A 57671-nucleotide genomic window follows, 5' to 3' on the forward strand; every position below is an offset into this window, starting at 1 on the left:
CGTATGCACTCAGATGCTCAGTTTGCTGGTTCTTCATCAGTTCCTGCTCACGTAGAAATGATGGGATTCCTGGGTATCGGTAACAACCCGATGGTAGGTTGTACAGTAGCTTGCGCAGTTGACGTTGCTACTGCTTTGAATAAGTAATCTATACTTAATCAAGATAATAAATCCCTGTAACTCCATGAGTTATGGGGATTTTTATTTTGTCTGTACTTCATGGATAGTAGATAATTACCTATTACTTTTTGCTTGCTTTGCTTCTTATAGATAGTTGTAAATAGATAATTGAATTGAAGCTGAATATCACTTTATTTGAGCTTATTTTTCTAAGGTTAAGAAGTGGCTGATTATGCTTGAATATGGGCTGAGTTTCTAAAGCTACCTATTGGATTTCGGTCTATACAGTAAGATTACTCAAAGAATTTGTTCAGCAGAAATACAAAAGAGAAAATTTATACTTACGTGAACTGAATCTAAATAAAGAGTTGTATGCACTCAGAGACTCAGTTCACTGGTTCTTCATCAATGTTGCTTCCAGTACTGTTTCATGCAGATAGGGAGGAATTGAATCTTTATTGATTGAAATCAGTCAGACCAAGACAAAAATAACACTTCCTTCTTCTATAACAATAACTTTTCCCATAATTGGTTTCAAACTTTCACTGCATCATAATCTACTGATAGACAATCACTTTTTGGCGAAAGATCATGCTTCACAGGTGAAAGATGAGGTTTCACTGTGTTTCCCCCTCTAGATTGCGTACCTCAGAAAGCAGGGTAATCAGGTCAGAGTCATTCCATGTAAACTTTGGCCATGTAGGATATTGCCATAGATAGATTGGTCTCATTTATAGCATGTCTATGCACGAAGATACTCCATTGGCGGATTGTCCTTAATGTCCAAACCGTGATGTATCAACTCCTTTCACCTCCTGTTTTTTATATCCTCCGAAACGGTATATGAAGTTTAAAGATACGGTACGGGTATAGAATCCTGTATTCATATCCAAATGTTGTCCTTTGAAGCGAACCTTCATATTCGGCATACTGGAATTGAAAATATCACTGCAACGTACCGTAAGTAAACATTTGTCTTTGGCAAAATTCCATTTCATTCCGGCTGTAAGGTTGAATGAACCTGCGAGATTCAGCGTTCCTTGTATGAATGGAGTCTGTATGTTGCCTGTTAATTCAAACGAAAGGTTCTTGCTTATCTTGAAGGTATTGTCAAGTGTACCTACAAACATCCATTTTTTGCGGTCGAAAGGTATGTCAAAGAACCGGTTACATTTCTGCCGTGCCTGCATTCCTGCAAGTGTAAGCCTTGCATCATACCAGTTCCTTATGCTGAATGGTAAAATGAGGTTGGCGCCTGTCATACGCATGTAATTCCAGTTGGTGTTCTTGTATATTAGAGCCAGACGGTCGGTATCCTGATAGGGAGACTGGGCAAAATAGTCGGATGTGTGCGTATAGAACAGACCGAATATATACTTCTGTTTCAGTATATAGGTACCGTTTAGGTTATAATTTGTCATAGGTCGTAAACCGGGTGTTCCTTGAAGCTCTGAATATCCGTTCAGATATGTGACAGACGACTGCATATCCCAATAACTTGGATATGTCTTGTCTGTTGATAAAGATAACTGAAAGATATGTTTCGGACTTTTCATATATGTCAGTGATGCCTGTGGATAAACTGCCCACTTGTGATAATTCCCGATAGTATAATATTCTCCGGTTGCAGAAACCGAGAATGAAGTTCCGCTCGCCCAATTCCTGCTCAACGAGAAATAAAAACTGGTTGTCTGCTCATCTAACCAGGCTTCTGTATTTTCAGGTTTTATATTGCCTGTCACATTGTCGTACGTCTGAAAATCAAAATCTTTTGCATAGCGGTAGGAAAGGCCGTAGCCTATGCTCCAGTTATTTGCCAGATTATGTTTCTGGTCTGCAAAAACAGAGTAACGGTTGATACGCTGGCCGCCAGTCAGGGTATATGTGTTTTCAGTATTGTCAACAAGCCGTGTAAACATTATCTGATTGTTATCCGATGTATAACGGGTATAATCACCGCCCACTTCCAGACCGAAACCGGAGCTATACTGCACGGCTATGTTATACATTTTCTTATCCGTAAACTTATCAAGATTGGACTGCTGGAAACTACCGTCAGCTATGCTACGGTTATGTTCGGCGGGAGTAAAGCTTCCCGTATAGGCAACATTCAGGTGATTCTTTTCAGTGATGTTGTATTCCAGAGCCGTTCTTACATTATGCATCCAGCTTTTGGAACTCAGTTTCTCATTCTGGGTTATTTCATAAACTTTATCACTCAATATGTGCCTGGATAATAGGTTTGTATATTCTAACGTTTTGATATTGTCGGCTCCATACATTACATCCAAAGTTACTTTTGGGGTGGATAGACGGAAATTACCGTTTGCACCGCCGCTGCTGAAATATTTATTCTGATAATAAGTACTCAATTCTCCTTGAAATGAATAGTCATTCGAACGTTTCATTACCACATTGATAACAGCTCCGCGCACATGAAGTTCAGGAGGGGCACTGTACATGACTTCCGCTTTTTCTACACGCTCCACCGGCGTATTGCGCAGTAATGTTTCCAATTGCTCTGCTGCCATAGTTGTAGGCTTGCCGTTCATTACAATTGTAAGTGAACTTGATCCGGCAAGAGAAAGCGCGCCGTTGTTCTCCTGCACTCCCGGAAGTTTGGTTATAGCTTCGTATGCATTGTTTACAGCCTGTTTCTGCGAAAGCACTGAAAGGTTATAGCCGAGCCATCCGTTTTCTACTTTTACCAACGGTTTTTCTCCTTTTATTACCACTCCTTCCAGATTATAGTCTTTCGGCTCTAATACAATGATACCGGCATCACTAGACTGGCCCTTAACCAGTCTAGTCTGATAGAGCAGATGTTGAACTATGAGCTGGTAACTTTCCGGTTCCGGTTCTAGTATGAATGTACCGTCAGCCGTAGATATGGTTACCCCCAGATAGGTTGAATCCGGCAGCTGCATGACAACCGTAGCACCTTCTATCGGTTGCTGTTTTGTATCTACTATTTTTCCCTTTGTCTGACTCCAAACAACATTGGAATAACCTAAAATAAATATTGTACCTATTACACCTTTAAAATCCATTACAATAAATATTTTACATATCTACAACAGGTTTACGATGCTTTACATTTTGCTATTACCGTCTTTCAGTTTACCTATTTATATTTTTCCTTTGTCATAATTCCTTTTCCTGCCTCTTCCTGAGAATCCGCTTCTTTATAGAAAATCCAATGATGTATTACATTCCCTTCATAGAATGAAGTATATGCCTGCTGAAAATTCCATCCTTTTTCAGACATATAGTTCGCGGCATCTACCATACTATTAAAATCTATTTCCTTACCATTTTCATCTACCATTTTCTGCTGACTTTTCAAACCGTTCCATATAGAATATACAGGACTTTCACCAAAATCAAAAACAATCTTCAGACCTGCCGATAAAGTCTTGTTGGTTCCTTTAATCTCACAAAAATATTTTCTTGCATTCAATTGAATAGGAATGAAAAACAAAAGTCCGATACATAAAATCATTAATCGTTTCATAATCTAAATTCTCATTATTTGTAACATAAGTTATTAAAATGACGGAAACCAATTTATCAAAACTATGATCTACCGCACTATATAAGGCAAAAAAATGATTTTTGAATATATTATCGTATTTATTTATTCCTCACATCATCAAAATGCTTCGATGATGCAAACTTCTTGGGAAGTTTTTCAAAAAGTCTCTGAAATGTTTCTTTGTTTAATCGATGTCTGTTTATGTATAAGAAATAAGCCCCCACAAGATTATCAATATTACGTTCTATACTTTGAATATTGAGAATGGAGTCTTCTTTTATGAGTTCATTCATTTTTAAAGTTATTGAATCCTTCTGTTCTTGAGTCAAAGTAGAATCCTTCAAACATAGATTATCAAGATGTCCCAACACATGACTGATTGAATCCATTTTAAAACCTTCTATACGGAACAAATCATTATATGGAGAACCATACATATCGAACATGTCGTTTTGGCTATCTCTTATATATAACACTTCAGAATCTTGTGTAAAAACCATAGCTACACTTGGTACATTGCCCACAGCAGGAACTATAACTTTAGGCAAAAAATCTTCTTCTGCAGCTTTAGGCAGTTTGAATGTAAATTTGCCATTCATAACTACAGCTGAATCAAGATATGTATTATCAAGATATTCAGTTATATATATATAATCACCATCTTTTACACCAGTAGTTGTACCATGAATTATACATTGCTGTTCTGTACATGACACTAAAAAAGAGAACAACGTTAGTATTCCAAGTAAATGTTTTGTTTTCATATTACAGTTATTTTTGAATTTTAGACTTTCTCTATTATTTTTGTTTATTACAGCACACTTAGTAAATTTCTCAATATGCTTTTATCTAATACCTTAACATGATAGATATTTTGCAAATATACATGTCCAGAGCGACATAATTCTCAAACTACTTTGAGAGTTGTAAGCAGAATCATATTCCAATTGCATAAAATTGACATTGCTTTTTCTCATAAACTCTGTCAATGATAATGTAGGAAGCGACATATTTTCACTTTTACAAGTATGGCCATAATAGAAGGTTCCTGTTTATATTCCTATTGAAACTTTGATTTTAAATGCAAAGTACGGGATAATAAATAAAAAAGAGGGTGTGTCAAAACTAAAATGACTGCTCTTTAAAGTTACAGATTATAACTATAATATTAAAAGGGGCCGTATCAAACTCTGTATTGAGTAATGATGCGGCCCTTTTTTAGTCTTTAAGGGTACTCAAATTTCAAATTATAAGTTCATTTTTTCAAAAAATGAATTTTGACACACCCTCTTTCTCTTTAAATGTTAAAAAATATGGCTACTTCCTCAATTTTCGGCGTATATGGCTGACAGTTTCAGGAGTAACCCCCAAGAATGAAGCAATGTTTTTCAAAGGAACAGCTTCTTTCAGTTTGGAACGACGCTCGCAGTATAACAATTATTTTCATTAGTGTCTACTAAAAATTAGTGAATAAAGATAGTACTTGATGGTTTAATGAGAAATAAATTAATTTGTATCCATATTCAACCGCGACATTTCCGTCTCAGCTGCACTCTTATTATTCATCTTCTTTTCCGTGCGGAAGCGATAAGTAACCGTGAAACCAACTTTTCGGGTTTCCTCCTTTCCGACACTGTACATAATAATATCATTCAGACGGGCTGAAGCACGCGTATTGTTCTTATTGAAAATGTCGTAAGCATCCAGTGAAAGTTGAAGCTTGTCTTTCAGGAACGATTTCTTCAAACTCAGGTTGAAGGAGGTGTAACTCTTCGATTCGTATAACTGATAATATCCTCTGGAACCATAATTAAAATCAGCAGACAACAGAAATCCGGATGGAAGCGTGAAACTGTTGTTGAAGTTCAGCATCACCAGCGGGCGTCCGGCTTTTAGAATACTCTCGTTCGGCCCCGGATAATTGAAGAAGGTCTTCATGCAGGTCAGCGTAAGCGAAGGCATCCACCACTTCACAGGATATTGCACGTTTACCATACCCGTCAGATTATGCATTCTATCAAAATTATCCATGCTGTTTACTGTCACTGCCGAGTTTCCCTGCATACTATAAAATGCCCATATTAAGGGATAATGTATATTGTTATAATTTAAGTTTACAAGTAGGAACTTGTAAAACAGCATATAGTTCAAGTCATGGGTTATTGCCTGTTTCAGATATAGATTTCCTTTCCGATAAGTGAAGCGGTCAGTATAGACGGCATTGTCATTCATCTCTCCAAAAGGAGGTCGTTCTGTATGAATGGAGTAACTGAACGACTGCTGTAGGGTCTGTGTATTATAACTGAGCGAAACAGAAGGTAGGAAATTATGATAGTTCTGATTCTGACGCTTTCCGGTATAAGTTTCCTTTAAGTCACTGAGAAGATATTCATAACGGACCCCGGTACCTATCGAAAGATTTTTCCAGGAAAAATCGTATGCCAAGAAAAGCGAATTCTTCAGTTCCATATTTTTTGTTCTTCCATTATTTAGGGCGCGAACATTTTCAATGTAGTTCGTTCCGCTTGTGTGGCTGAAATCATAACCGAAACTGATGGTTCCCGCTTTCTCGGTATCATACGAAAGGCGGAGCTTGGCAGCGAACAAGTCCCACACAGCTTTATTATAATAATTCAATGATGTTTCTGAACGGTCACTTTCCCATTCACAGATATAGCCGTCGCCTTGGTCCGTTTTACGGATATAGTCACCGTAGGTATTTATTTTCCAACCATTTTCCCAGTCGTTCACGTAATACAGATTGAGGTGGTGGCTGATTGATTTTCCGGATACGTCCCTGTGGTTCTTCATGAACGTAGAGGTTCCCCGGTCCGGTATCATAGAAAGGGTGTCATCAGAAAAGGTACTGTTTTGACTATGCTTTCCAACATACTTCAGTCCGATTTCGGATTCAGGTGAAAAATGAAAGGAAACTCCTCCCATATAGGTATGGCTTTTGTCAAAAATCTGTTTTGCGCTCAGTTGGGTCAGGTTCCAGACAGTGTCACTTTGTGTCTGCTGGTAAACGTCAAGCGCTGAATTGTTTTTTCCCCGGTTGTAATTGTAGGAGAAAAAGAAATCCCAGTTCTTGTAATTGTAACTGCCATTTATGAGATAGTTCTGTTTGAAATGGTTTCCCTGCTGCAGATTGCCCTTTACATTGAAAGCAAATCCATCCCCCAACCGTTTGGTCTTTATTTCTATGACGGCACGCTGCTCTGAATTGTATCGTATGCTCGGATTCATAATCAGTTTGACGGAACGAATCTCATCGACAGAGAGATTATCCAGTTCGGTCTGGTCCATCACTTCCCTGCCATTGATGTAATAGACAGGGCTCCCTTTTCCTATCACTTCAATGGAGTTTCCTCTTTGCTGTATACCCGGAATCTTGCAGAGCAGGTCGTTCAGATTAGTTTGTTTAGCAAGAATGGTATTCTCCACATCAGCCAACAGCCCGTCAAGGTCCAGTTTGAATGGCTTCCGATACGCAGTGACTTCCACCTCTTTCAGCGTAGTCTGTGAGGCTTCCATCCGAACCATCGGCAACGTACAATCGGTATTGACCTGCATCTTCTTATACAATGTCTTATAACCCAGATAAGAATAACGGATAATATAATTTCCCTCGGCAAGCGATGTGCTGTATATCCCGCAAGAATCGGATACTGCTCCGCTAACAAGGGTACTGTCCACCTGATTTAAAAAGGCCACATTTACCATTGGCATTACCACATCCTCTGGGTCCATGATTTTTCCTTTGACAGCATACTGGCCGTAAGCCGGCAGCAAAATTAGGCTGGCTATTAAAGCTAAAAATAGTTTTTTCATTAGTCAAGTTTATACAATAATCTCAGTCAAAAACTGTAGTACAAAATACATTATTTTCCGAAGCGTGAAGAATCCACTTCTTTCTTCTCCCTGCTGATGCTACCGCCAAAGCGGTAAACAAATTTCACTGAAAGGGTACGGCTGTACTGCCCCATATTCAAGTCTATGTGCTGTCCTGCATAGCGGTTTCTCACCTTCATACGCATGGTATCAAACAAGTCAGAACACGTCAGGCTTAGAGTTGCTTTATTCTTCAGGAAGTTCCACTGTGCTCCCACATTGACCGTAAAGACCGGCTTTGTATCACTGATACCGGAAATCATGCTTGAGCGATACGTTGCATCCAGATCAAAGCCCACATTGGAACCTACTGAAAAATGATTCTGCATGGCAAGCATACAGGCCCATTTATTCCGGTCGAAGGGAATATCCCAGAAGTTGTCACAGCGGTTACGGTCATTCATAACCACAGCGTTTACCTGAGAGGAAAGCCAGTCTCCTATGTTGAACGGAATGTTGGCACTCATACCGAAAGACTGGTAATAGTTCCAGTTCTGCGTGCGGTACACAAGTGCCAGACGGTCTTTCGCCTGATACATGTCCATCGTGAAATAATCGTTGGTACGCTCGTAGAACAACGATAACATGTACTTCTGCAGGAAGAGATAATTGGCATTTACACTGTACACATTGGCAGGCCGGAGTCCCTCGATGGTCTGAAGCTCTTCGTAGGCATTCATGTAGGTGATACTGGTCTGCATGTCCCAATAAGTGGGATAGTCCTTTTCCGACGAAATGCCAAGCATGAACGTATGCTTTTCCGACGGCGAATAGCTCAGACTGGCCTGCGGATAGACTGCCCATTTGTGATAGTTTCCGATGGTGTAATACTCACTGGTTGCTGACAGGGAAAGGGAGAGGCCGTTCTCAAGCTCCTTTTCGAAGCCGGCATAAAAGTTGGTAATCTGCTCATAAAGGCGCGAAGAGGAATTATCCACGTCCCCCTTTCCCTCCGCCTGGTTGAACAGCTGGCTGTTCTTGTTATCGGTATAGTCATAGCGGACACCGTACTTCAATATCCAGTCATTGGCAAGACCATGGCTCTGGTCGGCATATACCGAAAATTTACGGATTTTCTGGTCCGAAGTATAGTCTAGCAGCTGTCGTGAATTGTCTGTCAGTTCACTTTCCAGATGGTTATTGTCATTCATGGTATAGTCCGTATAATCCATCCCAAAATCCAGTCCGAAGCCGGAAGAATAGCGGGCAAAGACATTGTGCAGACGGCTGTCCTGCAACTTGTCATTGTGGCTGTTCTGGAAGTTCCCGTTTACATCAATCGCTCCTTTGCCATTGTTCGACAAGGCACCGTTGTAGCCCACACTCAACTTATTATCCTCATTTATCTGATAGCCATATTCAGCATAGATGTTATGTCTCCAGCCCTTTGTATTGATTTTCTGTGTCTGTGTGATGTCATATATCTTCCCGTCATAATTATGCAGGGAAGCCAGGTCCATCACGGTCATGATATGTGAATAGCCCGGGTTATAAGAAACATTCAGCGACGACTTACCTTTCGTCAGCAGGAAGTTTACATTACCGCTGTAACTGCTGAAATACTGGTTGCTGTAGCTGGCAGACAGCTCACTCTGGATGGTATTGTCTGCTGCCTTTGCCGTTACGATATTAATGGCAGCCCCGCGCACATGATATTCGGGAGGTGTATTATACATCACTTCGGCGGTCTGTACCTGCGAAGCGGAAGTATTCTTCAGCATCTCAATCAGCTGCTCCTGTGTCAGTGTGCTTGCTTTTCCGTTCAGGATAACTGTTACGTCCTTTGCTCCCACCAGTGAGAGTTTACCGTTCCTGTCCTGCACACCCGGCAACTTACAGATAGCCTCGTAGGCATTGTTTACGATATGCTTTTCTGAAATTGCTGAAATATTATAATTCAATTTTCCCTGTTCCACAGTTACAAACGGACGTTCTCCCTTGATTACCACTTCTTCCAGATTATAGTCTTTCGATTCCAAAGTAATGATACCGATATCACGAGCCTGTCCCTTAATTTGCCTGGTATGATAAAGCAGATGCTGGATGATGAGCTGATAATTCTCCGCCTCCGGTTCAAGCGTGAATGTACCGTCGGCCGCAGATATGGTCGCCCCCAGATAGGTAGAATCCGGCAACTGCATGACGATGGTAGCACCATCCACTGGTTGCCTGTTGTTATCTAATATTTTCCCTGTTGTCTGCCCCCAAATAACAGCAGGACAATATAAAGTAAATATTGCACTTATAATATACCTGATATTCATTGTATCTTTATATTCTATTATCAATTATTTTAATTGCTTTCAAATTTAAATGTCCTAAGCGGAAGAATCAGTTCCTTTAATTCCGAGGTTTAGACTTTATCATTTCAGCCTATTTCACATCTTACGAATGTTCTCAATATGCTTTTATCTAAGACCATAAATATATTCGATAAAAAAGCCCCCAGCAGTGATCTCGTTGGAGGCTTATCGTGTTAATAAATTCTTTTAAGTTCCAATGTTGACTGATTTTGAGGATTTATATATTCTGGATTACATTTAAGTAACATTTTGTTATCTGTTAACTCAATTAAAACCCATGGGACATTATCACCTAGAATAGTGGAGCCATCGAAATAAATGTATTTTCCATCTATATTGTATGTAAAGTTGTCTGTTATATGATATTGTGGATCTTGTGGATATACGCATGATACCTTCCCCTTCTTCTTTGTTTCAAAATTTAGACCTATTTCACCATTATAGATAGGATCTGTTATATTACCTTTCCAGACTGTTTGGCTTAATGATTCTGGTGTAAATTCAAACTGCTGCATTTTATCATCTTCCTTATCACAACTAATAAGGGTAAATGTAGAGAGGAATAACATCAGTATTCCAAATAAATTCTTTGTTCTCATAAAATCTTTATTTAATATTTAAGTTATTTGTTCCCTTTTCTATTGATATATTGTTTACTTACAACCTCTTGACTTACCAGTTTTCCATCTTGAAAAGTAAAAGCTGTTACTAAAGTATACCATTCTTGGTCGTAAAGGCTTTCCTGATATAGCAGTCGTTCAACAGGACGATTATATCTGTCTGTTATCATTTCCTTTGCGTATGGTTCACCAAAAAGCTTCTGGAATTCATTCTTACTCATACCTATCTCAATCTTTTCAGAAATATATTTGCTGCTTTGTACACCTAATAAAGAAGCACAACTAACCAGCAGAATACAGAAAGCTAAAAGAATAGTTATTTTTAATTTCATATTGAATCTAAATTGTGTAAACATACATTTTTGCAAATGTACATACCTAAATCGACACAACTCTCAAACTAATTTGAGAGTAGCAAACAGAATCATATTGCAATTGCATAAAATTGACATTGCTTTTTCTCATAAACTTTGTCAATGATAATGTAGGAAGCGACATATTTTCACTTTTACAGGTATGGCCATAATAGAAGGTTCCTATTTATATTCCTATTGAAATTTTGATTTTGAATACAAAATACGGGATAATAAATAAAAAAGGCCTTGAAATATTTCAAGACCTTTTTCTATAAATGTTAAAAAATACGGTTACTTCCTCAAATTCCGGCGTATATGACTGACAGTTTCAGGAGTAACCCCCAAGAATGAAGCAATGTTTTTCAAAGGTACTGCTTCTTTTAGATTGGGACAACGCTCCATCAGTCTTTTGTATCGAATTTCAGGACTGCAATACGAATCGAGCAGTCTTTCATATACCATTTCATACAGATTTTCGGCTACGCATCTTCCAAACCGTTGGGTTTCCATATTCGTTTCCCAATATTCAATCATATCATGGTGTGATATTTCATAAACGGAGCAATCAGTTATTGCTTGAATGCTTACTAAGGACAAGCTGCCTTTCATAAATGAGGAATAGTCACATACATATTCATTTGTAAACGAATACCCTACAATGTGTTCTTCTCCCTCTTCGTCAATATGGGTATATTGAAAGGTTCCATCTTCTACCCATCCCGCAAAACGCTTTTTTTCATGCTGACGGATAAAAAAATCTCCTTTACGATAAGTACGCACTTTCCCTTTCCTTTCACATAAATCTTTAATTAAAGAATAGTCTAAGTTATTGAGGTATGTATTGAACTCGTTCATCTGATAAAATCATTTGTTCTCAAAAGTAATTTCCTTACGGATACAGCTGAGATAAGTTGGTGTAACATTCAGAAAAGAGGCAATTTCCTTAATCGATATGTTTTGAAGAATATCAGGACATCTTTTCAATAAATCGATATAGCGTTCCTTGGGTGAAAAACGGTGCATATCCAAATATCGTTTATAAACGTCATGGAACAGTAAATCTGAGAGTTGCTGATGAAGCTCTCTATCCTCATCGAATACTTTATTAAGTACTTCACAATTACATACCAGAACCTCCGCATTTGTTGAAGCAACAAGACTGGTCATACATGGTGTTTTGTAAGTGGTACTTAAATAGTCACCGACAAATTCTCCTGGCAGCGCTAAACCGGTTATATGTTCGTTTTCCTTTAAGTCAGTTACGACATATTTAAAATATCCTTCTTTCACGATTCCCATATATCGTATAACATCTCCCTGTTGCACAAAGTATTCTCCTTTTTTGTAATGACATAGTTTACCGTTTTTAGCACAAATCTCATGCCAAAATTCCATGTCTAATTTGTCTACAAAAGAATTAAAATTGGCCATTTCTACAATGTAATTATCAACATTAACAACGATTGATAAAGCTATAATTTGAATCCAATAGAAACTGCTGAACCTGTTATACCAATATAACATATTCAAATTTAGTTATATCCATAGCTCCCAGCGTATTGATTCTGACTGAGTAACGAGCAAAACTACCATACCGCATCATCACCTAATCAGATACCATCACTACGCCAGCACATACACCCGATGCGTCCCCATCCCGCTGATTCCGATACCCGAACCTTCGGTCTCGTACCAGCGGCGAAGTTCCTTTCCGGCCGTTGTGCGGCTCAGGCCCGTCAGGGAAGCATAGGTACCCACCGTCAGCACGGGATGCTCTTCCAGGTAGCGTTTGGCCAGGGCGAGGCGTTCCTGCGGAGTGTAACGTGAACGGCAGAGCGCCGACTTCCCGCCTGCTTCACGTTCCAGTTTACAGGCCAGGTCCGTCTCCTGCACCAGTTGCCGGTCTGCCCGGAAACGCACATCCCCTACCCGGATACTTGCCGCATTGCGTTTCGTGCCGCTCCCGTCGGGTTCCTCACGCTCCTTTCCCTCCTTGATGGCCAGTGCCGGAGTAAACAGACCGATACCGTTTATCCGCACCGACCGTCCCTGAGCCATTGTCCGGGCCATCCCGTGCCCCAGAAGCTCGATGACACCTTTCACTTCGGCCCGGCTGAAGCTGGTATGAGCCGATATGTATTCCGCCAGTTCGTCCGTACCGCAACTGTCACGGATAACCATCCGCGGATAAAGCAAGGTATCGCCTTCGTTGTTGAGGTCCTTCACCTCCTGCATAATGTATTTCGCAACCATAATCAGAAATTAAATATCAGTTAAACAATTCAAGTTTCGCAAGCTCAACTTGCAGGTAACAAGGGGACAAGGTAACAAGTTGACAAGGTTCTTATTATATTCAAGTAACAAGTGGACCAGCAGACATAGCGTTGTACATTCGAACGGAAAAAGTTTACCAAATCTGACTATATCCAACTATTGATGTTACGACAACGAACCCAAGAACCAACGCACATTTATTCCGGCCTTAGTTTTGAGGTGAATAGCGGAAAACCGGATTCAGGCGAAAAGAAGCGCAGGCTGTCTGAGCGAAGCGAGTTCCTGCGCTTCCGCCGGAAAACGGTTTGTAGCCGCCTCAAAACGGAAGCCGGCGGTTTTTCTTTTTGTTACCTTTTTCTTTTTGGCGTCAAAAAGAAAAAGTAAATATCCTTGCAAAGAAAATCCCTCCTTCCCCGACAGATTCTATAAACCCCGACGGCGTTTTTATAAACCTCGTCGACGTTTATGTAAATCCCGACGTCGTTTACATAAACCCCGACGGAATCTATAGATTCTATCTACACAAAGATAACTTCCCCACCCAGGGATCTCCAAGTTTTTCACGGCACAATTTCATGTTTTATGCCGCAAAACATGAAGCATCTATCCGCATCGCATGAAGAAACGGCCCCTATGCCTATTTTTCCAGGCCCATAAGAAGGATTATTCCCGATTTATTGTTAAATTTGTCTGACTTCAAGCATGAAATCCTTGATACATATAACCTATAAACCCTATTCACTATGATGAAAAAATCGACTATGCTCCCCTTGTTGGCAGCCGCCGTTTCCTTGTTCCTGACCGGATGCGAAGGGAAACTGGTAGAGCAGGTGGACCTGATTCCGCAAGCCCAGTCTGTCACCATCAAGAACGGTTCCTTCTCTTTGGCGGATTTACGCACCATGCAGGCTCCGGCCGAATGGACTGAAAACGCCCAGACATTTGCCGGACTCCTGCAGAAATCGGCCGGCATTTCACTCACCGTCAGCGACATCGACGCGCCCCTCTCGCTGGTCAAGAACGACCAGCTGACCGATGAAGCCTACACCCTCAACATTGAGAGCGGACGCATCACCCTGCAGGCCAAGGACGCACAGGGAATCAGCCATGCGCTGGCAACCCTCCATCAGCTTATCCTGACCGCCAAAGACAACAAACTGCCCGTACTGAACATCCAGGACAAGCCACGTTTCGGCTACCGCGGACTGATGCTGGACTGTAGCCGTCATTTCTGGACGGTGGACGAACTGAAGGAAACCCTTTCACAGATGTCCTTCTTCAAGCTGAACACCCTGCAGATGCACCTGACGGACAACAATGCCTGGCGTCTGGCCATGGACAAGTATCCGGAACTGACCGAGAAAGGTACCTTCTATCCGGACTTTCCGGACATGTCAGGCAAGTACTACACCACGGACGACCTGAAGGAACTGGTAAGATATGCCCGGTCGCTCGGTATTGAAATCATTCCGGAAGTCGACCTGCCGGGACACAGCACCGCCTTGCTGGCAGCCATGCCGCAACTCTCCTGCAAGGGAGGTTCCTTCGAAGCCTATCCGGAAGAACTTCCGTTCAGCCAGCGGAAACGCGGTAACGAGAACATGATCTGTATCGGAAATCCGGAGTCCATCCGTTTCGCACAGGAAGTGGTGGATGCTCTCATCCAGATATTCCCCTCGCCATACATCCACCTGGGAGGCGACGAGGTTCCGACCAACATCTGGGAAAAATGTCCGAAGTGTCAGGCTCTCTACAAGAAAGAAGGCATGAAGGAACCGGGCGAGATACAGGACTATTTCACCCGCAAGATGAGTGAATACATCCGCTCGAAAGGCAAGACCATGGTGGGATGGGACGAAATCAACGACCGCCATGCCGCTACTCCCGAAGACATGCTGACCGTATGGCGTGACGACGGTCTGAAAGCGCAGAAGGCTGCTCTGGAACGGGGCATTCCGGTGGTGATGTGTCCGCAGCACGGATGCTACCTCGACTGGGGGTATGCTGGAAACTCTACCCGCAAGGTCTATGAATGGGATCCGATAACCGACCAGGTGAGTCCGGAACAGGCTTCACTCGTGAAAGGCGGACAGGGAGCGTTATGGACGGAACGTGTGGCTACGCAGGACCGTGTGGAATGGATGCTGTACCCGCGTCTGGCCGCCTTGTCTGAAGTGTTCTGGTGCGAACCTTCTTCCCGCAACTGGGACGACTTCTATCGCCGCATCACGGCCTTCTATCCGGTGATGAAACAAATCGGTATCAATTTCTACGAGGACGACGCTCTGAACGAAAAGGAATTTGCTCCGACACAGGAGAAACCGATGCTGATACGTCCGGCCAGCATCGATACCAACATCCCGCTGAACCCGCCTTATCATCCGGAATATGCCTTCGACGGAAAGACCAACTCCTTCTTCTGGGGAGGCAGCACCATCAATCCGACGCATTACTTCACGGTGATTCTGACGGAACCGACCGATGTGAACTCCATCGAAGTCATTACAGGTGACTCGAAGGATTACATCACCAAGGCTGACCTGCTGATCAGTGCAGACGGCAACGAGTTCCAGAAAGTCGGCACCTTCGACGAACTGGGACAAGCCAAAGCCGACATCGGCAGCAAGCCGGTGAAAGCGGTCAAGATTCAGGTGACGGGCAACCATACCTGCTGGCCGATCATCAAGGAAATCATTCTGAAATGACAAGACACCTCAGCCTGCCTCTTCACCGAGAGGTGGGCTGATTCATGTTTTTATTTTTTATCCAAATAGAAAAAACAATGGATATAAGTCAAAACTATATAGAAGCAGTAAAAACCATCAAGGAAGCCATTTTACGTAGCCAGTACCGTGCCGCCGCATCAATAAATAAAGAACAGCTCTCCTTGTATTATGGTATTGGGAGGTATGTTTCGGAAAACTCCCGTAAAGGCTTTTGGGGTAAAAGTGCCATAGAGCAGATTTCTTCGATGCTGCAAAAGGAACTTCCGGGGTTGAAAGGATTTTCAGCGACCAGCATAAGAAATATGCGCATATTTTATGAAGAATGGAACAAGGTTTTAAATCATCAGCCAGCGGCGGATGATTTGATACTGAATGAAAAGTTATTGTTGATGACCACTCATCAGCCAGTGGCGGATGAATTTGACTGGGCAGATTTCCTGTCAATTGGTTTCAGCCATCATACGGAAATTATAGCCAAAGCTAAAGATTTGAATGAGAGATTGTTCTATATTCATGAATGTGCCATCCGGTATTGGAGCAAGTATACTTTAAGGGATTATCTGAAAGCTGACCTATATCACCATCAAGGAACATTGCCTAATAATTTCACCCAAGCACTACCCGATACGAAACAGGCAATCAAAGCTATTCGTTCTTTCAAAGATGAGTACTTATTAGATTTTATCAATATAGAAGAACTGGATGAACAGGAAGAAGACATAAATGAACGTGTCATAGAAAAAGCTATTGTTGCCAACGTAAAGAAGTTCATTATGACCTTTGGACAGGATTTCAGTTTTATAGGTAATCAATACCGTATTGAAGTAGCTGGAGAGGAAATGTTTATTGATTTATTGTTCTTCAACCGGGAACTTAATTCTTTAGTAGCTGTTGAATTAAAGTCCGGGAAATTCCGCAGCTCTTATTTAGGACAACTGAACACATACCTTTCTGCATTGGATTCATACGTAAGGAAACCACACGAAAATCCCTCTATCGGAATCATCCTCTGTCGAGAAATGAATCAAACCTTCGTCGAGTTTGCAGTACGCGATTACAATAAGCCAATGGGAGTCGCTACTTATCGGGCTTCTGAAGAAATGCCGGAACGACTTCGCAAGGCATTACCGGATATTGATGAATTGAAAAAGTTATTATAGTCCCCAATAAATCATTACCTTTGTATAAATCGTGAAGAACTTATCACCCAAAAATCTGTAACCATAGTCAACAGAATCCATTTATCATAAAATACAATCAATATGCAACAGAAACTGAAAGTAGGCATCCTCGGAGCCGGACACATCGCTCAGAAGATGGCTACCACCCTGATGGGCATGAAAGAAGCGGAACTGTACGCGGTAGCCGCCAGAGAACTATCCAGATCGGAACAGTTCGCCGATGAATTCCACGCACAAAAAGCCTACGGAAACTATGAGGCCCTGGCCGATGACCCGGACATCGACCTGATTTATATCGCGACTCCCCATTCACACCACTTCGGACCGGCCCGGATGTGCCTGTTCAAAGGGAAACCGGTATTGTGCGAGAAAGCATTCACCGCCAATGCCCGTGAAGCCGAAGAACTGATACGAATAGCGCAGGAAAAACAAGTATTCCTGGCCGAAGCTATCTGGACACGCTACATGCCTTTCTCCCGGACCATCCGCGAACTGACAGAAAGCGGCATCATCGGAAAACCTATGATGCTGACGGCCAGCCTGGGTTATCCCATCGCCCACAAAGAACGGATTGTGCGTCTGGAACTGTGCGGCGGAGCCTTGTATGATTTGGGTGTATACCCCATCAACTTCGCCCTCATGACATTCGGAAACGACCTCGAAAAAATTACCTCTACGTGTATGAAAAACGAGGCAGGAGTAGACATGCAGAACAGCATCACCTTCACCTATCGGGACGGACGTATGGCCGTCATGCAGACTACCGCCTTCTGTGCTTCCGACCGCCAGGGAATCATCTCCGGCGACAAAGGCTACCTTGTCATCGACAACATCAACAATCCGCAACAGGCCGTAGTCTATAACACCGACCATCAGGAGACAGGCCGCTATACCTGTCCGCCTCAGATTACCGGATTCGAATATCAGGTGCTGGAAGCTGCCGAAGCCATCCGCCAGGGAGCCATTGAACCAGCCTCTATGCCTCACGCCGAGACACTACGGGTAATGCGGATGCTGGACAGCCTCCGTCAGGAATGGGGTATCCGCTTCCCGATGGACGAATAAGTCCGTACCGGCATGACCGCTACGGCTCACCATACATAGTACATCCGCAACAGCCCGGCTGCATAATTACCGTTACTGTTGCGGATGAGATGGATGGCCGGCTGCACAGTCACACGGGAAGTACATGCCCATCTGCAGGTTACTTCTCCGGCCCATTCATGCGCGGTCGTGTAATCGGCGTAATCAAGGAAAAAGCCGAAAGACACCTTGTCACATTTTACCACTCCGCCGGCTCCCGCATAACTTCTGCATCCTCCCTCCACAGACGGCCTGACCGAGCACTGCAACAACGCATACCCACGTTTACATACCCGTTGCTCCACACAAGCCCAAAGCACACAAGTCATTCTTTTCTGCTGCGGCGACGTGCCCGCTTCTTCAACTCCCGTTTCATCACCGACACACATGCCACGATGTATGCCAGCACCCATAGAATATTCGCTATCATTTTTCCGATAATTTACAGATGAAAGTCCCAGAACACCGTCAGCATCCGGAGAAAAACGAAATACATTGCTCTTACCTGCCAAAGCCTGATGGCCGGTTCCGTTATAAACGGACACCTCCATGGTCCAATCTTTATAATTCAGCTTATAATCCAATCCCAGTGCGGACTTCGGATAGTTGGCCAACGGATAATTGGCAGAAAGTGTGGGATAAATGCCACAAGAACTGTTGGTAAAGAACGATGAGCAAGGCGAGGTAAAGTAATCTTCATTGACATTCCTTACTCCCAAGAACAACGATGAACGGCTTGTCCTGTATTCCAGTCCCAGTACCGCCGGGGCAAACGGCAGGTTCCTTTCTTCGATATTCGAGAACCCCTGCATGTCATCCACCAAAGCATCCTGACGGGTTTCTGCTATGCTGATGGAGGAAAAGCTGAAACGGAAGTTCCTGCCCAAAGGACACGAATAATCAAGACGCAACAGATTCACCCACTTCCCTTCCTTCCTGAAATTCGTCTGTACCTCCGTCGTATAGGTCAAGTCGAGTTCGCTACCCGTCACTTTTCTCCCATACATCAGGCATATAACCAGGCAATAAAACCGGATGCTCAATTTCTTCTTCATTTCTCCCCTCCTTTCCTTTCGCTTATGCGTATTTCTCTTTCACGCCGCAAAAGTATACACACCGTGCGCAAGAAGCGTTTAGAAAGAAATTAGAATGACATTAGAATTCCATTAGAACCACAAACGACAATCCGGACAGACAAGTCTGATGACACTCGTCTGCCCGGATTGTCGTTATACGGTTATCTCTGCGGGAGAAACCGCTTTATTTCAAGCTATTATCCCGGCCGATGATTACTCGGCTGTAGTTGCCGATGCCGGTTTTTCAATTCCTTCTTCCGTAGCCCGTTCTTCCATCCGTTTGATTCTCAAGTCCAAATCAGGATGGGTAGAGAACAACTGGTTCAGCTTGCTGGTTCCCTGTGCACCGCTTTCTTCCTGCAGTTTCTTCAGTTTCTGGAAAGACAGAGCCATCGACCAGGGATTCTTGCCGGCCTTCTTCAAGAATTCATAGCCGTAATCGTCGGCATCGCATTCCTGTTTCTGGGAATAGCGGGCATTGACCAGCGCTTCGGTCAAATCGCCGATTTGAGAGTCCGTCAAGGCAGCAGCCTTTCCACCCTGCGAAGAAATACCGTCCTTCAGAGCCGAAGTCAACAGGGCTGTACGGAATCCTTTCTTGGAATCCCGATGGGCCACATGACCGATTTCATGACCGATAACCCCGAGCAGTTCCTCGTCGGTCATGATGTCCATCAGCGATGAAAAGACACGTACACTTCCGTCGGCACAGGCGAAAGCATTCACATCAATCACATAGTACACCTTAAAATTCAATGGAATACCGTCGGCATCGGTCAACCCTTCGGTAAGTTTCTTCAAACGGATGGTGTATTCATTGTCATCGGCACATACCTGATTATGCTTGTCCATCCAGTCGATGTACTCCGCTACATATTCGGTCATCTGTTCATCGGTCAAGGTAGCCGCGCTCACGACTTTGGTAGCGCCACTGATCGCTTTCTTCAGATTAAACTGTGCCATGGACGGAACTGTCACGACTGCACACACTAACAACAAGATTACTTTGATAAAATTACTGTTCTTCATAAAATAGAGTATTTAAGTATAGTTGTTCATTCGTTCTTCGTCGCTTTCCGGTAACAGATTCCACCGTATGTACATAATACCCCGAAAACAACCAAGGTACCAAAAAGGATAGATTCTGAAACCGGAAGGCGGATTGCTTCGGGACGATTCCGGTCATACCATACGGTCAATTCATCGCCCACCTCCCTGAACGGACAATGGCTTTTCTTGTACACATGCATTTCACCGTATTTCGGTGTGGAATAACTGACCAGCATCGTGCTTTCATACCTGATTTTCCGATGACGGTAAACCCGCTTTCGGTCGTACTTCTTGACCACACCGGTCGTGCTTTCACAGTCTTTGGAAGCCATATAGAGCGAACCGAGTCCTGCCACCCCTCCCAAGAACAAGCATACCCCGACAACAAGCAGAAGTATCGCTATCAGTTGAGAATGTATTGTCTTCATAAGGTTGTCTAGTTTGACACAAAGATAGCATTATATTCCGAATCATAAAATTTTTACACATAAGAAAATTTGATTTTTATGCAGAAACGAAACAGCGCAACAGACCTCATTTCCGTCATTTTTACATCGGAAGAGAACATTTTCTGCCGGTTTCTTCGATTAATTAAAAAACTTTTATACATTCGCAAATTGACCTGTTTAACCGATATTTACTAACAAATAACACATAAAGAATAGACATACAGCAAAGAAATGATACGGCATTCCGCCTTGTCACATTAAAAAGGAAGTTCCGTATCAGCAATCGTATCAGAAGATTTTCTGAATAATCCCCCCAAAAAGAAATAACACGGAATACAACTATAACCTGAATCGAAACACCATGAAAAAGACACTGATCCTATGGGCGGCACTGGCCTGTGCCTGCCCGGGCATCGCCCAAAAGAAACATTTCTCTTACCAGTTCTACGGTTTTGTCCGTGGCGATCTGTTCTACAATACCCGTGCCAACCAGGCTCCCGTAGACGGGAACTTCTACCTCTATCCGCTGGACCACGACTACGACAGCCGGGGAGAGGACATCAACGCCACACCCAACGGGAGTTTCTACACCTTCACGACCCGCCTGGGCATCGACATGCAGGGACCGAAAATAGGAAAAGCAAAAACGAGCGCCAAGGTGGAAGTGGATTTCGGCGGCTTCTCGGCCAGTACCACCATGCTCCGCATCCGGCAGGCTTACGTAGCCTTGGACTGGGAACGTACCCGGTTACTGATCGGGCAGACGTGGCATCCGCTGTTCGGCAGTGTCGTTCCCGATGTACTGAACCTCTCTACCGGAGCGCCCTTCCAGCCGTTCAACCGTGAGCCGCAAATCGCCTTTACCTGGCGTACCGGACGGTTCAGCCTCACTGCCTCCGCTCTGTGGCAGCTTCAATACATGTCTTCCGGACCGGAAGGGGCAAGCGAGAATTACCTGAAAAACAGTTGTGTGCCGGAACTCTTCCTTGGAGCCGATTACCGGCAGGAACGGTGGCTGGCCGGAGCGGGTGTCCACCTGATTTCGCTCAAGCCACGCACCTCGTCCACCGTCACAGACGCGTCCGGCAACGAACAACGTTTCAAGGTGAATGAACGGATGACGACCTTCTCCTGCGAAGCGCACCTGCAGTACCAGGCACCTTCCTGGCGTTTTGCCGCCAAGACTTTGCTGGCTTCCTGCCTGGACCATACCGCCTTGCTGGGAGGCTATGGCATTTCACGCATCGACCCGGTAACCGGCGAACAGGAATATACCCCGATGCGCCATTCCACTTCTTGGGTAAACTTGACGGTAGGTACCCGCTGGAAAGGGCACTTGTACGCCGGATACACCAAGAACCTGGGATGCAGTAAAGCACTGGTATCGGAAGACAAATATGGAATGGGACTTGACATCGACCAGCTCTGTTCATTCAATCTGGCTTTCTCATACAACCTTCCCCACTGGCAGATTGGAGTAGAATATGTACCGACTACGGCCTGGTACGGTGATACGAATCCGGCCAACGGCAGAATCATCAACACCCATTCGGTCACTAACCACCGCATACTGGGACTGGTAATGTATTACTTCTAGTGGTAGTTTTGCTTTTTAATGTCGAAATGAAAAGCCACCGGCTTCCGTTTTAAGGCGGCTATGATCCGATTTCCGCGAAAGCGCAGGAACTCGCTCCGCTCCAACAGCCTGCGCTTCCTCTCGCCGAAATCCACTTCTCCCCCTCTTTCGCCTCAAAACGAAGACCGGAATATATAACATGAGGAATCAAATGAATTTATTCTTTAAACAATGAACTTTAGAAAAAGTATATCCAACAAAAGGGAATCAGACAGATTGTAAAATTCTTAGTATCCGAATCGTGAAGTATCCACCTTCTTATGCTCCTCAGTCTCGTATCCACCGAATTTATAGGTAAACGACAGGGAGAAGGAACGGCTGTCGGCGTGCTGGTTTATCTCGAACCGCTGTCCCCTGTCGTTCACACGGGCATCGGGCGTCGCGCTGTTGAACAGGTCGTTACCTGTCAGGCGGAGTTCGGCTTTCTGATTGGCTGAAGTCCATTTCAGTCCGGCATCGACTTTCCAAATGGAAGACAAGTCATAATTTCCCTGAACAGAAGGACTGACATACAGGCCGTTCAACTCCAGGCTGATGGTAGGCTTTGAGGACAGTCGGATGGTATTGTTCAGCATTGCGATTCCCCTCCAAACGCAGTTGTCGAAGCCGATGGCATGATAGTCCTTACAGACGTCCCTGAAATAAGAACCGTCCAGCGTGAGGCGGGAGTTCCAAATGTTGCCGACCGTGAAGGGAACAATCACCGAAAGGCCAAAGTTCTGTTCGTAATCGTAATTCACCGTCTGATAAATCATCGTCAGTTCGTTGGGGCTTTGGTAGGCCAACTGGGCGAACAAGTCCTTTACATGGGTATAGTGCAGGCTGAAGATGTATTTGCTTTTCAGAATGTAGGTCAGGTCGGCGGTATAGTCTGTCGAGGGGCGCAGGCCGGGATTTCCCACGACCTTGGCATAGCCGTTGAGGTAACTCGTGGCGTCCTGCATGCTCCAATAGTCGGGATAGGCCTTGTCCGAAGACAAGGAAAGCTGGAAGATGTGGGAACTTGACGGAATGTAGTTCAGCTGCATGGAGGGATAGACGGCCCACTGGTCATAGCCGGCCAGGCGGTAATATTCCCCGGCCACGGACAAGGAGAGCGACAGACGTTCGCCAAAAGCTTTCTCCAATCCCCCATAGAAGTTATAAGTCCGTTCGTCCAGTTCCGTGTCCGAGTTCAGTGATGACATGTCCTCTCCTTCCTGCGAGTGATAGAGCTGGGCGCTTTTCTCTTGGGCAAAGGAGAAGTTGATACCGTAGTTCAGGCTCCAATCCTGAGGCAGGGTGTGCGTCTGCCCCGCATAGACATTCCAGCGGTTGATGCGCTGGCGGCTGTCAGCCAAAAACTCCTGCTCGACATTACCCGCCCGATTACCGAACTCCTGCACGCTCGGATAAGAATAATAGGTATAATCCAGCCCGACATTCATCCCCCAACGTGCCGTATAGTCGAGGTTGAAGTTATGCATCTGCTCGTCTCCCTTCCGGACATTGGACGACTCCGACAAAGTGCCCGTCGAGTTTTCAACCGTCTTGATATTGGGAGTGACAGCCGCCGTATAGGCCAGGTTCAGGTTGTCATCCTCTGTAATCTGATAATCCAAGGAAGCGCGGACGTTGTGGGTCATCTTTCTCCTCAAGCCGGTGTTGTACTGCACTACGTCATGCACCATGCCGCCCAGCGTATGGTGGGAGATGAAATCGTACCCTGTCTGCCGTTTGACATAATCTGCCGAATAAAGCACATCTGCCGACACCTTCCGCCCCACGAAAGAAAGGTTCAGGCGGCCGTTACCCTGCGTATATTCACCCTGCGTAAAACCTGCTCCGACCTCCCCACGCACAAAGGCTTCTTCAGACTTTCTGTCTTTCAGCACCAAGTTGATGACTGCCCCTCGCACACGATATTTGGCTGGTGCGCTGTACATCACTTCCGCCTTCTCCACATTGCCGACAGGCATACTCTTCAGCAGGCTTGCCAATTGCTCTACCGACATGGACGAAGGCCGTCCGTTCAATATCACCGTCGCATCGCCTGCTCCTATCAGACTAAGACTTCCGCCCTGCTCCAGTACGCCCGGCAGACGGGTCAGAGCTTCGTAAGCATTACTTACCGTTGTCTTTTCGGACAGGGCTTCCACGTCGTAGGTCAAGACACCGTTCTCTGCTTTCACCAAAGGGCGTTCGGCACTGATAACCACTTCGCCCAAGGCGTAATCCTGCCCGTCCATAACCACCACACCGACATCGCCCACCGCGTCATATTCCTTCACCACACTCTTATAGAGCAGATGCTGGAAAATCAAGCGATACTGCTTCAAATCCCGATGAAAGACGAAGCGACCCAACGAGTCAGTAACCACCCCATCGACAAACACAGAGTCCGGCGTCTGCATGACTACCGTCGCGCCCTCAATCGGCTGTTGGTCTTTATCCATCACACGTCCTTTTACCTCCTGCGCAGCCAAGCGGGTGACTGCCAAGAGCAAACTTACAGTCAGAATTACAATCTGTTTCATAAAGCATTCATTTTTTGTTTTCATGCCGCAAAGTAACGGTCTTTGCGGCAGAAGGCTGGTTATGGCCTCGTTATGCTTTCCTTATATTATTGTTAGGAAATGCCCGATTGTTAAGAGATTGTTATATCTTTGCCAACAAATCAAGAGACTTATGCCCGCCAAATACATCAAGATAGTTACCTTTCTGAGTCTGATTGTCATCGTGGCCATCCAAGGCTCGTGGCTGGTCCACACCTACCGGCTTATTGAGGCAGAGCTGCTGCAAGTCGGCAACCGTCTGTTTCCGCAAGCCGTTGTGGACGAGGCCAAAACACGTCTCGACCGGCTAAGCGACGCCCAAGGCGAGGATATCACCCTCAGCTTCTCTACGAATTTCGACTATCAACGGGAAATCGACCAGACGCTGTTCGAGTATCTGGCGGTGCTTGCCAACGATTACGCCGATTCGGTCTATCACTCGTCCATCTCCCTGCCGCTGGCCGACTCCATCTTTACAGCCCGTCTGGCTCAAGAAGGGTATCAGGCCCAGGTGAAATGCCAGCTGATAGACTCCCTTGGCGTTCCTCTTCAGGAAGAGGATGCCTCTGCCTGGCACCATCCATTCAAGACACTCCGAACCAATCCTGTCTATCTGAACAGGGAACATACACAAGCTGTGCGGGCCACCATCCTGAACCCTTATTGGATTGCCTTCCGGCAGATGGGCGTTCTGCTCGTGGCCACCGCCCTGCTGCTGGTCTTCGTGGCCGGATGCATCGTCTATCAGGTGCGCATCATCATCCGCCAGAACCGGATAGCCCGCCTGCGGCAGGACTTCACCTACGCCATGATCCACGACATGAAAACGCCCATCACCACCATCTCCATGACCGGGCATACACTGGAAAGCGGCTTGCTGGACCAGAACCCCGAACTGAAGAAACAGTATTTCGCCATCCTGCACGAAGAGAGTGCCCACCTGCTCGGCCTGTCCGAGAAGATTCTGACCATCGCCAAGCTGGAACAGTCGCGCCTGAAGCTAGCGCAGGAATCAGTCAGCCTCCCCGCCCTGTTTGACGAGCTGACGCAAAAGTACCGGGTCCAGACCGACAAGGAAGTAACCCTTGAAACCCATTGCCCCAGCTCCCTTATGGTAACAGCCGATGCCGAATACCTGAAGGAAGCCCTCGGCAACCTGATAGACAATTCGCTGAAGTATTCCGACGAACGTGTCACCATCCGCCTCTCTGCTGAAGAACAGAGCCACACCGTCCTCATCAAGGTGTGGGACAACGGCTGGGGCATCCCGCTGAAACAGCAGAAACACATCTTTGAAAAGTTCGACCGCGGCGGACTGGAATACAAGAAAGAGAAGAAAGTGTCCGGTTTCGGCCTAGGTCTGAACTTTGTCCACAAAGTCATCACGGCCATGGGCGGAAGCGTTTCGGTAAACAGTATAGAAGGCAAGTTCAGTGAATTCACACTGATACTGCCTGTTCAAAACAAGAAACTATGATACGAGTATTGCTGGTAGAAGACGATAAGAACCTATGCTTCATCCTGAAGAGCAGCCTGGAGCAGATGATAGGAGGTTACGAAGTGACCACCGCCCCCAACGGCCGGGAAGGGCTGGAACTGCTGGAGCAAAAGACGTTCGACGTGATTGTGTCCGACGTAGAGATGCCGGTCATGGACGGCATGACCATGGTGCAACACATCCGTCAGCGCCATCCCCGGCTGGCCATCATCTTCATCACGGGACTGACGACGGCACGCGACGTCATCAACGGCTACCAGTCGGGCGCGGACTTCTACATCAAAAAGCCTTTCTTACCCGAAGAGTTGAATGCCCACATCCAGGCCGTGCTGAAAATGAAACAGAATGCACCCGCCCCACAAACCATGGATGTTCCTGCGGAAGAAGAATATGCCATCGGCAATTATCGCTTCCTGCCCTCGCAGCACCAGCTCTGCCATGGCACGGAGCGCCAGGCACTGACACCCAAAGAAGCGAAAATACTCGAAATACTTTGCCGCCGGAAAGGACAAGTAGTCCGGCGCGACGACCTCCTGACCGCCGTATGGGAAACGGCCGACTTCTACTCCTCGCGCAGCCTGGACGTCTTCATCACCAAACTCCGCAAGTACCTTTCCCAAGACCCCGCCGTCTCGCTCAAGTCGCTGAAGGGTGTAGGTATTTGTTTAACAGACAAATAAGTCATAAGAATTATCAAGCGCTTATTTTTTGTTTTACACAAGATTATACATAAGAGGCCATCCCAAATCATTTTGAGACAGCCTCTTTCCTATGTTTTTAAAACTGCTTTAAAAGCCATTTAAATCTTATTCCGGCATCAATACCAGCACGCGGTAATTGTTCTGCTGCATCACCTCACTGACGAATTTTGAGATTTCTTCCGGTGTGATGGCCTGGATGGTCTGCTCAGCCTGCACACATACTTCTGATGGTTTCAGTTCATTACCACTCATCATCGAGCACCAGTAACTGTTGGTGCGTTCATTCTCGGCATACTGTTTCACCATGAACTCTTTCACCTTATTCAGTTCTTCTACCGGTGTTTCCTTGGCCAGTTTCTCGAATTCGTTACGGATGATTTCCAAGGCACGGTCCTTCTTCTCCGGCTTCATCGGGAAAGCAGTCTGATAAACCATCGAAACTTCTGCCATTCTATCCTGAGACCCTAACAGCTGAATGCTGTAGACGGCTCCCTCCTTTTCGCGTACTTCGCTGATAAGACGGGTAGAGATAATCTGTCCCGACATGGAAGCAAGCAGTCTGTTCTTGAAAGAATACGGCATTTTTCCGCTGACGATAACGGCCGCACTACCCTGTGGAACTTCCATCTTCATGGTAAATTCTTTGGACTCGTTACCGGCCTTGATTTCCAAAGCGCTGTTATACTTGACTTCCGGTTTCTTTCCCTTTACAGCAGGTAAAGAAGCGATGTACTGTTCGGCAAGTGATTTCAGTTCGGCCTCATCAAAGTTACCGCTGAATACGAAAGTAAAATCGGCGGCGTTAGCCAGTTGTTCACGGATGATACCGAGGATAGTATCGCGGTTGGCCTTCTCAATGTCGGAAACTTCGAAGATATGCTTAGCGGGAGACGCATAAAGGAATTCCTGCAATTTCTTCTGGAAGACAAAATTCGGATCCAGCTCCTGGTTCTTCAGCACTCCTGCATACAAGCTCTGCAAGGCAGCAAACTCATCGGCAGTCACATTCAGGCCCGTGAATGTCATGTAAAGCATTTCCATATAAGTCTTCAGGTCCTTCGGAGTCGTATTTCCCGACAGGCTGCGTTGATAGTCGTCTAATGCAAGCTGCAAAGAAACCTGTTTGCCAGCCAGTGCCTTGTTCAAATCAGTGTAAGTAAACTTACCCAATCCGTGCTGCATTGCCACTACCGGCAAGAAAAGCAAATCGGTAGTCTTGTCTGCACCGTAAACCGATGTACCGCCTTTGGCCACAGCCAGCATACTGATTTCGAATCAACAGCATCAAGTAATAGCGGCCTTTATTGTTCTTGTACGATGTCTGCGGGATATAAAATCCTTGCAGCGTCTTTATTTTGTGGTTCGCTCTTTAAAAACAATATAGTATGTACGCTTTGTCCTCTTTTGATAAAAGGCAGGTACTTTATTTTTGCTTCAAGAGAATTTATAAGCCTGAGCGCATCTTCCTTGTTGGTCCACTTGCATTCTCCTATAAGGATATGCTTCCTGTCTAATGATTCAGCTACTACATCAAGCTCTACCATCTCACCGTCCTTGTTTTCTTCTGTGAAGATTTTTCCCCACCATCGGGAAGCCATGTTGTATGTAATACCGTCAATGATATTACCGCTTACATATTGGCGGCAAAGATGTTCCCAACAGTTACTCACATACCTGGAGAACTGTTCCTTGATAAGGTTTAATACAGTTTCCGTGCGTCCCAGTTCAAGAATTGATTTATAAGGTGCGACAAATCGGTAATTAAAATCCAGCAGACTATCATTGATACGGTATATCCCTTTCTTGCTTTTCTTCTCGTCTTCTCCGAAAGGTACTTCCCGACGTATATAACCCAGTTCTCTCAGTTTACCTAACGGTTCTGTTATTTGGGTGGCTTCCTTGCCTACCCTTCCGGCTATCTCCGAGAGACGGTTAGCACCGTTACCAATAATTGAGAGCAGGGTGGATGCCTGTACGGTATCACGCATATCATCCCTCAACAGACGTATCGGTTCGTCAGCTAAGAAACCTTTGTTGTCCAGCAGTAACTTTTCAATGGCTGTTTCGTTGTCCTTGTAGTCGGCTCTCAGTTCCCAATACCGGGGTATTCCACCCCATACTGCATATTCTTCTATTGCCTGTCGTGCATCACAGCCAAGCGCTTGCCCAATGTACCGTACGGATATGGGAGTAAGGCGTATGATTTCATCAGCCAGTCCGTATAGCGGTTCTTTCCTGTCAAGTATATAGCCCTGCATCAGTTGTTGTGAAGAACCACAGACGATGATATTGAATTTCAGACATTTTTCATTGAGTAACTTTTGTAGGACGGATGGCAGAGAGGGGCAACTTTTAACAAGATACGGGAATTCATCAAGACAGACGGTACTCTTTTCTGTAACCTGACGGTTTAAAACCCGAAAAAGCGTTTCCCAGTCAGGATATGTCACCTTATCGAAATCTTCTATGCCTCCCAATGCGGCTGTCTTTGCAAACAGCATGCGCTGATTTGCTTCGTTGGTCTGGTCACTTAAAAAGTAAATGTCTTTCCGCTTCCAGTTCATGACTTCTCTGACAAGTTTAGACTTACCTATCCTTCTGCGTCCATAGATGACAATGAACTGTGGTTTTTCTCTTTGTAAGGCATTTTCTATCCTTTCAAGATAATCTTTTCTGTCTATAAAATTTGTGAACTCCATGTTGCTTGAAATATATCTTTTACAAAGATAATCTTTCTGAAATATATATCCAACAGTTGATTCATTTTAGGGTCATCCGAAATTTCGAGTGATTTTTGCCCCTCCACACTTGATGTGAGGGGTATACAGCGATGACATTCGCTGAATTCCGGGTCAAACCCGGAATGACCTGGAATGCAGTATGGTTGAATTCAATTGATAAAAATTCAATATTCCTCTATCTGAAGACGTAATGGAAACAACATCACTCCAAATTCCAGAAGAGCCTAAAAACATACACAACTGACTGTAACAGCCAGTTTACCAGTACGCCGCAAATGAAAGCGGCAAATATCACGTATTTGCCTTTGGTGAAAAGAAAGCGTAAAGATAGACATCAACACCGAAGAAAAAGACCAGCATACGGTCCTGAAGGTACGTGACAATGGACTGGGTATCTCCGAAAAGGACATTCATCTGATTTTCCAGAAATTCGAACGTGCCTCAGCTGTCAAGCGCAACAGCCGGAACGGAGCTTCCGGATTCGGCCTAGGCCTGAACTTTGTAGACCAGGTGGTCAAGGCCCACGAAGGACGGATTTACGTCACCAGCATGGAAGAAGAATTTACAGAATTCAGCATCTATCTATCGCTGACGGAAAGGAATGAACAGACGGAGAATTGCTGACACAAGCTTGCCACAACAAAAATGCCCTCACAAATCGATTAAAACATGAGTTCGTTTTTTAATCTTCTATTCCCCACTACAAATATTGATTCTGTAACTCAAGGATGATTTCATCTACAATGTATTCATCACTAAAAGTATATAATTCCTCTTCCTCATCGTGCATCCTGTCACAGACCTTGGAAGTATAAAACACATCCAAAGCCCTTAACGGTGTAATATCCAGACGCTCAGCCAGCCTGGTAACGATACGTCCTATCTTATTCCACATTAGTATCGGTGAAAGCATATTACTTATTCTTTTATCGGTTCAACACTCTTAAAACGAAGACAATCATCAATCAATCTTTGATTGATAAGGCAAATCTGATTGTTGGGACGATGAAAAGCCAATTGTCCCAACGCCATTCCTAAAGTGATATTACCTATCATATAAGCTTCAATCGTATCAATGACCCGGTCATCAGCTATCCCGCCTTTAATATAATCATACTCCTTCCACTTGTTGAGACCACTACGATTGGCTACAATAAAATCCAACCATTCTTCATCATACTCCTTAAACTACAGAACCTTAAACTTAGATATGACTTGTTCGAAATCAAGTTCATAAACATTAAGCAAAGCATTCTTTCCCAATCGGCTACCCAAACGTAACCCCCATCTCTCAGCCTGCAGTTTCATATCTGTGACATAGAAGCCCTGCCCAAAATCCAGATTCTTCCGACCTATATTGGCTAAAGGACGTTCTATGGAATAAACGGAACCATGATAGACAATCATAACTACGATTCTTTATGACTTTCAACATTCTGCATTTTCTCCCAATTATACAAAGCCTCCAACACATCATCTATGACATATTCCCTACTTTGTGTATGCAATGTGTCATAATATTTCCATATATATCCTTCTATTAATCCTATCTTCTGCATACGGGCATACATGACACTTGCCGGACATCCCAAATGATTGGCAACCGATTCAATACACGAAGAAACAAATATTGTTTTCAATTCTTCTTCCGAACGAGGGACAACACTCATATATTTACTGTTAAAGAATTCACAACTTGATTATCTAAGAAAAAGCCCAAAGTTGAAAGTCAAGTAAACTTGACCTTCATACTCAAAACAACCTTAGGCTGTTCTACAAAGATAGCGAAAGGTGAGTGGAGAGGCAAACGAAAAACAAAGTTTTTCAGGTTTGACTATCCCGAACCGAATCCTATCTTATGGAAAGATAGCGAAAGGTCTGGAAAAGCCATACAATATTCAATGGAATAAACACGTCATTCTTCAGTTTCTTAATATCATTTATCACGCCCCATTTCCTTAGAAAGACTTTATTTCTTACCTTTGAGGAAAGACCGTTAAAACCTCGAAGTTATGAGAACGAAACATTTCTTAGGGCTATGTACCCTGCTAGGAGGAATGTTACTGGCTTCCTCTTGTGTAGTTCATCGTACGGGACCTAAACCGCCTCCCCCACCGCACGAAGTAGATCATCACCACAAGAAGAAGGCACCGCCTCCACCCAAAAAACATCATGACAAGCACAAGCCGGAGACTCCGCCGCCTCCACCACCTCCGGAGCGCTGGTAAGAAGTTGGTATTTCCGACATAAATACATGGAAAACATTCAATAAACAGCTATGGCAGAGTTTCATCAGCGAAAACAAATACGTGCAAACTTCCATGACTATTCAGGAGGATGTTATTTCATAACCATCTGCACCCTGGAAAAACGGCATTATCTGGGAGAAATACATGAAGGCACTATGCACCTGTCTTCTGTCGGACAATGTTGTGAACAACAGCTTAAAGCATTGGGCACACATTATCCGTATGCCCAAACGCTGTCATTTGTCGTGATGCCCAATCACATTCATGCAATCATTCACATCGACGAAGATAGCCCACCCAGAGTATCAGACAAAATGAATCAACTTCCTTCGGATGGTTTCCACAGGCTGAACAATAGGACGCACAGACCGTGCGTCCCTACCAAACGTACTGCACTAAGTGTAATCGTAGGTGGAATAAAAAGAGAAGTCACACTTTTTGCACGGCGCAACAACCTGGAGTTTGATTGGCAAAGTCGTTATCACGACCATATCATAAGAGAAATGAATGACATGAATCGTATTGCAACGTATATTGAAAACAATGTATCCTCTTGGGAAAATGACTGTTTCTATGACAAGTAATACAATCAAGAACCGGAGATAAATCCTGAGTACGCTTTTGTAGGGACGCACGGCTCGTGCGTCCTAACACACAAAAAAGGCTTCCTGCGCTACGAACGGCAACAGGAAGCCTTGAAAAAAACATTACCTACGAAAACACCAAAGGAATCGTCCCGTTACTCAAGGTGCCACCAATCGGGTTATCCAAATCCAGAACGGCGCGCTGAGCATAAACAGGAAGGTACTGATAGCCAACGACGAGGTTCCGACACGCACATACGTCTGGTAACGGCTTCCGATGATGATACCGGAGAAAGCCGGAGGCAACGCACCCGCCATGACCAGCATCTGGAGCTTCTCGCCTTCGATGCCGACCAGCAGCCCCACCAGCAGCAATGCCCCCGGCATCAGCAGCAGCTTGACGAAGGTATTGTACCAGATTTCCTTGTCGAACACGAATTTCTGAGCCGACAAGGTCAGACCGGCGGCAAATACCGCTACACCGGAGTTTGCCTTGGCTATCAGCTCAAAGCTGGGGTCCAGTTCGGCAGGGATACGGATACCTGTCAGTACAAAGATTACCGCCAGCACAGGAGCCCAGACCACCGGTTGCCGGATGGCACTGACGAAAGCGTTCGAAGGCTTCTGTCCGGCTGTAGCCGAACCGTCCGCCGCAGGATTCAACAGCCAGAGACCGATGGGGATGGTAATGGCATTCACTACAATGGCTACAATGGCCACTACCAGCCCGGTGGTAGTCGTAGCCCCGAACATCGGGTCGAGCACAGCGAATCCCAGGAAGCCGATGGTCGGGCTGCCGGCTATCAGCGCACAGACGGCCGCCTCCTTCCTGGTGTGCCTGAAGAACTTGTAACACCCGAAATAGGACCAGAGAAAGACAGCCAGAATCACCAAGGTGCTGACCAGCGTCAACTGCAGGTCCGCAAAAAGCATCTCACGGTCGGCCTTCACGATGGAAAGGAACAAGGCAGCCGGCAACGCATAGTTCAGCACCAGCTTGTTCAGGATACGTGCGTTCTCGCCCGTAAAAGCATTGGTCTTTCCGGCCGCGTACCCCAACGCCATGACCACAAATATCGGTACCAGACAAGTCAGAATAATATTCCACATAAGCTTACAGTTTCAGGTGAATCATTTTCCCACGACCTTGGGATTCAGGTTACCGATGTGTCCGCTTTCCAGTCCGGCCTTCGGGTCGATGGCACAGTCTATCAGCGTAGGCTTCTTCGATGCGATTCCCGCCTCCAGCGCCTTCTCCAGTTCCTCGGGAGTCGTCGCGTAATACGGAGTACCGCCGAAAGCGGTTATCAGCCGGTCGTAACGGGCCTGTGCGTCGAGGGTCGTCGGTGAAGGGTCTGTTCCACCACCCAGGTTGGCATGCGAACCGTTGTAGATACCGCCGTTGTTCAGGATGATGATAGTCACCGGCAACTGATAACGGCAGATGGTCTCGATTTCCATCCCGCTGAACCCGAACGCGCTGTCGCCTTCGATGCAGACCACCTGCTGACCGCTGGTCACCGCCGCTCCGATGGCATAGCCCATGCCGACTCCCATTACGCCCCACGTACCGCAATCCAGCCGTTTGCGGGGCGAATACATGTTGATGACGTTGCGGGTATCGTCCAGCGTATTGGCCCCTTCGTTCACCAGATAGACCTCGCGGTGTTTCTTCAGCACCGTACGGATAGCCTTCAAGGCACTGAAGAAATCCATCGGCGACGGATTGGCATTCAGTTTCGCCTCCATCTTGGCAGCGTTCACCTGCTTCACCCGGTCTATTTCCTCCAGCCAGTCGTTCTGCTGTGTCATCGGATAAGCCGTCAGTCCGGCCAGCAGCGCTTCCATGGAAGAAGCGATGTCGCCCACCACCGGAGCCGCAATCGGATGGTTGCTGTCGATTTCTTCCGGTTCGATGTCCAACTGGATGAAGCGGGCATCGGGATTCCATTTCTGCCCTTTTCCGTGTGCCAACAACCAGTTGAGGCGGGCTCCCAGCAGCATCACCACATCCGCATTCTTCAGAACCAGCCCACGGGCCGCGGCGGCACTCAGCGGATGGTCGTCGGGCATCACTCCCTTGGCCATGGACATCGGCAGGAAAGGAATACCCGTCTGCTCCAGAAATTCGCGGATGCTCTTTTCCGCCTGCGCATACGCCGCTCCCTTCCCGATGATGACCAACGGTTTCCTGGCCTTGCTCAGCAAATCAAGCGCACGGTCGACGGCCTGCCGGTCCGGTATCATTTTCGGAGCCGGGTCGAGTACGGTAAAGAGGGTCTTTTCCACTTCCGCCTGGTCGATGACGCTTCCCAGCAGGGCCGTCGTCAAATCCAGGTAGACCCCTCCGGGGCGCCCCGATACCGCGGCACGGATGGCACGCGCCAGTCCAATGCCGATGTCCTCCGGACGGTTGATACGGTAGGAAGCCTTGGCAAAAGTCTTCGCCACATTCATCTGGTCCAGCCCTTCGTAATCGCCCTGCTGCAGGTCGATGATGGCACGGTCGCTGGAACCGCTGATCTGAATCATCGGAAAGCCGTTGACGGTGGCCGTAGCCAGGGCGGTAAGTCCGTTCAGGAAACCGGGGGCAGACACGGTGAGGCAAATACCGGGCTTTCCGGTCAGGAAACCGGTAATGGCAGCCGCGTTTCCCGCAGACTGCTCGTGACGGAAACCGATGTAACGGATGCCCCGTTCCTGTGCGTGGCGGGCCAGGTCCGTCACCGGAATCCCTACCACTCCGTAGATGGTATCGAATCCGTTGCGGAGCAAAGCCTCCACCACAACGTGCATCCCATCGGTCAAATTCGATGGTTGGTTTTGAATATCTGACATAAGTTTCGTTCAGTTTGTTAGAAGTAAGGGTAATCTGTTCGGTCGGAGAGGCATCATTTACAAACCACATGGTCTGTGTGGAACTGGGCAATCTGCTCGTCTGTATATCCCACTTCCTTCAGGATTTCATCGGTATGTTCGCCCAACAGCGGAGCCGCCTTGACCTCGGGGGTAAACGATGAGAACCTCGGCGGACATCCGATGGTCAGGAACTTGCCGCGCTTCGGCTGTTCCACCTCCACCAGTGTACCGCATTTATACAGTGACTGGTCCTTCTCGATGTCCAGCATGCTCAACACCGGTCCGCAAGGCACACCTGCCTTACCCAAGGTATCTACCACCTCGAACTTGTCGCGGGTAAGGGTATATTCCTCCACTCCTTTGTAGATTTCGTCCTTCACCAGGTTCCGGGCTGCCGGCGTGTTGTATTTCGGGTCGTCAATCCACTCCGGCTTGCCGATGGCCCGACAGGCTTCGGCAAAAGCCTTCTCCTCGTTCTGAAGAACGATGTACACGTACGCGTTCGGATCGGTTTCCCAGCCCTTGCACTTGTAGCACCAGCCCAGTACCTGACCGCCCTCGGCATTTCCGTAGCGGGGTACCGTATTGCCGGTCTTCTCCTTCGGATAACTTGGCGCGTGTTTCAGTTCGCCTACGTGTTCCAGAATCAACTGGTCACGGAGTTTCACCCGACACAGGTTCAGCACCGCATCCTGCATGGACTGCTGGACGAAACAGCCTTCGCCCGTCTTCTCGCGCTGCATCAAAGCGGCCAGCAGACCGATGGTAAGGTGCATACCGGTATTGGTATCGCCCAAAGCCGCGCCAGACTGGGTAGGGATGTTGTATTCGCCGTCCCACCATCCGGTCGTAGCCGCCGCGCCTCCCGCACATTGGGCTACCGGTTCGAAAGCCTTCACGTTGGCGAAAGGAGAATCGTCATTGAATCCCTTGATGGTACCGTAAATCAACCGCGGATTGATGCGGTGTACCTCTTCCCAGGAGAAACCCAGCTTATCGGCTGCACCCGGATGCAGGTTCTCTACGAATATATCCGCCTCTTTCAGCAGACGGGTCAGAATCTCCTTGCCGCCCGGTGTCTTCACATCCAGCTCGATGGAGCGCTTGTTACAGTTCAACTGCAGGAAGTAGAGTCCGTCCAAATCCGGATAATCCAACAGTTCCGAACGGGTAGGGTCGCCTACTCCGGTACGTTCAATCTTAATCACATCGGCGCCCAGCCAAGCCAGCATCTGTGTACATGACGGACCCGACTGAACCTGTGTCCAGTCGATTACCTTGATACCTTGCAATGGTGCAATCATACTAGTTCCTCCAAAAAATTTTAGTTGGTTATTCAATGAACAGCAGATGTAACTCCCGGTTCACCTGCCGTTCATTTCAACAAGAGGCACCCGCAAAAGTTTGGGCACAGAAGGCCCGGAAGGGGGTTTCTTATCCATCTTTAACACCCCGTCCGTACAAAGGATAAAAAATCAAATATTTTGTGAATCAATCGATTGTGTAAGATACTTTTCCTGTTCGAGCTTAAAGAAGGGAAAGCGGGCAAGCCGTCACAGGTGCAGGAACTCGCTTCGCCCGGATTGGCCGACCCATCCAAACGAACAATCCCCACCAGCGGAAACTGACGGGGACTGCACTGCATTGAAATCAAAACGTTATTTCATCATGCTTTCAAACTCTTTCGAAGGCTTGAAAGCAGGAATGTTATGAGCCGGAACAATCATGGTAGTGTTCTTCGAAATATTTCTGGCTGTCTTTTCAGCACGCTTCTTCACGATAAAGCTTCCGAATCCGCGGAGATATACATTCTCTTCCTTCTCCAAGGAACCCTTCACTTCGGTCATGAAACTTTCAATAACAGCCAAAACAGTTTGTTTGTCTACTCCAGTCTTGTTGGCGATTTCCTTAACGATCTCTGCTTTTGTCATAGTCTAATTTTTAATAGTTTAGCGGCAAAAGTACAGAAAATTCTCATACAAACGTCTGTTGCCACTAACTTTTTGTAGATTTTTTTTCTTACCCCCATTTTGTGAACATTTCTTACAAACAAGCGGCAAAATCTGTCTTAAAAACTTATAAATATACAAATCCATACATTAAATACGCTTAAAAAGCGCTTTTACACTTCCTAACTTTTTTACCCATTTTTTGAATAACCATTTCTGCCAGGAGGTTGTTCTAAAAGAAAAACAAGCATCATGACATACAAGGAAAAGAAACTGCAACGCTTTATCGACAACCTTCCGTACATCGGACGGCATGCCCGGCTCTACCGGAGCATCCACCGGCAACTGATGAACAAATGGACCCAACGCTTCGTACTGTTCTTCATCGTAGGCTCCATCCTGTCCATCGTTCTCAGTTCCTTTGAAGAATCGGCACCTTACCGTTCCTGGCTCTTCGCCTTCAATTACCTGGCGTCGTTCATCTTCACCATCGAGTATACCTTGCGCATCATTGCCGCGCCCGGACAATATCCCAACATCCAGAACAGTTGGAAGGCACGTTTCCGCTACATCTTCTCGTTCTACGGACTGATAGACCTGATAGCCATCATCCCTTTCGTGGTGATTTACGTGTACAACGAAAGCCCACACGTGCACCTGGTGGTACTGGCCTATATCCTCACCATCTTCAAGCTCATCCGCTACTCCCGCTCCTACCGGCTGCTGGGCAGCATGATCGGAACGGTGAAGGACGAACTGGTCACCGCCTATACGGCTTGCGGCATCCTGGTAGGCTTTGCCGGGATTCTGATGTATTACATCGAGCGTGATGCCCAACCTCATGCCTTCAAGAATGTAGGCGACGGCCTCTGGTGGGCGGTAGAGACATTCACCACCGTAGGGTACGGCGATATCTTCCCCATCACTCCGCTGGGAAGGTTGCTGGGCAGCCTCATCATGTTAATCGGCATTTCGATGATTGCGGTACCAACCGCCATCATCAGCTCCGCCTTCATGAAGATGATTATCGAAAAGAAGTACAAAGGGAAATCCCATGCCGACACGGACGATACGGACGACAACGATGTGCCGACCTTTTCCTGACGCCCGCCGGACAACAGAAAAAAGTCCCGCCCTCTCCTGCTACGGAGAAAGCGGGACCTGATGAAAATGATAGATGTAAGCGTATCCTGTCAACGGTCGGAAATCGGTGTATAATCCACCTCATCCAACACGTTCTTGTACGCCGGACGGATGATGCGGCGTCCTTCGAAATTCAATTCTTCGATGCGGTGGGCCGTCCAGCCTACGATACGGGCCATAGCGAACAGCGGCGTATAGATTTCCTGAGGCAGGCCCATCAGCTCGTAGATGAAGCCGGAATAGAAGTCCACGTTGGAACATACCCGTTTCTTGTCGCCTTTCACTTTCTTGAAGCAGGCGATGGCCCGCTGTTCCACCAGTTCCAGGAAAGCGAATTCCTTCTCGCAGCCTTTCTCGGCCACCAGCTCACCGGCCAGTTCCTTCAGCAACATGGAGCGTGGGTCGGAGATGGTGTAGACCGCATGACCGATACCGTAAATCAGACCGCTCTTGTCGTAGGCCTCCTTGTTGAGCATGCGCATCAGGTACGTATCGATTTCGTCCACGTTTGTCCAGTCGGAAATCACTTCCTTCAGGTGATGGAACATCTTCACCACCTGGATGTTGGCTCCCCCGTGCAACGGACCTTTCAGCGAGCCGATACCGGCGGCGATGCTGGAATAGGTATCGGTACGGGTAGAACTGGTGACACGCACCGTAAAGGTAGAGTTGTTACCGCCGCCATGTTCGGCCTGCAAAACCAGCAGCAAATCCAGCATCCGGGCTTCCAGCGGAGTGAAATCCTTCTTCATCATGTACAGGAAGTTCTCGGCCAACGACAGGTTCTCGTGCGGGTGACGGATGTGCAGCGAACGTCCCTGGGTACTGTGCCGGTAGATGTTGTAGGCGTAGGCAATGATGGTCGGGAACTTTGAAATCAGTTCGATGGACTGGCGCATCAGGTTATCGCGCGAAATATCGTCGGGATTGGGATCGAACGTATACATTTCAAGCACGCTCCGGGCCAGAATGTTCATGATGTTCTGTCCTTCCAGGTCGATGATATTCATCGTGGTCTTCTTGTCCAACGGCATGTTGTCGTTTATCAGCTCCTTGAACGAACTGAGCTGTTCGGCATCCGGCAGTTCACCGGAAAGCAGCAGATAAGCCACTTCCTCAAAACCGAAACGCTTCTCCCGCAACAGGGCATGGGCAATGTCCTCCAGGTCGTACCCCCGGTAGAAAAGTTTTCCCGGAATGGGCTTCAGCCCTTCGTCCGTCCGTTCATATCCCACTACGTTACCGATTTTGGTCAGCCCGACCAGTACGCCGGTACCGTCTTCGTTACGCAAGCCACGCTTTACATTGAATTTGGTAAACAGTTCATTGTCGATGCGGCAAGCATGCTTCGCACACTCCGACAGCTTGTAAACGATGTATTCTTTCTTCATAATTCCAATTCCATAACTAAAGATTTATAACAAACCGACAATGAGTTGTCCGAACTCCGTTGTCGAAAGTGCCTGTCCGTCCGGCATGAAGCGTGCCAGATCGTGGGTAGCCTGTCCCTTGGAGAAAGCCTCTTCCAACGCATTGGTTATCAACGAAGCGGCTTCCTTCCACCCCAAGTATTCCAACATCATGACAGAAGAAAGCAGCAGCGAACATGGATTTACCACATTCTTACCGGCTATATTCGGAGCCGTACCGTGGGTAGCCTCAAAAATGGCATGTCCGGTCTGGTAATTGATATTGGCACCCGGAGCAATACCGATACCACCTACCATGGCAGCCAACTGATCGGAAATGTAATCGCCGTTTAAGTTCAATGTAGCGATGACCGAATATTCTTCCGGAATCAGCAAGGTATTCTGAAGGAAAGCATCGGCAATGCAGTCTTTGACAATGACCTTTCCTCCATTGATGGCCTTAGCCAACTCAGCCTTGGCCGATTCTTCACCTAAATCCTTCTTCAACTGCTCATACTGGTTCATTGTAAAAGTCTGCTCCGCAAATTCGGTTTCGGCCACTTCATATCCCCAGCGCTTAAATCCGCCCTCGGTAAATTTCATGATATTTCCTTTATGTACCAATGTAACGGAAGACAGCTTGTGAATCAAAGCATATTCGATGGCCGAACGGACCAGACGCTGTGTACCTTCCTTGGATACCGGTTTTACACCGAATGAAGAAGTTTCCGGAAAACGGACTTTCGTCACTCCCATTTCATCACGCAGGAAAGCATAGAACTTCTCGGCTTCGGGAGTACCTTGCTCCCATTCGATGCCGGCATAGATATCTTCCGTATTTTCACGGAAGATATGCATATCCACCTTTTCCGGTTCTTTGACTGGAGAAACCACTCCTTTGAACCAACGGACCGGGCGCAGGCAGACATACAGGTCAAGCGTCTGACGCAAGGCTACATTCAAGGAACGGATACCCCCACCCACTGGAGTAGTCAGCGGTCCCTTGATACCGACCAGATACTCGCGGAAAGCCTCCATCGTAGCCTCCGGCAACCATTCACCGGTCTGCTGGAACGCCTTTCCTCCGGCCAGTACTTCTTTCCATTCGATGGAGCGCTTGCCGTGATAGGCAGCCTCCACCGCCGCATTGACAACCTGCTGACATACCGGGGTAATTTCCGCCCCCACACCGTCTCCTTCGATAAAAGGAATTGTCACCCGATCGGGAACCACCAGCTTCCCGTTTTCCATATATACTTTACTCATACTGTTTCCTCCTGTTTGTTAACTGTTCATTTTACAAAAGTATTCAATGCGGACCCGGCCTTGAACCAGCCTATCTGCATGGCATTGTAGGTATGTAACGCCTCAAACGTATCCATCGTACCGTCGGCATGTTTCACCACCACCTGCAGCGGCTGTCCCGGAGTAAAATGCTCCAGCCCTTTCACCGAAATCCGGTCGTTCTCGCGCACCTTGTCGTAATCCTGCTTGTCCTTGAAGGTCAGTGCCAGCATCCCCTGTTTCTTCAGGTTCGTCTCATGGATACGGGCAAAGCTTTTGGCCAGGATGACACGTACATTCAGGAAACGGGGTTCCATCGCCGCATGTTCGCGGCTGGAGCCTTCGCCATAATTCTCTTCGGCCACGACAATGGAAGGGATTCCCTGTGCCTTATACGCCTTGGCCACCGCCGAAACAGCGTCGTAAGTGCCGTCCAACTGATTCAGGACACAGTTGGTCTTTCCATTGAAGGCATTGACCGCCCCCATCAGCATGTTGTCCGAGATGTTCTGCAAGTGTCCGCGGAAACGCAGCCACGGTCCCGCCATGGAGATATGGTCGGTGGTACATTTGCCCTGGGTCTTGATGAGCAACGGCATATCCGTCAGGTCCTTTCCGTCCCACGGAGCGAAAGGTGCCAGTTTCTGCAGGCGTTGCGACTCCGGATGGATGGTTACCTCCAGCGTGCTGCCGTCGGCTGCCGGCGCCACATATCCGTTATCGTCCACCGTAAAGCCTTTTTTCGGCAACGTATCGCCTTCGGGCGCGTCCAGACGCACAGGCTCTCCCTGCTCGTTCAGCAACGTATCCGTCATCGGATTGAAGCAGAGGTCGCCGGCTATGGCCAAAGCCATCGCCATTTCCGGCGAGGCCACAAACGCGTGGGTATTCGGATTACCGTCCGCCCGTTTCGCGAAATTCCGGTTGAAGGAAGTCACGATGGAGTTGGCACGGGTCGGATCGTCGGTGACCCGTTTCCACTGTCCGATACACGGTCCGCAGGCATTGGTCATGATGACAGCTCCCACCGCCTGGAAATCGGCAATCATACCGTCGCGCAGCGAAGTGCAGTAAACCTGTTCGGAACCCGGATTGATGATGAGCGGAGCCGCCATCTTCAGTCCTTTGGCCTTTACCTGACGGGCCAGCGAAGCCGCACGGCTCAAATCCTGGTAAGACGAATTGGTACACGAACCGATAAGGCCGACTTCCATCCGTCGCGGATAACCGTTCTTCTTCACTTTTTCGGCGAATTCGGACAAGGTACAGGCAGCGTCCGGAGTAAACGGACCGTTGATATAAGGTTCCAGGGTGGATAAATCAATTTCGATAATCCGGTCGTAATACGCTTCCGGATGAGCGGCCACTTCCGGGTCCGCCTGCAGTTCGGCAGCGTTCCGGGCCGCCAGTTCCGCTATTTCCTCACGGCCGGTAGCACACAGATAGTCGGCCATGTTCCGGTCGAACGGGAAAATGGAGGTAGTCGCCCCCACTTCAGCGCCCATGTTGCAGATGGTCGCCTTTCCGGTAGCCGACAACGAAGCGGTACCTTCGCCGAAATATTCGATGATGGCGTTGGTCGCCCCCTTCACGGTAAGCAGCCCGGCCAGTTTCAGGATGACATCCTTCGGAGCCGCCCAACCGTTCAGTTTACCGGTCAGTTTCACACCGATGAGTTTCGGCATCTTGAGCTCCCATTCCATCCCGGTCATCACATCCACCGCATCGGCACCGCCTACACCGACGGCTATCATGCCCAGTCCTCCGGCATTGGGCGTATGCGAATCCGTCCCCACCATCATTCCGCCCGGGAAAGCATAATTCTCGAGTACGACCTGGTGGATGATGCCGGCTCCCGGTTTCCAGAAACCGATGCCGTATTTCGAAGCCACGCTCTTCAGGAAAGCATACACCTCGCAGTTGGCTTCCAAAGCGACCGGCAGGTCGGAACCGGCCCCCTGATAGGCTTGAATCAAATGGTCACAATGCACGGTAGAAGGAACCGCCACCGCATTTTTCCCCGCATTCATGAACTGCAGCAGCGCCATCTGCGCCGTCGCGTCCTGCATGGCTACCCTGTCCGGTCTGAAATTCACATAATCCGCTCCCCGGCTGAAATCCGCCAATGACGTCTCATCGTACAGGTGCGCGTACAGCACCTTTTCAGCCAAAGTCAGGGGTCTACCCAATTTCTTTCTCGCAGTTTCCACCTTCGTGGCATACGAAGTGTAGAAACTCCTCAATACATCAATGTCATAAACCATTTTGTATACCTTAAAATTAATACCTTCTGTTCTTAGTCACACCGCTACACACTGTAGGGAACAGGCCGGATTTGGTTGACAAACGGCCATGTGCAAATATAGGACTTAATTTTACAATATTCAAAAGAATATACACAAATCAAACATTTTTAAAACAAGATAAATATAAACTGAATAAATACAACACTTATACTCTCCTTTTAATTACATATTGAAACAGAATATCCGATATCCATTTTCAAGTTGCCGCCCCGCGGGAGCCCTCCGCTTTCCCGCCGGCTTTTCCGCCGGCATGACCGGCCGGACAAACCGTTATTTTTTCTTATTCCGGTCTGTTTTACAACCCCTTCGCACTAAAAAGTACCTTATTCATAGGGATAATTGCAAAATGTTTGCTATTTTTGTACCCAAATTGAGTTAATGTATTAACAAATGAACGTATTAGAACTAAGTGAACAGGAGATTATCAGACGAAACAGTCTGAATGAATTGAGAGCGATGGGCATCGACCCGTACCCTGCTGCTGAGTATGTAACCAATGCATTTTCGACAGATATAAAAGCCGAATTCAAGGATGACGAAGCAGAACCGCGTAAAGTATCGGTTGCCGGACGTATGATGTCACGTCGTGTAATGGGTAAAGCTTCTTTCATTGAGTTGCAGGACTCCAAAGGTAGAATTCAGGTATACATCACCCGCGACGACATCTGTCCGGATGAGAACAAAGATTTATACAACGTCGTATTCAAACGTCTGCTCGACCTGGGCGACTTCATCGGCATCGAAGGATTCGTATTCCGTACACAGATGGGTGAAGTGTCTATCCATGCCCAAAAGCTGACCGTCCTTTCCAAATCCCTCAAACCGCTTCCGATTGTGAAATACAAAGACGGAGTGGCCTACGATAAATTCGAAGACCCGGAACTCCGTTACCGCCAGCGCTATGTCGACCTGGTGGTAAACGACGGTGTGAAGGATATCTTCCTGCAGCGTGCGACAGTCATCCGCACCATCCGTCGCATCCTGGACGAAGCCGGATATACGGAAGTGGAAACCCCGACCCTGCAGAACATTGCCGGCGGTGCCAGTGCCAAACCGTTCATCACGCATTTCAATGCCCTCGATACCGATATGTATATGCGTATCGCTACCGAGCTTTACCTGAAACGCCTCATCGTGGGAGGATTCGAAGGGGTATACGAAATCGGCAAGAACTTCCGTAACGAAGGTATGGACCGCAACCACAATCCGGAATTCACCTGTATGGAACTGTACGTTCAGTACAAGGATTACAACTGGATGATGTCGTTCACCGAGAAACTGCTCGAGGCTGTCTGCATCGCCGTAAACGGAAAACCGGAACGCGAAATCGACGGAAAGGTCATCAGTTTCAAGGCTCCTTACCGCCGTCTGCCTATCCTGGACGCCATCAAGGAAAAGACCGGTTACGACCTGAACGGCATGGACGAGGCACAGATCCGCGAGGTATGCCAGAAACTGAACATGGAAATCGATGAAACCATGGGTAAAGGCAAGCTGATTGACGAAATCTTCGGCGAATTCTGCGAAGGCAGCTTCATCCAGCCGACTTTCATCACCGATTATCCGGTAGAAATGTCACCGCTGACCAAGATGCACCGCTCCAAACCGGGTCTGACCGAACGTTTCGAGCTGATGGTAAACGGAAAAGAATTGGCCAACGCCTACTCTGAGCTGAACGACCCGATCGACCAGGAAGAACGCTTCAAGGAGCAGATGAAACTGGCCGACAAGGGAGACGATGAAGCCATGATCATCGACCAGGACTTCCTGCGTGCCCTGCAATACGGTATGCCTCCTACCAGCGGTATCGGTATCGGTATCGACCGTCTGGTCATGCTGATGACCGGCAAGACCTTCATCCAGGAAGTATTGTTCTTCCCGCAGATGCGTCCGGAAAAAGTCGCTCCGAAAGACGCGCCGGCCAAATTCATGGAACTGGGTATTCCGGAAGCCTGGGTAGCTGTTATCCAGAAAGCCGGCTACAATCTGGTATCGGATATGAAAGAAGTAAACCCGCAGAAACTGCACCAGGATATCTGTGGCGTCAACAAGAAATACAAACTGGAACTGACCAACCCGAGCGTAGACGAAGTGGCAGGCTGGATTCAGAAAATTTAATCGATACAAGAGACAGAATTAAAAGGAGAAGCGGAATGCAACGTGATTCCGCTTTGACTTTTAATTTTTTCATTCATAGTTGATTCTTATGAAATTACCCGGAAAAATAGCCATCATGGGTGGAGGAAGTTGGGCTACCGCAATCGCCAAGATTATCTTGGGCCAGGCTGAATCAATCAACTGGTACATGCGGCGTGACGACCGGATTGAAGAGTTCAAGCGACTCGGACACAATCCGGCTTACCTGACCAGCGTGCGCTTCGACATCAAGCGCATCAATTTCTCATCGGATATAAATAAGGTAGTACGGGAATCGGACACCCTGATTTTCGTAACCCCCTCTCCCTACCTGAAAACCCACCTGAAAAAGCTGAAGACAAAAATCAAGGATAAGTTCATAGTAACAGCCATCAAAGGTATTGTCCCGGATGAAAACCTCATTGTCTCTGATTATTTCCATAAGATGTATGGGGTTCCCGAGGAGAACATCGCAGTACTGGCAGGACCCTGCCATGCGGAAGAAGTGGCTCTGGAACGCCTGTCGTACCTGACCATCGGTTGCAAAGACATCGAGAAGGCCAAGATGTTCGCCCGCCAACTGACGGGTCAATACATCAAGACCTCGGTCAATTCGGACGTAGCAGGCATCGAATATGCCTCGGTACTGAAGAACGTGTATGCCATCGCTGCCGGAATCTGCAGCGGACTGAAATACGGAGACAACTTCCAGGCTGTTCTCGTATCGAATGCCATTCAGGAAATGAACCGCTTCCTCAATACCGTTCATCCGGTAGACCGGTGCACCAACGATTCGGCCTACCTGGGCGACCTGCTGGTAACGTCCTACTCCAACTTCAGCCGTAACCGGGTATTCGGAACCATGATCGGAAAAGGCTACTCGGTCAAGAGCGCCCAGATAGAGATGGAGATGATTGCCGAAGGATATTACGGTACCAAATGTATCAAGGAGCTGAACAAACACCTGCACGTCAACATGCCGATAGTAGACGCTGTCTACAACATCTTGTATGAACGGATTTCACCGATGATTGAAATAAAGCTATTGACTGATTCATTTCGATAATGAACAATTAAAACCATTGATTGCAGTAAACAAAAGAACAGACAACCGTGTTTGCTAAACAGAAGAATCCGTTCGGACCGACAACCGGTTCCCCTGTCCTGCGCTCAATGAAATACAAACAGGTTTGATCGTCAATGATTAATTTTTAATTGAATAACATGGAAAATATTAAATTATGCATCGAAAAGACTTTAGATTTCATCTCTAAAGAAAAGCTGGCTTCTTACGAATCCAACGTAAAAGCTTGTATGGAAACTCTGGAAAAGGGTACGGGTTTGGGTAATGACTTCCTGGGATGGCTGCACCTGCCTTCTTCCATCACACAGGAACACCTGAACGACCTGAAAGCGACCGCACAGGTACTGCGTGAGAACTGCGAGGTGGTGATCGTTGCCGGAATCGGCGGAAGCTACCTGGGTGCCCGTGCAGTCATCGAAGCCATGTCGAACAGCTTCCTGTGGTTACAGGAAAAGAAAGCCGGCCAGCCGACCATCCTTTTTGCCGGACACAACATCGGTGAAGATTACCTGTACGAACTGACAGAATTCCTGAAAGACAAGAAATTCGGTGTAATCAATATTTCCAAATCAGGTACTACCACAGAAACAGCCCTGGCTTTCCGCCTGCTGAAGAAACAGTGCGAAGAACAGCGCGGCAAAGAAATGGCCCGCAAAGTCATCGTAGCCGTTACCGACGCCAAGAAAGGGGCTGCCCGTGTCACTGCCGACAAGGAAGGCTACAAATCATTCATCATCCCGGATAACGTGGGAGGACGCTTCTCTGTACTCACACCGGTAGGCTTGCTGCCGATTGCCGTAGCCGGCATCGACATCGACCAGTTGGTAGCCGGAGCCCGGAAGATGGAAGAGGTATGCGCTGCAGAAAGCCTGACCGAAAACCCGGCCGCTCTGTATGCCGCTACCCGCAACGAACTGTACCGCAACGGCAAGAAGATTGAAATTCTGGTCAACTTCCAGCCGAAACTGCACTACTTCATGGAATGGTGGAAACAGTTGTACGGCGAATCGGAAGGAAAAGACGGCAAAGGTATCTACCCAAGCTCGGTAGACTTCTCGACCGACCTGCACTCCATGGGGCAGTGGATTCAGGAAGGCGAACGTACCATCTTCGAAACAGTCGTATCGGTAGAGACTCCGAACCACGAACTGCACGTTCCGTCTGACGAAGAGAACCTGGACGGCCTGAACTTCCTGGCCGGCAAACGGGTAGACGAAGTGAACAAGATGGCCGAACTGGGAACCCAGTTGGCACACGTAGACGGCGGTGTACCTAACATGCGCATCAGCGTTCCGGCACTGAACGAATACTACCTGGGTCAGCTGATCTACTTCTTCGAGAAAGCCTGCGGTATCAGCGGTTACCTGCTCGAGGTCAATCCGTTCAACCAGCCGGGTGTAGAAGCCTACAAGAAGAACATGTTCGCCCTGCTGAACAAGCCGGGATACGAAAAAGAATCAGAAGCCATCCAGGCCCGTCTGAAGAAATAAGGACTTCCCGATTGCCTGCAAGGAACGCAAGCCTGCAGGCAATACCTGCTTTCATTGTCATTCAGCGCATTCCTTCATGCCTTCCATGAACACCTGCGCTGAATGACAATCTTTTTTGCGACATCCATTCATTACAGATTCCATTAAACATGTTTCAAGAAGCAATCAATCAGTATTTAACGACCCGTCACCACCCCCACATCCACCTGAAAGCCGTTCTGTTCGACATGGACGGGGTACTCTTCGATTCCATGAAGAACCACGCCACTGCCTGGCACGAAGCGATGCGGCAGTACGGCATGCACATGACCCGCGAAGAGGCTTACATGCACGAAGGACGCACCGGCGCTTCCACCATCAACATCGTCAGCCAGCGCGAACGAGGCTGTGAGGCCACCGAAGAAGAAATCAGACAGATTTACGAAACCAAAAGCCAGCTCTTCAACAGCCTGCCTGTCGCCCTCCCCATGCCGGGAGCGCTGGAAGTGCTGAAAAAAATCCAACAGGACGGATTAATCCCCATGGTAGTCACCGGTTCCGGACAGCACTCCCTGCTCGATAAGCTGAACCACGCTTATCCCGGTATCTTCAAGCAGAAACTGATGGTGACAGCCTTCGATGTCAAATACGGGAAACCGAACCCCGAACCTTACCTGATGGCGCTGAAGAAAGCCAATATCCAGGCCAACGAAGCCATTGTCATCGAGAATGCCCCGCTGGGCGTACGTGCGGGAGTGGCCGCCGGCATCTTTACCATCGCCGTAAACACCGGTCCGTTACCCGACCAGGTACTGCTGGACGAAGGAGCCGATTACCTCTTCCCCTCCATGGCCGCCTTCAATGAGAACTGGGAGGAACTGCATACCCTATTCAAATAAGGGCAGATAATCAAAGAATAAAAGTAACAAACACCCCTTGACGGCAATTTGTTACTTTCATTCTTCTCTGAGAGAAATACATTTTTAAACGGCAAACAGGTTCGTACGTCCCAACAGGCAGGTACCCACCACATTGGCATCGTCCTGAAGTTTGGCCAACAGGATATCCGAATCCCGGTACATCAAGTTCAGGGTATACTTACGGATGGCGGCAATCACCGGATGCAACAGATAACCGCCGGCTTTCGACAGGTCTCCGCCGATCACCACCAGTTCCGGATTGAAAATATTGATCAGGCAACCGATGTGACGTCCCAATTCGCCTCCAATTTCTTCTACCAGCTCGATACCCAACACATCTTCCCGGTTAATGGCCGAAAGGATATCAGAGATTTCAATTTCTTCGATTTTCTTCTCACGCAAAAGAATGGAATTCTCTCCATTTTTCAGACGCTCGATGAATTTCCGGTACAAAGCCGAGCAGGAAACCTCCGTTTCGATGCAGCCCTTCTTGCCGCAATGACAAATCTGCTGGTTGTCGTAGCCGTAATTGTGGCCGAATTCTCCGGAAAAACCGGACATTCCCCGATACAGTTTTCCGTCGATGATGATGGCCATCCCCAATCCCCAGCCTGCGTTGATATAAATCAGATTCTTCACATCCTTGAAGTCGCCACGCATGTATTCGCCGTAGGCCATTACACGGCTGTCGTTTTCCACTTCCACGGGCAATCCGATCCGTTCAATCAAGAGGTCCCGCAAAGAAGTATCCCCGAATTTAAAGAAACTATAGCTGAAACCTGTCTCGCTGTTCACCCGGCCGGCCAAGCTGACACACACATTCATGATTTTGGAACGGTCCAGCTTATGTCCGTCGATAAATTCATTGATTGCCTTGCACAGACTGTCTACACAGGCCAATGTATTTTCACGCTGGAAAGGGACACGCAAAATCTGGTGCAACATATTTCCCTGGAAATCGGAAACACCGATACTATAGAAATCCCGGGCCACTTCAACCCCCAAAAAGTACGCCGCATCGGCACACAATCCATAGAGATTCGGATACCTGCCTCCGCTGGTCTCCAACTTACCGTTATCGAGGACATAACCATCCTCAATCATCTCATCAACGAATTTGGTAACGGTAGGTACACTCAAATCCATGTCTTTGGCCAAGTCTGTAATCGTCGCTTTGCCATTACATATCAGATAAGTAATAATACGGCGCTTTACCATCGTACTTTTAGTGCTACCCTTACGTAATTCTTCCAATAAAGCCTGTCCCATACTTAATTTTAAATTTTACATTAATTGTCACAAATATAATAGTTTTTTTTAAAAACCAAACGAGAAAAAACGTTTTTTTTATTTGCCTTTCTGTTATAATCTTGATATATTTGCAGAAAGATATTTCGTTACAATTCAGATATCAAGGATTTACATCAAAAATATTATTAACTAAAAACCCGAATTATTATGAGACTTATCATTGAACCTGACTATCAGGCACTCTCCAATTGGGCTGCCAACTACGTAGCAAAAAAAATCAACCAGGCAAATCCTACCAAAGAGAAACCGTTCGTACTGGGTCTTCCTACCGGTTCTTCTCCGCTGGGCATGTATAAAGCGTTAATAGAATTGAACAAAAAAGGGGTTGTTTCATTCCAGCATGTCGTTACTTTCAATATGGACGAATACGTGGGTCTGCCGGAATCACATCCGGAAAGCTACCACTCTTTCATGTTCAACAACTTCTTCAACCACATCGATATCTGCAAGGAAAACATCCACATCCTGAACGGTAACGCAGCCGACCTGGAAGCCGAATGTGCCAACTACGAAAAGGAAATCGAAAAATTCGGTGGCATCGACCTGTTCCTGGGCGGTATCGGTCCCGACGGCCACATCGCCTTCAACGAACCGGGTTCTTCTTTATCATCACGCACCCGTGTAAAGACACTGACTACAGATACCATCATCGCCAACTCCCGTTTCTTCGAAAACGACGTGAACAAGGTGCCTAAGACAGCCTTGACCGTAGGTGTAGGAACCGTATTGTCAGCCAAGGAAGTACTGATTATCTGCAACGGTCACAACAAGGCCCGCGCCTTGCAGCATGCCGTAGAAGGCGGTATCACTCAGATGTGGACCATCAGCGCCCTGCAGATGCACCAGCACGGCATCATCGTTTGTGACGAAGCCGCTACAGACGAACTGAAAGTAGGTACATACAAGTACTTCAAAGACATCGAAAAAAACAACCTTTAAAAACAAACATCCTCTATGAGAACTAACTTAAGCTCTCAGATATCACTGAACAGGGTTTCTCCACGCTACTACCGTCCGGAAAACGCGGTGGAACGCTCGGTACTGACCCGTTGCGAGAAAGTCCCGACCAATATCTATGAAACTCCGGAAGAAGGCGTACAGCAGATTGCCGACGAAATCGTGGCGAAAATCCAGGACCGGCAGAAAGAAGGAAAATTCTGTACCGTAGCCTTGGGCACCGGAGCGTCGTTGCGTCCGCTCTTCACGGAACTGGTACGCCGCCACAAGGACGAAGGCGTAAGCTTCCGCAACGTGGTTGTATTCAACCTGTATGAATTCTACCCCCTCGCCGAAGGCCACGAAGGCAGTTTCAGCCACTTGAGCAGACAGTTCCTGTCATTGGTGGACATCGACCCGCAGAATGTATTCACCCTCAACGGTAACATTCCGCAGGAAGCGGTACTGGAACACTGCCGGCTGTACGAACAGCGCATCCAGACCTACGGAGGCATCGACATACTGGTGATGGGCATCGGACGCGAAGGAAACATCGCCATGAACGAACCGGGCTCCAACCTGAACACCACCACCCGGCTGATTCTGGTGGACGCCACGTCCAAGGCCGAAGCATCGCGTAACCTGGGCATCGACAACCTGCCTCCCTGCTCCATCACGTTAGGTATCCACAACATCCTCCAGGCCCGCAAGGTATTCCTGCTGGCATGGGGAGAAGACAAGGCAGACATCATCAAGAGCGCCGTCGAAGACAAGGTGTCCGATTCTCTGCCGGCATCGTTCCTGCAGTTGCACAACAACGCGACCGTATGCATCGACCTGTCTGCAGCCGCTCACCTGACACGCATCCAGCGCCCGTGGCTGGTCACTCACTGCGAATGGAACGACAAGCTCATCCGCAGCGCCATTGTCTGGCTGTGCCAGTTGCTCAACAAGCCTATCCTGAAGCTGACGAACAAGGATTACAACGAAAACGGCCTGAGCGAACTGCTGGCCTTATACGGCTCTGCCTACAACGTGAACATCAAGATTTTCAACGACCTGCAACATACCATCACCGGATGGCCGGGCGGAAAGCCGAACGCCGACGATACCTATCGTCCCGAACGCGCGAAACCGTTCCCGAAACGGGTCATCATCTTCTCTCCGCACCCGGACGATGACGTAATCTCCATGGGAGGTACGCTCCGCCGCCTGGTTCAGCAGGGACACGAAGTACACGTGGCTTACGAGACTTCCGGAAACATTGCCGTAGGCGACGAGGAAGTGACCCGCTTCATGCACTTCATCAACGGATTCAACCAGCTCTTCGCCGACAGCAAGGACGAAGTCATCGTGAAGAAATACGCCGAAATCAAGGAATTCTTTGCCAACAAGAAGGAAAGCGACATGGATTCACGCGAGATTCTGACCATCAAGGGACTGATTCGCCGCGGTGAAGCACGTACGGCCTGTACGTACAACAACATCCCGCTGAAGCGCTGCCACTTCCTGGACTTGCCGTTCTATGAAACCGGTAAGATTGAAAAGAATCCGATCAGCGAAGCCGATGTGGAAATCGTACAGAACCTGTTGCGCGAAATCCAGCCGCACCAGATTTATGTGGCCGGCGACCTGGCCGACCCGCACGGCACACACCGTGTATGTACCGACGCCGTCTTCGCCGCCATCGACGAGGAAAAGAACGCCGGTGCCGAATGGCTGAAGGACTGCCGCATCTGGATGTACCGCGGAGCCTGGGCCGAATGGGAAATCGAGAACATCGAGATGGCCGTTCCGCTGAGCCCGGAAGAGTTGCGTGCCAAACGGAACTCCATCCTGAAGCACCAGTCGCAGATGGAAAGCGCGCCGTTCCTGGGCAACGACGAACGTCTGTTCTGGCAACGCAGCGAAGACCGCAACCGGGGTACCGCCTCGCTGTACGACCACCTGGGTCTGGCCTGCTACGAAGCGATGGAAGCCTTTGTAGAATACGTACCCATCTGATGAGATGACGTAATATTCCCAGAAAACGCCTTGACGTTTCACACCGAAGCTCAAGGCGTTTTTTTAACTTCCTTATCCGCCCGGCCCCCACGGAACAAGGGACTGAAACCGGCGGATATCCTGTACCTGATCAAATTTCAAAACTCAAACAACAACACTATGATGAAACAAATCCTTTGTTGCGCGACACTGATTCTTTCATTGAGCCTGTTCAGCTGCACGTCTGAACATTTCCTGAAAGAAACGAACTACCGCGCAAAAGTCGAGACCGACTTCCAGGCAAAGAAGGACATCCTGAACCAGGGGAACCTGTTTGCCGTCTTCGATTCACAGCTGACTACCCCGGAACGGGAAGCGCTGATGTTCCTGTATGCGTATATGACTCCGGGCGACATCGCCGACTATTCAGGCGAATTCTACCTGAACAACGTACGCCAGTCCCTCCAGCTCCGCAAGGAAAGTTCCTGGGGAAAGACCATTCCTGACCTGATATTCCGTCATTTCGTCTTGCCCATCCGGGTCAACAACGAAAACCTGGACAATGCACGCGAGGTATTCAGCAAGGAACTGTGGCCCCGTGTAAAGGACCTGTCCATGCTCGATGCCGTACTGGAGGTGAACCACTGGTGCCATGAAAAGGTGGTATACCAGCCTACCGATATCCGTACCAGCGCCCCGATGGCTACAGTCAAGACTGCCTACGGCCGTTGCGGCGAGGAATCCACCTTCCTGGTAGCCGCACTGCGTTCGGTAGGTATTCCGGCACGCCAGGTATATACACCGCGCTGGGCACACACCGACGACAACCACGCCTGGGTAGAAGCCTGGGTAGACGGACAGTGGCATTTCCTGGGTGCCTGCGAACCGGAACCGGTACTGGATTTGGGCTGGTTCAACGCTCCCGCCAGCCGCGGTATGCTGATGCACACCAAGGTATTCGGCGCTTACGACGGACCGGAAGACGTGATGCAGCAGACTGCCAACTTCACCGAAATCAACATCATCGACAACTATGCCACCAGCGCCAAGGTGGACGTTACCGTTGTCGATAAAGACCAGCAGCCGGTAAGCGGCGCCAACGTCGAGTTCAAGGTATACAACTATGCCGAATACTTCACCGTAGCCAAAAGAACCTGCGACGAAGGCGGACACACTTCGCTGTCTGCCGGATTGGGAGACATGCTGATTTTCGCTTCCGCCAACGGCCAGTACGGCATCCAGAAAGTATCGTTCGGCAAAGACAAGAACGTGGTGGTCGTAATGGACAAGACCGAAGGCACTCCGGTGGATATGACCGTCGACATTGTTCCTCCGGCAGAAAATGCCAAGATTCCGACTGTCACCCCCGAACAGCGCCAGGCCAACTCTGCCCGCATGGCCCACGAAGACTCTATCCGCCATGCGTATGAGGCTACCTTCCCTACCGAAGCATCGCTGCAGGCTTTTGCTGACTCGTTCAAGGATAAGTCTGCGGCTGTCATTGCCTTCCTGATCAAGTCGAGAGGAAACCACCAGGATATCCAGACCTTCCTGCAGAACGCGCAAGCCAAGAACATGGGCGAAAGAGCCCTGGCCTTGCTGGGCACCTTGTCCGACAAAGACCTGCGCGATACTCCTTGCAGCGTCCTGGAAGACCACCTGTACCAGACCAGCGATACCGCCAGTGTCACCGAAGTGCTGGCACCGCGCATCGAGAACGAACTGCTCACTCCGTACCGTTCGTACCTGAAACAGGCCATCCCTGCCGACCTGCAGGCCAAATTCAAGCAGAACCCGCAGGAACTGGTCAACTGGTGTAAGGACAGCCTGGTAATCCGCAACGACCTGAACACCCTGTCTACCGTCACTTCGCCGGCCGGAGTCTGGAAATCCCGCATCACCGATACCAAGTCACGCGAAATCTTCTTCGTGGCAGCGGCCCGCAGCCTCGAAATCGCGGCCTGGAAAGACGCTGTGACCGGAAACATCTACTACCGCGCCGGTCAGGAGAAACCGGTACATGTAGACTTCGACAACGCTACTGTAGGACATACAGCCGAAGGTACCCTGAAGATGAACTACAAGCCGATTACCCGTCTGTCCAACCCGAAATACTACGTTCATTTCAGTATCTCCAAGTTCAACAACGGAACCTTCCATCTGCTGAACTATCCCGAAGACGCTACCTGGGAATCCCTCTTCAAGGAAGGAACCAACATGGAAGCCGGCTATTACCTGCTGGTGACCGGTAGCCGTATGGCCGATGGCGGTGTCTTGAGCAACGTCACCTGCTTCACCGTCGAAGAAGGAAAAACCACCACTATCGATTTGGTGATGCGCGACAACGCCGAAGAAATCCGTGTTATTGGTAATGTCAATTCCGAGGCGAAGTTCCACCTGTTGGACGGCACGGAAACAACCATCCTGAATACAGCCGGCCGTGGCTATTTCATCGTAGGTATTCTGGGAGTAGGCGAAGAACCGACCAATCACGCGCTGAAAGACATCCAGCTGAAGAAAGAAGATTTCGAAAAATGGGGTCGTGGAATGATTCTGCTGTTTACCAGCGAGGAAGCTTATAAGAAGTTCGACAAGAAGAACTTCCCGAATCTGCCGTCAAACATTACATTCGGTATCGATACCGATGGCAGCATGCGGAAGATGATTGCTGAAAACATGAAGCTGACCCACGGAGGCCAGCTCCCTGTATTCATTATCGGTGACACCTTCAACCGGGTAGTATTCGAATCACACGGATACACCATCGGATTGGGTGAACAGATGATTCATGTCATCAAAGGACTGTAAGTGATTCGATGGTACGGCGTACACGTTCCGGGGTTGTAACCGGATGACTGTACTCGTCTATCTGAACCGCTCCTCCCATAGACAAAGCCGGGTTGCGTAACCGCATCCGGCTTTCTCTGTTTTCACGGGCAGAGAAATGGAATTCAGCAGCTCCGGTCTTGCGGGCCAGCTCGGCGATGTTCGATTCGTTCACCCCGCAACCCGGCATGATGATGATTCTGCCGGCAGCCTGCTTCACCAACTGGGCCAGCAGCTCGGCTCCCTGCGGCGCGGAAGGCTGCTGACCGGAAGTCAGGATGCGGTCGACACCCAGTTCCACCAGTTGTTCCAGGACTTCGGCCGGACGGGCTACATAATCGAATGCGCGATGGAAGGTGACAGACATTCCTTCGGCTGCCTTCATCAGCCGCTGCATGACCGGCATGTCCAGTTCACCGTCCGGAGTCAGACACCCGAAGACCACCCCGTCGGCACCGGCTTCACGGGCCATACGGATATCTTCTTCCATGATGTCCACTTCCAGCGGCGAGTAGAGGAAATCGCCTCCCCGCGGACGGATAATGACATGCAGCCGGATATCAATCAACTTGCGGGCAAGTCTGATTTCTCCCCACGAAGGAGTGGTTCCCCCTTCGGGCATCGAAGCACAAAGTTCCACACGGTGTGCGCCCCCCTGCTGGGCAGCCACACAACTTTCGGCCGAATTGGCACAGATTTCAAAGGTATAGTTCATAAGCTGTTTGTTTAAAAAATAATCCTGTTTATCGGAGCAGTCCATACGCTCCTTTGCAAAAATAACGAATTCCCGTCAGATTCTGAAGCCGGGAAACAGAAAAGCCATTTCCGGCCTCCGGACTCCTCACAGCCGGAACGCGTCGGAAATGGCTTTCTTTCTGTCTGTAAAAGATTATTCGCAGACGAAGGTGATTTCGCCGGCCTTGATCAGATCCTGGTGGGTAATGCGGTAAGCAGACGATTTCTTGTCACCCAGACGGATTTCCTTGATGTAGCCGTCGCCCCCTTCCTTCTTCAGCACCAGCTTGTCGGTTCCCCAATAGGCCGGGTCCAGCTTGATGGTCACCTTGTCGAAGGTAGGCAGGGTAAAGGTATATTCCGGAACGCCAGGACAGTCGGGATAAAAGCCCATCATGCTGAAGATGGCCCATGAAGACATGGTACCTGTATCTTCGTTGCCCGGTATGCCGTTCGGCTTCGTCGTGAAATGTTTCGCCAGCAGCTCTTTCACCAGCTTCTGTGTTCTCCATTCCTCGCCCTTGAAGTAGCTGAACAGGTACGGATAAGCGATGTCCGGTTCGTTGGCCGGGTCGTAGTAGTTCTTGTCGAACACCATCTGCAGCTTGTCGATGAACTTCTTCTGACCGCCCATCAGCTTGGCCAGTCCTTTGACATCGTGCGGCACATAGAAGGTATAGTTCCAGGAATTGCCTTCGTGGAAGCCCGGGCTCG

At 47.8% G+C, this 57671-nt stretch carries 47 protein-coding genes and 2 pseudogenes (1 of these 49 running past the window's edge); 18 read left to right on the top strand and 31 right to left on the bottom strand.

Features of this window, described 5'->3' with window-relative positions; translation table 11 throughout:
- Positions 1–147, top strand: a 147-nt coding sequence (locus C510_RS17140; RefSeq protein WP_018711321.1) for a GGGtGRT protein, incomplete at its 5' end; no start/stop codon positions are given.
- 590 nt (positions 148–737) lie between these two features.
- On the opposite strand, the gene C510_RS17930 is transcribed toward C510_RS17140, so the two are convergent.
- The 12 genes and pseudogenes from C510_RS17930 to C510_RS0110670 form a co-directional block, all read right to left on the bottom strand.
- Positions 738–851, bottom strand: a complete 114-nt coding sequence (locus C510_RS17930; protein WP_081621839.1) for a DUF4172 domain-containing protein — start codon at positions 849–851, stop codon at positions 738–740.
- Between the two features lie 45 nt (positions 852–896).
- Entirely contained in the window at positions 897–3170 is a 2274-nt protein-coding gene (locus C510_RS0110625) for an outer membrane beta-barrel family protein (protein ID WP_018711322.1), read from the bottom strand.
- 74 nt (positions 3171–3244) lie between these two features.
- A complete protein-coding gene (locus C510_RS0110630) occupies positions 3245–3634 on the bottom strand; it encodes a hypothetical protein (RefSeq protein WP_025892691.1) in 390 nt (129 codons plus the stop codon).
- Positions 3635–3753: 119 nt separating this feature from the next.
- A complete protein-coding gene (locus tag C510_RS0110635) occupies positions 3754–4419 on the bottom strand; it encodes a DUF4369 domain-containing protein (RefSeq protein WP_018711324.1) in 666 nt (221 codons plus the stop codon).
- Positions 4420–4972: 553 nt separating this feature from the next.
- Positions 4973–5077: pseudogene (locus C510_RS17780) on the bottom strand (Crp/Fnr family transcriptional regulator); the annotation flags it as partial.
- 84 nt (positions 5078–5161) lie between these two features.
- The gene (locus C510_RS0110640) at positions 5162–7486 is read right to left on the bottom strand and encodes an outer membrane beta-barrel family protein (protein ID WP_025892692.1); all 2325 of its coding nucleotides are present in this window, start codon (positions 7484–7486) and stop codon (positions 5162–5164) included.
- A gap of 50 nt (positions 7487–7536) precedes the next feature.
- A complete protein-coding gene (locus C510_RS0110645; RefSeq protein ID WP_018711326.1) occupies positions 7537–9708 on the bottom strand; it encodes an outer membrane beta-barrel protein in 2172 nt (723 codons plus the stop codon).
- Positions 9709–10022: 314 nt separating this feature from the next.
- On the bottom strand, positions 10023–10448 hold the full coding sequence (locus tag C510_RS17620; RefSeq protein WP_018711327.1) for a BSAP-5i family immunity protein: 426 nt from the start codon (positions 10446–10448) through the stop codon (positions 10023–10025).
- Positions 10449–10471: 23 nt separating this feature from the next.
- Positions 10472–10801 (bottom strand): hypothetical protein, encoded by a 330-nt coding sequence (locus C510_RS0110655; RefSeq protein WP_040366235.1) that lies wholly within the window; start codon positions 10799–10801, stop codon positions 10472–10474.
- 315 nt (positions 10802–11116) lie between these two features.
- Positions 11117–11680 (bottom strand): Crp/Fnr family transcriptional regulator, encoded by a 564-nt coding sequence (locus tag C510_RS0110660; protein ID WP_018711329.1) that lies wholly within the window; start codon positions 11678–11680, stop codon positions 11117–11119.
- Positions 11681–11689: 9 nt separating this feature from the next.
- Positions 11690–12349: a Crp/Fnr family transcriptional regulator gene (locus tag C510_RS0110665; protein ID WP_244870473.1), complete on the bottom strand. Its 660-nt coding sequence runs from the start codon at positions 12347–12349 to the stop codon at positions 11690–11692.
- Between the two features lie 99 nt (positions 12350–12448).
- Positions 12449–13078, bottom strand: coding sequence for an HU family DNA-binding protein (locus tag C510_RS0110670; protein ID WP_018711331.1), 630 nt, complete (start codon positions 13076–13078; stop codon positions 12449–12451).
- Positions 13079–13842: 764 nt separating this feature from the next.
- Between C510_RS0110670 and C510_RS0110680 the strand changes: the two genes are divergently transcribed.
- The 3 genes from C510_RS0110680 (at position 13843) to C510_RS0110690 (ending at position 18071) form a co-directional block, all read left to right on the top strand.
- Entirely contained in the window at positions 13843–15804 is a 1962-nt protein-coding gene (locus C510_RS0110680) for a glycoside hydrolase family 20 protein (protein WP_025892700.1), read from the top strand.
- Positions 15805–15881: 77 nt separating this feature from the next.
- Complete coding sequence (locus C510_RS0110685) at positions 15882–16985, top strand: PDDEXK nuclease domain-containing protein (RefSeq protein ID WP_018711334.1); 1104 nt, start codon at positions 15882–15884, stop codon at positions 16983–16985.
- Between the two features lie 102 nt (positions 16986–17087).
- The gene (locus C510_RS0110690) at positions 17088–18071 is read left to right on the top strand and encodes a Gfo/Idh/MocA family protein (RefSeq protein ID WP_018711335.1); all 984 of its coding nucleotides are present in this window, start codon (positions 17088–17090) and stop codon (positions 18069–18071) included.
- A 26-nt stretch (positions 18072–18097) separates the two neighbouring features.
- Here the strand turns inward: C510_RS0110690 and C510_RS0110695 are convergent, their stop codons facing one another.
- The 3 genes from C510_RS0110695 to C510_RS0110705 all read right to left on the bottom strand — a co-directional run bounded on the left by C510_RS0110695 (position 18098) and on the right by C510_RS0110705 (position 20643).
- Positions 18098–19144 (bottom strand): hypothetical protein, encoded by a 1047-nt coding sequence (locus C510_RS0110695; protein WP_018711336.1) that lies wholly within the window; start codon positions 19142–19144, stop codon positions 18098–18100.
- Positions 19145–19378: 234 nt separating this feature from the next.
- Positions 19379–20194, bottom strand: a complete 816-nt coding sequence (locus C510_RS0110700) for a M48 family metallopeptidase (protein ID WP_018711337.1) — start codon at positions 20192–20194, stop codon at positions 19379–19381.
- A gap of 26 nt (positions 20195–20220) precedes the next feature.
- A complete protein-coding gene (locus tag C510_RS0110705; RefSeq protein WP_018711338.1) occupies positions 20221–20643 on the bottom strand; it encodes a DUF3592 domain-containing protein in 423 nt (140 codons plus the stop codon).
- Positions 20644–21025: 382 nt separating this feature from the next.
- On the opposite strand from C510_RS0110705, the gene C510_RS0110710 reads away from it, so the two are divergent.
- Complete coding sequence (locus C510_RS0110710) at positions 21026–22261, top strand: hypothetical protein (protein ID WP_018711339.1); 1236 nt, start codon at positions 21026–21028, stop codon at positions 22259–22261.
- Between the two features lie 266 nt (positions 22262–22527).
- Here C510_RS0110710 and C510_RS0110720 read toward each other — a convergent pair whose 3' ends face one another.
- Positions 22528–24816: an outer membrane beta-barrel family protein gene (locus C510_RS0110720; protein WP_018711341.1), complete on the bottom strand. Its 2289-nt coding sequence runs from the start codon at positions 24814–24816 to the stop codon at positions 22528–22530.
- Between the two features lie 151 nt (positions 24817–24967).
- Here C510_RS0110720 and C510_RS0110725 point away from each other — a divergent pair, with 151 nt between their 5' ends.
- Both C510_RS0110725 and C510_RS0110730 read left to right on the top strand, forming a co-directional pair.
- Positions 24968–26311 (top strand): sensor histidine kinase, encoded by a 1344-nt coding sequence (locus C510_RS0110725; RefSeq protein ID WP_018711342.1) that lies wholly within the window; start codon positions 24968–24970, stop codon positions 26309–26311.
- Positions 26308–27012, top strand: coding sequence for a response regulator transcription factor (locus C510_RS0110730; RefSeq protein ID WP_018711343.1), 705 nt, complete (start codon positions 26308–26310; stop codon positions 27010–27012). Before C510_RS0110725 ends, C510_RS0110730 begins: the two co-directional genes overlap by 4 nt.
- Before the next feature lie 126 nt (positions 27013–27138).
- Here C510_RS0110730 and C510_RS0110735 read toward each other — a convergent pair whose 3' ends face one another.
- Both C510_RS0110735 and C510_RS0110740 read right to left on the bottom strand, forming a co-directional pair.
- On the bottom strand, positions 27139–28296 hold the full coding sequence (locus tag C510_RS0110735) for a M16 family metallopeptidase (RefSeq protein WP_018711344.1): 1158 nt from the start codon (positions 28294–28296) through the stop codon (positions 27139–27141).
- A gap of 38 nt (positions 28297–28334) precedes the next feature.
- Positions 28335–29732 (bottom strand): ATP-binding protein, encoded by a 1398-nt coding sequence (locus C510_RS0110740; protein ID WP_018711345.1) that lies wholly within the window; start codon positions 29730–29732, stop codon positions 28335–28337.
- Positions 29733–30101: 369 nt separating this feature from the next.
- Here C510_RS0110740 and C510_RS17155 point away from each other — a divergent pair, with 369 nt between their 5' ends.
- Positions 30102–30398, top strand: coding sequence for a sensor histidine kinase (locus C510_RS17155; RefSeq protein ID WP_081621841.1), 297 nt, complete (start codon positions 30102–30104; stop codon positions 30396–30398).
- Positions 30399–30474: 76 nt separating this feature from the next.
- Here the strand turns inward: C510_RS17155 and C510_RS0110750 are convergent, their stop codons facing one another.
- From C510_RS0110750 to C510_RS16465, 3 genes and pseudogenes are all read right to left on the bottom strand, one after another.
- Positions 30475–30687, bottom strand: a complete 213-nt coding sequence (locus C510_RS0110750) for a DUF3791 domain-containing protein (RefSeq protein WP_018711347.1) — start codon at positions 30685–30687, stop codon at positions 30475–30477.
- Positions 30688–30692: 5 nt separating this feature from the next.
- Positions 30693–31181, bottom strand: a pseudogene (locus C510_RS17160) (DUF3990 domain-containing protein).
- 2 nt (positions 31182–31183) lie between these two features.
- Entirely contained in the window at positions 31184–31444 is a 261-nt protein-coding gene (locus C510_RS16465; protein ID WP_018711350.1) for a DUF3791 domain-containing protein, read from the bottom strand.
- A gap of 342 nt (positions 31445–31786) precedes the next feature.
- Here C510_RS16465 and C510_RS17370 point away from each other — a divergent pair, with 342 nt between their 5' ends.
- Together C510_RS17370 and C510_RS0110770 are read left to right on the top strand one after the other, a co-directional pair.
- Complete coding sequence (locus C510_RS17370) at positions 31787–32002, top strand: hypothetical protein (protein ID WP_154651981.1); 216 nt, start codon at positions 31787–31789, stop codon at positions 32000–32002.
- A gap of 50 nt (positions 32003–32052) precedes the next feature.
- Positions 32053–32607 carry a transposase gene (locus C510_RS0110770; protein WP_018711352.1) on the top strand — a complete coding sequence of 185 codons (555 nt, stop codon included), beginning with the start codon at positions 32053–32055 and terminating at the stop codon, positions 32605–32607.
- A gap of 159 nt (positions 32608–32766) precedes the next feature.
- On the opposite strand, the gene yfdV is transcribed toward C510_RS0110770, so the two are convergent.
- From yfdV to C510_RS0110790, 4 genes are all read right to left on the bottom strand, one after another.
- On the bottom strand, positions 32767–33717 hold the full coding sequence (gene yfdV, locus C510_RS0110775) for a transporter YfdV (RefSeq protein ID WP_018711353.1): 951 nt from the start codon (positions 33715–33717) through the stop codon (positions 32767–32769).
- 21 nt (positions 33718–33738) lie between these two features.
- A complete protein-coding gene (gene oxc, locus C510_RS0110780) occupies positions 33739–35445 on the bottom strand; it encodes an oxalyl-CoA decarboxylase (RefSeq protein WP_034776346.1) in 1707 nt (568 codons plus the stop codon).
- A 53-nt stretch (positions 35446–35498) separates the two neighbouring features.
- Positions 35499–36770 (bottom strand): formyl-CoA transferase, encoded by a 1272-nt coding sequence (gene frc, locus C510_RS0110785; RefSeq protein ID WP_018711355.1) that lies wholly within the window; start codon positions 36768–36770, stop codon positions 35499–35501.
- A 354-nt stretch (positions 36771–37124) separates the two neighbouring features.
- Positions 37125–37397, bottom strand: coding sequence for an HU family DNA-binding protein (locus C510_RS0110790; RefSeq protein WP_018711356.1), 273 nt, complete (start codon positions 37395–37397; stop codon positions 37125–37127).
- 270 nt (positions 37398–37667) lie between these two features.
- Between C510_RS0110790 and C510_RS0110795 the strand changes: the two genes are divergently transcribed.
- On the top strand, positions 37668–38519 hold the full coding sequence (locus C510_RS0110795) for an ion transporter (RefSeq protein ID WP_018711357.1): 852 nt from the start codon (positions 37668–37670) through the stop codon (positions 38517–38519).
- Between the two features lie 89 nt (positions 38520–38608).
- Here the strand turns inward: C510_RS0110795 and C510_RS0110800 are convergent, their stop codons facing one another.
- From C510_RS0110800 to C510_RS0110810, 3 genes are read right to left on the bottom strand one after another with little or no spacing between them, the layout of a single operon-like run.
- Positions 38609–39949, bottom strand: coding sequence for a citrate/2-methylcitrate synthase (locus C510_RS0110800; protein WP_018711358.1), 1341 nt, complete (start codon positions 39947–39949; stop codon positions 38609–38611).
- 24 nt (positions 39950–39973) lie between these two features.
- Positions 39974–41233, bottom strand: coding sequence for an NADP-dependent isocitrate dehydrogenase (gene icd / locus C510_RS0110805; RefSeq protein ID WP_018711359.1), 1260 nt, complete (start codon positions 41231–41233; stop codon positions 39974–39976).
- A gap of 26 nt (positions 41234–41259) precedes the next feature.
- Positions 41260–43515, bottom strand: coding sequence for an aconitate hydratase (locus C510_RS0110810; protein ID WP_018711360.1), 2256 nt, complete (start codon positions 43513–43515; stop codon positions 41260–41262).
- Between the two features lie 432 nt (positions 43516–43947).
- On the opposite strand from C510_RS0110810, the gene lysS reads away from it, so the two are divergent.
- From lysS to C510_RS0110835, 4 genes are all read left to right on the top strand, one after another.
- Positions 43948–45675 (top strand): lysine--tRNA ligase, encoded by a 1728-nt coding sequence (gene lysS, locus C510_RS0110815; protein WP_025892664.1) that lies wholly within the window; start codon positions 43948–43950, stop codon positions 45673–45675.
- 88 nt (positions 45676–45763) lie between these two features.
- Positions 45764–46759, top strand: coding sequence for an NAD(P)H-dependent glycerol-3-phosphate dehydrogenase (locus C510_RS0110820; protein WP_025892663.1), 996 nt, complete (start codon positions 45764–45766; stop codon positions 46757–46759).
- A 158-nt stretch (positions 46760–46917) separates the two neighbouring features.
- On the top strand, positions 46918–48267 hold the full coding sequence (locus C510_RS0110825; protein ID WP_018711363.1) for a glucose-6-phosphate isomerase: 1350 nt from the start codon (positions 46918–46920) through the stop codon (positions 48265–48267).
- A gap of 149 nt (positions 48268–48416) precedes the next feature.
- A complete protein-coding gene (locus C510_RS0110835; RefSeq protein ID WP_025892660.1) occupies positions 48417–49145 on the top strand; it encodes an inorganic diphosphatase in 729 nt (242 codons plus the stop codon).
- Positions 49146–49229: 84 nt separating this feature from the next.
- On the opposite strand, the gene C510_RS0110840 is transcribed toward C510_RS0110835, so the two are convergent.
- A complete protein-coding gene (locus tag C510_RS0110840) occupies positions 49230–50435 on the bottom strand; it encodes an ROK family transcriptional regulator (RefSeq protein WP_022340617.1) in 1206 nt (401 codons plus the stop codon).
- Positions 50436–50624: 189 nt separating this feature from the next.
- On the opposite strand from C510_RS0110840, the gene nagB reads away from it, so the two are divergent.
- The 3 genes from nagB (at position 50625) to C510_RS0110855 (ending at position 56204) form a co-directional block, all read left to right on the top strand.
- Complete coding sequence (nagB, locus tag C510_RS0110845; protein WP_018711366.1) at positions 50625–51416, top strand: glucosamine-6-phosphate deaminase; 792 nt, start codon at positions 50625–50627, stop codon at positions 51414–51416.
- Positions 51417–51431: 15 nt separating this feature from the next.
- Positions 51432–53417 carry a glucosamine-6-phosphate deaminase gene (locus C510_RS0110850; protein WP_018711367.1) on the top strand — a complete coding sequence of 662 codons (1986 nt, stop codon included), beginning with the start codon at positions 51432–51434 and terminating at the stop codon, positions 53415–53417.
- A 159-nt stretch (positions 53418–53576) separates the two neighbouring features.
- Positions 53577–56204, top strand: coding sequence for a transglutaminase-like domain-containing protein (locus tag C510_RS0110855; RefSeq protein WP_034776327.1), 2628 nt, complete (start codon positions 53577–53579; stop codon positions 56202–56204).
- Here C510_RS0110855 and C510_RS0110860 read toward each other — a convergent pair.
- Together C510_RS0110860 and C510_RS0110865 are read right to left on the bottom strand one after the other, a co-directional pair.
- Positions 56191–56937 (bottom strand): copper homeostasis protein CutC, encoded by a 747-nt coding sequence (locus C510_RS0110860; protein ID WP_026320192.1) that lies wholly within the window; start codon positions 56935–56937, stop codon positions 56191–56193. The genes C510_RS0110855 and C510_RS0110860 overlap by 14 nt on opposite strands.
- A 174-nt stretch (positions 56938–57111) precedes the next feature.
- Positions 57112–57671, bottom strand: the final stretch of a protein-coding gene (locus tag C510_RS0110865) for a GH92 family glycosyl hydrolase (RefSeq protein ID WP_025892656.1). It continues 1675 nt past the right edge of the window; only the last 560 of its 2235 coding nucleotides appear in the window; its start codon lies off the right edge, out of view; it ends in the stop codon at positions 57112–57114.

The sequence above is a fragment of the Phocaeicola barnesiae DSM 18169 = JCM 13652 genome, assembly GCF_000374585.1.
Lineage (GTDB): Bacteria > Bacteroidota > Bacteroidia > Bacteroidales > Bacteroidaceae > Phocaeicola > Phocaeicola barnesiae.

Excerpts from the sequence above, each read along its gene's own strand:
- oxc (WP_034776346.1), bottom strand. The coding sequence starts at position 35,445 with ATGTCAGATATTCAAAACCAACCATCGAATTTGACCGATGGGATGCAC.
- C510_RS0110795 (WP_018711357.1), top strand. The coding sequence starts at position 37,668 with ATGACATACAAGGAAAAGAAACTGCAACGCTTTATCGACAACCTTCCG.
- C510_RS0110690 (WP_018711335.1), top strand. The coding sequence starts at position 17,088 with ATGCAACAGAAACTGAAAGTAGGCATCCTCGGAGCCGGACACATCGCT.
- C510_RS0110840 (WP_022340617.1), bottom strand. The coding sequence starts at position 50,435 with ATGGGACAGGCTTTATTGGAAGAATTACGTAAGGGTAGCACTAAAAGT.
- C510_RS0110630 (WP_025892691.1), bottom strand. The coding sequence starts at position 3,634 with ATGAAACGATTAATGATTTTATGTATCGGACTTTTGTTTTTCATTCCT.
- C510_RS0110725 (WP_018711342.1), top strand. The coding sequence starts at position 24,968 with ATGCCCGCCAAATACATCAAGATAGTTACCTTTCTGAGTCTGATTGTC.
- C510_RS0110850 (WP_018711367.1), top strand. The coding sequence starts at position 51,432 with ATGAGAACTAACTTAAGCTCTCAGATATCACTGAACAGGGTTTCTCCA.
- C510_RS0110860 (WP_026320192.1), bottom strand. The coding sequence starts at position 56,937 with ATGAACTATACCTTTGAAATCTGTGCCAATTCGGCCGAAAGTTGTGTG.
- C510_RS0110660 (WP_018711329.1), bottom strand. The coding sequence starts at position 11,680 with ATGAACGAGTTCAATACATACCTCAATAACTTAGACTATTCTTTAATT.
- C510_RS0110720 (WP_018711341.1), bottom strand. The coding sequence starts at position 24,816 with ATGAAACAGATTGTAATTCTGACTGTAAGTTTGCTCTTGGCAGTCACC.
- C510_RS0110835 (WP_025892660.1), top strand. The coding sequence starts at position 48,417 with ATGTTTCAAGAAGCAATCAATCAGTATTTAACGACCCGTCACCACCCC.
- C510_RS0110735 (WP_018711344.1), bottom strand. The coding sequence starts at position 28,296 with ATGCTGGCTGTGGCCAAAGGCGGTACATCGGTTTACGGTGCAGACAAG.
- C510_RS17370 (WP_154651981.1), top strand. The coding sequence starts at position 31,787 with ATGAGAACGAAACATTTCTTAGGGCTATGTACCCTGCTAGGAGGAATG.
- frc (WP_018711355.1), bottom strand. The coding sequence starts at position 36,770 with ATGATTGCACCATTGCAAGGTATCAAGGTAATCGACTGGACACAGGTT.
- C510_RS0110710 (WP_018711339.1), top strand. The coding sequence starts at position 21,026 with ATGAAAAAGACACTGATCCTATGGGCGGCACTGGCCTGTGCCTGCCCG.
- C510_RS0110740 (WP_018711345.1), bottom strand. The coding sequence starts at position 29,732 with ATGGAGTTCACAAATTTTATAGACAGAAAAGATTATCTTGAAAGGATA.
- C510_RS0110770 (WP_018711352.1), top strand. The coding sequence starts at position 32,053 with ATGGCAGAGTTTCATCAGCGAAAACAAATACGTGCAAACTTCCATGAC.
- C510_RS0110655 (WP_040366235.1), bottom strand. The coding sequence starts at position 10,801 with ATGAAATTAAAAATAACTATTCTTTTAGCTTTCTGTATTCTGCTGGTT.
- C510_RS0110700 (WP_018711337.1), bottom strand. The coding sequence starts at position 20,194 with ATGAAGAACAGTAATTTTATCAAAGTAATCTTGTTGTTAGTGTGTGCA.
- C510_RS0110800 (WP_018711358.1), bottom strand. The coding sequence starts at position 39,949 with ATGAAGAAAGAATACATCGTTTACAAGCTGTCGGAGTGTGCGAAGCAT.
- nagB (WP_018711366.1), top strand. The coding sequence starts at position 50,625 with ATGAGACTTATCATTGAACCTGACTATCAGGCACTCTCCAATTGGGCT.
- C510_RS0110665 (WP_244870473.1), bottom strand. The coding sequence starts at position 12,349 with ATGTTATATTGGTATAACAGGTTCAGCAGTTTCTATTGGATTCAAATT.
- C510_RS0110750 (WP_018711347.1), bottom strand. The coding sequence starts at position 30,687 with ATGCTTTCACCGATACTAATGTGGAATAAGATAGGACGTATCGTTACC.
- lysS (WP_025892664.1), top strand. The coding sequence starts at position 43,948 with ATGAACGTATTAGAACTAAGTGAACAGGAGATTATCAGACGAAACAGT.
- C510_RS0110625 (WP_018711322.1), bottom strand. The coding sequence starts at position 3,170 with ATGGATTTTAAAGGTGTAATAGGTACAATATTTATTTTAGGTTATTCC.
- C510_RS0110695 (WP_018711336.1), bottom strand. The coding sequence starts at position 19,144 with ATGAAGAAGAAATTGAGCATCCGGTTTTATTGCCTGGTTATATGCCTG.
- C510_RS0110825 (WP_018711363.1), top strand. The coding sequence starts at position 46,918 with ATGGAAAATATTAAATTATGCATCGAAAAGACTTTAGATTTCATCTCT.
- C510_RS0110790 (WP_018711356.1), bottom strand. The coding sequence starts at position 37,397 with ATGACAAAAGCAGAGATCGTTAAGGAAATCGCCAACAAGACTGGAGTA.
- C510_RS0110730 (WP_018711343.1), top strand. The coding sequence starts at position 26,308 with ATGATACGAGTATTGCTGGTAGAAGACGATAAGAACCTATGCTTCATC.
- C510_RS0110685 (WP_018711334.1), top strand. The coding sequence starts at position 15,882 with ATGGATATAAGTCAAAACTATATAGAAGCAGTAAAAACCATCAAGGAA.
- C510_RS0110670 (WP_018711331.1), bottom strand. The coding sequence starts at position 13,078 with ATGGTTGCGAAATACATTATGCAGGAGGTGAAGGACCTCAACAACGAA.
- C510_RS0110820 (WP_025892663.1), top strand. The coding sequence starts at position 45,764 with ATGAAATTACCCGGAAAAATAGCCATCATGGGTGGAGGAAGTTGGGCT.
- C510_RS17620 (WP_018711327.1), bottom strand. The coding sequence starts at position 10,448 with ATGAGAACAAAGAATTTATTTGGAATACTGATGTTATTCCTCTCTACA.
- yfdV (WP_018711353.1), bottom strand. The coding sequence starts at position 33,717 with ATGTGGAATATTATTCTGACTTGTCTGGTACCGATATTTGTGGTCATG.
- C510_RS17930 (WP_081621839.1), bottom strand. The coding sequence starts at position 851 with ATGAGACCAATCTATCTATGGCAATATCCTACATGGCCAAAGTTTACA.
- icd (WP_018711359.1), bottom strand. The coding sequence starts at position 41,233 with ATGAGTAAAGTATATATGGAAAACGGGAAGCTGGTGGTTCCCGATCGG.
- C510_RS0110680 (WP_025892700.1), top strand. The coding sequence starts at position 13,843 with ATGATGAAAAAATCGACTATGCTCCCCTTGTTGGCAGCCGCCGTTTCC.
- C510_RS0110855 (WP_034776327.1), top strand. The coding sequence starts at position 53,577 with ATGATGAAACAAATCCTTTGTTGCGCGACACTGATTCTTTCATTGAGC.
- C510_RS0110640 (WP_025892692.1), bottom strand. The coding sequence starts at position 7,486 with ATGAAAAAACTATTTTTAGCTTTAATAGCCAGCCTAATTTTGCTGCCG.
- C510_RS0110635 (WP_018711324.1), bottom strand. The coding sequence starts at position 4,419 with ATGAAAACAAAACATTTACTTGGAATACTAACGTTGTTCTCTTTTTTA.
- C510_RS0110705 (WP_018711338.1), bottom strand. The coding sequence starts at position 20,643 with ATGAAGACAATACATTCTCAACTGATAGCGATACTTCTGCTTGTTGTC.
- C510_RS16465 (WP_018711350.1), bottom strand. The coding sequence starts at position 31,444 with ATGAGTGTTGTCCCTCGTTCGGAAGAAGAATTGAAAACAATATTTGTT.
- C510_RS0110810 (WP_018711360.1), bottom strand. The coding sequence starts at position 43,515 with ATGGTTTATGACATTGATGTATTGAGGAGTTTCTACACTTCGTATGCC.